The 49,085-nt window shown below is 72.8% G+C and carries 40 protein-coding genes and 1 pseudogene (1 of these 41 cut by a window edge); 20 read left to right on the top strand and 21 right to left on the bottom strand.

Annotated elements, in window-relative coordinates; all coding sequences use genetic code 11:
- Positions 1-257: 257 nt before the first annotated feature.
- Both AMK11_RS27165 and AMK11_RS27160 read right to left on the bottom strand, forming a co-directional pair.
- Positions 258-938, bottom strand: a complete 681-nt coding sequence (locus AMK11_RS27165; RefSeq protein ID WP_073730685.1) for a 4'-phosphopantetheinyl transferase family protein — start codon at positions 936-938, stop codon at positions 258-260.
- Positions 935-1,804, bottom strand: coding sequence for a metallophosphoesterase family protein (locus tag AMK11_RS27160; protein ID WP_073730684.1), 870 nt, complete (start codon positions 1,802-1,804; stop codon positions 935-937). The genes AMK11_RS27165 and AMK11_RS27160 overlap by 4 nt, the downstream gene beginning before the upstream one ends.
- 281 nt (positions 1,805-2,085) lie before the next feature.
- On the opposite strand from AMK11_RS27160, the gene AMK11_RS27155 reads away from it, so the two are divergent.
- Complete coding sequence (locus AMK11_RS27155) at positions 2,086-3,243, top strand: ATP-grasp domain-containing protein (protein ID WP_073730683.1); 1,158 nt, start codon at positions 2,086-2,088, stop codon at positions 3,241-3,243.
- 430 nt (positions 3,244-3,673) lie between these two features.
- Here the strand turns inward: AMK11_RS27155 and AMK11_RS27150 are convergent, their stop codons facing one another.
- Positions 3,674-5,011: a 6-phospho-beta-glucosidase gene (locus tag AMK11_RS27150; protein ID WP_073730682.1), complete on the bottom strand. Its 1,338-nt coding sequence runs from the start codon at positions 5,009-5,011 to the stop codon at positions 3,674-3,676.
- 157 nt (positions 5,012-5,168) lie between these two features.
- Between AMK11_RS27150 and AMK11_RS27145 the strand changes: the two genes are divergently transcribed.
- The 4 genes from AMK11_RS27145 (at position 5,169) to AMK11_RS27130 (ending at position 10,341) form a co-directional block, all read left to right on the top strand.
- Positions 5,169-6,038: an IclR family transcriptional regulator gene (locus AMK11_RS27145; RefSeq protein ID WP_079187718.1), complete on the top strand. Its 870-nt coding sequence runs from the start codon at positions 5,169-5,171 to the stop codon at positions 6,036-6,038.
- A 148-nt stretch (positions 6,039-6,186) separates the two neighbouring features.
- Positions 6,187-7,407 (top strand): sensor histidine kinase, encoded by a 1,221-nt coding sequence (locus AMK11_RS27140; RefSeq protein WP_073730681.1) that lies wholly within the window; start codon positions 6,187-6,189, stop codon positions 7,405-7,407.
- Complete coding sequence (locus AMK11_RS27135; RefSeq protein WP_073730680.1) at positions 7,404-8,072, top strand: response regulator; 669 nt, start codon at positions 7,404-7,406, stop codon at positions 8,070-8,072. Before AMK11_RS27140 ends, AMK11_RS27135 begins: the two co-directional genes overlap by 4 nt.
- Before the next feature lie 163 nt (positions 8,073-8,235).
- The gene (locus AMK11_RS27130) at positions 8,236-10,341 is read left to right on the top strand and encodes an MMPL family transporter (RefSeq protein WP_073730679.1); all 2,106 of its coding nucleotides are present in this window, start codon (positions 8,236-8,238) and stop codon (positions 10,339-10,341) included.
- A gap of 70 nt (positions 10,342-10,411) precedes the next feature.
- On the opposite strand, the gene AMK11_RS27125 is transcribed toward AMK11_RS27130, so the two are convergent.
- Positions 10,412-11,329 (bottom strand): helix-turn-helix transcriptional regulator, encoded by a 918-nt coding sequence (locus tag AMK11_RS27125; protein WP_073730678.1) that lies wholly within the window; start codon positions 11,327-11,329, stop codon positions 10,412-10,414.
- A 157-nt stretch (positions 11,330-11,486) separates the two neighbouring features.
- Here AMK11_RS27125 and tkt point away from each other — a divergent pair, with 157 nt between their 5' ends.
- The 7 genes from tkt to AMK11_RS27090 all read left to right on the top strand — a co-directional run bounded on the left by tkt (position 11,487) and on the right by AMK11_RS27090 (position 21,535).
- Entirely contained in the window at positions 11,487-13,571 is a 2,085-nt protein-coding gene (gene tkt / locus AMK11_RS27120; RefSeq protein WP_073730677.1) for a transketolase, read from the top strand.
- A 37-nt stretch (positions 13,572-13,608) separates the two neighbouring features.
- Positions 13,609-14,754 carry a transaldolase gene (gene tal, locus AMK11_RS27115; RefSeq protein ID WP_073730676.1) on the top strand — a complete coding sequence of 382 codons (1,146 nt, stop codon included), beginning with the start codon at positions 13,609-13,611 and terminating at the stop codon, positions 14,752-14,754.
- On the top strand, positions 14,751-16,529 hold the full coding sequence (zwf, locus tag AMK11_RS27110; protein WP_073730675.1) for a glucose-6-phosphate dehydrogenase: 1,779 nt from the start codon (positions 14,751-14,753) through the stop codon (positions 16,527-16,529). Before tal ends, zwf begins: the two co-directional genes overlap by 4 nt.
- The gene (gene opcA, locus AMK11_RS27105) at positions 16,526-17,461 is read left to right on the top strand and encodes a glucose-6-phosphate dehydrogenase assembly protein OpcA (protein ID WP_073730674.1); all 936 of its coding nucleotides are present in this window, start codon (positions 16,526-16,528) and stop codon (positions 17,459-17,461) included. Before zwf ends, opcA begins: the two co-directional genes overlap by 4 nt.
- A complete protein-coding gene (pgi, locus tag AMK11_RS27100; protein ID WP_073730673.1) occupies positions 17,454-19,112 on the top strand; it encodes a glucose-6-phosphate isomerase in 1,659 nt (552 codons plus the stop codon). Before opcA ends, pgi begins: the two co-directional genes overlap by 8 nt.
- 1 nt (position 19,113) lies before the next feature.
- Complete coding sequence (gnd, locus tag AMK11_RS27095; protein WP_073730672.1) at positions 19,114-19,995, top strand: phosphogluconate dehydrogenase (NAD(+)-dependent, decarboxylating); 882 nt, start codon at positions 19,114-19,116, stop codon at positions 19,993-19,995.
- Positions 19,996-20,074: 79 nt separating this feature from the next.
- Positions 20,075-21,535, top strand: a complete 1,461-nt coding sequence (locus tag AMK11_RS27090) for a membrane-associated oxidoreductase (RefSeq protein WP_073730671.1) — start codon at positions 20,075-20,077, stop codon at positions 21,533-21,535.
- On the opposite strand, the gene AMK11_RS27085 is transcribed toward AMK11_RS27090, so the two are convergent.
- Both AMK11_RS27085 and AMK11_RS27080 read right to left on the bottom strand, forming a co-directional pair.
- A complete protein-coding gene (locus AMK11_RS27085) occupies positions 21,522-23,318 on the bottom strand; it encodes a bifunctional sugar phosphate isomerase/epimerase/4-hydroxyphenylpyruvate dioxygenase family protein (protein ID WP_073730670.1) in 1,797 nt (598 codons plus the stop codon). The two genes, AMK11_RS27090 and AMK11_RS27085, sit on opposite strands and share 14 nt — an antisense overlap.
- Positions 23,319-23,332: 14 nt before the next feature.
- The gene (locus AMK11_RS27080) at positions 23,333-24,211 is read right to left on the bottom strand and encodes a shikimate dehydrogenase (RefSeq protein ID WP_073730669.1); all 879 of its coding nucleotides are present in this window, start codon (positions 24,209-24,211) and stop codon (positions 23,333-23,335) included.
- Positions 24,212-24,396: 185 nt separating this feature from the next.
- Between AMK11_RS27080 and AMK11_RS27075 the strand changes: the two genes are divergently transcribed.
- A complete protein-coding gene (locus tag AMK11_RS27075) occupies positions 24,397-25,062 on the top strand; it encodes a TetR/AcrR family transcriptional regulator (protein ID WP_073730668.1) in 666 nt (221 codons plus the stop codon).
- Positions 25,063-25,224: 162 nt separating this feature from the next.
- Positions 25,225-26,583, top strand: a complete 1,359-nt coding sequence (locus AMK11_RS27070) for an MFS transporter (protein WP_073730667.1) — start codon at positions 25,225-25,227, stop codon at positions 26,581-26,583.
- A 46-nt stretch (positions 26,584-26,629) separates the two neighbouring features.
- On the opposite strand, the gene AMK11_RS27065 is transcribed toward AMK11_RS27070, so the two are convergent.
- A complete protein-coding gene (locus AMK11_RS27065; protein ID WP_073730666.1) occupies positions 26,630-27,223 on the bottom strand; it encodes a TetR/AcrR family transcriptional regulator in 594 nt (197 codons plus the stop codon).
- Positions 27,224-27,380: 157 nt separating this feature from the next.
- On the opposite strand from AMK11_RS27065, the gene AMK11_RS27060 reads away from it, so the two are divergent.
- Positions 27,381-28,265 (top strand): NAD(P)-dependent oxidoreductase, encoded by an 885-nt coding sequence (locus AMK11_RS27060; RefSeq protein WP_073730665.1) that lies wholly within the window; start codon positions 27,381-27,383, stop codon positions 28,263-28,265.
- Between the two features lie 65 nt (positions 28,266-28,330).
- Positions 28,331-29,563 (top strand): serine hydrolase domain-containing protein, encoded by a 1,233-nt coding sequence (locus tag AMK11_RS27055; RefSeq protein ID WP_073730718.1) that lies wholly within the window; start codon positions 28,331-28,333, stop codon positions 29,561-29,563.
- A gap of 13 nt (positions 29,564-29,576) precedes the next feature.
- On the opposite strand, the gene ribA is transcribed toward AMK11_RS27055, so the two are convergent.
- Entirely contained in the window at positions 29,577-30,239 is a 663-nt protein-coding gene (ribA, locus tag AMK11_RS27050; RefSeq protein ID WP_073730717.1) for a GTP cyclohydrolase II, read from the bottom strand.
- Positions 30,240-30,312: 73 nt separating this feature from the next.
- On the opposite strand from ribA, the pseudogene AMK11_RS27045 reads away from it, so the two are divergent.
- A pseudogene (locus tag AMK11_RS27045) lies at positions 30,313-31,035 on the top strand (creatininase family protein); the annotation flags it as partial.
- Here the strand turns inward: AMK11_RS27045 and AMK11_RS39265 are convergent.
- The 5 genes from AMK11_RS39265 to AMK11_RS37855 form a co-directional block, all read right to left on the bottom strand.
- Positions 30,921-32,126 (bottom strand): lysylphosphatidylglycerol synthase transmembrane domain-containing protein, encoded by a 1,206-nt coding sequence (locus tag AMK11_RS39265; protein WP_073730663.1) that lies wholly within the window; start codon positions 32,124-32,126, stop codon positions 30,921-30,923. The pseudogene AMK11_RS27045 and the gene AMK11_RS39265 overlap by 115 nt on opposite strands.
- Positions 32,099-33,091, bottom strand: coding sequence for a class I SAM-dependent methyltransferase (locus AMK11_RS38040; RefSeq protein ID WP_241847095.1), 993 nt, complete (start codon positions 33,089-33,091; stop codon positions 32,099-32,101). Before AMK11_RS38040 ends, AMK11_RS39265 begins: the two co-directional genes overlap by 28 nt.
- A 350-nt stretch (positions 33,092-33,441) precedes the next feature.
- Entirely contained in the window at positions 33,442-34,647 is a 1,206-nt protein-coding gene (locus AMK11_RS27030; protein WP_073730716.1) for a glycosyltransferase family 4 protein, read from the bottom strand.
- Between the two features lie 5 nt (positions 34,648-34,652).
- The gene (locus tag AMK11_RS27025) at positions 34,653-35,051 is read right to left on the bottom strand and encodes a 6-pyruvoyl trahydropterin synthase family protein (protein WP_073730661.1); all 399 of its coding nucleotides are present in this window, start codon (positions 35,049-35,051) and stop codon (positions 34,653-34,655) included.
- A 144-nt stretch (positions 35,052-35,195) separates the two neighbouring features.
- Positions 35,196-36,182 carry a zinc-dependent alcohol dehydrogenase gene (locus AMK11_RS37855; protein WP_073730660.1) on the bottom strand — a complete coding sequence of 329 codons (987 nt, stop codon included), beginning with the start codon at positions 36,180-36,182 and terminating at the stop codon, positions 35,196-35,198.
- Between the two features lie 107 nt (positions 36,183-36,289).
- Between AMK11_RS37855 and AMK11_RS27015 the strand changes: the two genes are divergently transcribed.
- Positions 36,290-37,072: a CDP-alcohol phosphatidyltransferase family protein gene (locus AMK11_RS27015; RefSeq protein WP_073730659.1), complete on the top strand. Its 783-nt coding sequence runs from the start codon at positions 36,290-36,292 to the stop codon at positions 37,070-37,072.
- A 66-nt stretch (positions 37,073-37,138) separates the two neighbouring features.
- The gene (locus AMK11_RS27010; protein WP_073730658.1) at positions 37,139-37,675 is read left to right on the top strand and encodes a hypothetical protein; all 537 of its coding nucleotides are present in this window, start codon (positions 37,139-37,141) and stop codon (positions 37,673-37,675) included.
- 24 nt (positions 37,676-37,699) lie between these two features.
- Here AMK11_RS27010 and AMK11_RS27005 read toward each other — a convergent pair whose 3' ends face one another.
- The 5 genes from AMK11_RS27005 to AMK11_RS38035 form a co-directional block, all read right to left on the bottom strand.
- Positions 37,700-38,962, bottom strand: a complete 1,263-nt coding sequence (locus AMK11_RS27005) for an MDR family MFS transporter (protein WP_073730657.1) — start codon at positions 38,960-38,962, stop codon at positions 37,700-37,702.
- On the bottom strand, positions 38,959-40,773 hold the full coding sequence (locus AMK11_RS27000) for an ABC transporter permease subunit (RefSeq protein WP_073730656.1): 1,815 nt from the start codon (positions 40,771-40,773) through the stop codon (positions 38,959-38,961). Before AMK11_RS27000 ends, AMK11_RS27005 begins: the two co-directional genes overlap by 4 nt.
- Positions 40,774-40,776: 3 nt before the next feature.
- Positions 40,777-42,279 carry an ABC transporter substrate-binding protein gene (locus tag AMK11_RS26995; protein WP_073730655.1) on the bottom strand — a complete coding sequence of 501 codons (1,503 nt, stop codon included), beginning with the start codon at positions 42,277-42,279 and terminating at the stop codon, positions 40,777-40,779.
- Positions 42,280-42,409: 130 nt separating this feature from the next.
- Positions 42,410-42,883 (bottom strand): GNAT family N-acetyltransferase, encoded by a 474-nt coding sequence (locus AMK11_RS26990; protein ID WP_079187731.1) that lies wholly within the window; start codon positions 42,881-42,883, stop codon positions 42,410-42,412.
- 199 nt (positions 42,884-43,082) lie between these two features.
- Complete coding sequence (locus tag AMK11_RS38035) at positions 43,083-43,223, bottom strand: hypothetical protein (RefSeq protein ID WP_158071001.1); 141 nt, start codon at positions 43,221-43,223, stop codon at positions 43,083-43,085.
- Positions 43,224-43,913: 690 nt separating this feature from the next.
- Between AMK11_RS38035 and AMK11_RS38780 the strand changes: the two genes are divergently transcribed.
- The gene (locus tag AMK11_RS38780; RefSeq protein ID WP_079187715.1) at positions 43,914-44,042 is read left to right on the top strand and encodes a DUF6408 family protein; all 129 of its coding nucleotides are present in this window, start codon (positions 43,914-43,916) and stop codon (positions 44,040-44,042) included.
- A gap of 55 nt (positions 44,043-44,097) precedes the next feature.
- Here the strand turns inward: AMK11_RS38780 and AMK11_RS26975 are convergent, their stop codons facing one another.
- From AMK11_RS26975 to AMK11_RS26965, 3 genes are all read right to left on the bottom strand, one after another.
- Positions 44,098-46,209: a DUF2075 domain-containing protein gene (locus AMK11_RS26975; RefSeq protein WP_073730715.1), complete on the bottom strand. Its 2,112-nt coding sequence runs from the start codon at positions 46,207-46,209 to the stop codon at positions 44,098-44,100.
- Entirely contained in the window at positions 46,163-48,208 is a 2,046-nt protein-coding gene (locus AMK11_RS26970; protein ID WP_241847092.1) for a DUF2075 domain-containing protein, read from the bottom strand. The genes AMK11_RS26975 and AMK11_RS26970 overlap by 47 nt, the downstream gene beginning before the upstream one ends.
- A gap of 406 nt (positions 48,209-48,614) precedes the next feature.
- Positions 48,615-49,085 carry the 3' portion of an alpha/beta hydrolase gene (locus AMK11_RS26965; RefSeq protein ID WP_073730652.1) on the bottom strand. The gene runs 555 nt beyond the window's last position, so only the last 471 of its 1,026 coding nucleotides appear in the window; the start codon falls outside the window, past its right edge; the stop codon is at positions 48,615-48,617.

Genomic DNA, 49,085 nt, shown 5'->3' with positions numbered 1-49,085 from the left:
CAACCTGTCCGGTCAACACAGCTAGGGCCTGTCCGGCGGATCAGGTCGCAGGACAGCGACGGCGCCTGATCAGTGCCGGTGAGCGGGGGCGATGGTGGCCCCTCCCGCGCGAGCGAAGCCGAGCGGGCAGTGGGGTGAGGGCGTGCCAGGCCCCGCGTCTCGGCATGATCCGCCGGACAGGCCCTGGTGCCCGACGAGCTGACGGGCCGGACGCGGCGGGCGTCCTGACAGGCCGGTAGCGCCGGCGCCCTGACGGGTCAGGCGTGCGGGGCCGTGACGGCCGTGGCGACCAGGCCGTGCCGGGCCGTCCAGCGGCCGTCGAAACCGGACAGACGCCGGCCGCCCACGGTCGGTCCCGGCACCAGGAGCGAGGCGCGCAGGGTGCCGCGGCGCGGGTCCCCCGGGTCCACGGTGATCTCGATGTCGGCCTCGGTGAAGTCCAGCCACCGCCCGGTGAGGGGGAACCACGTCTTGTAGACGGACTCCTTGGCGCTGAACAGCAGCCGGTCCCAGTGGACACCGGGGTGCTCCCGGGCCAGTAGGCGCAGCCGCTCCGCCTCCGTGGGCAGGGACACGGCGGGCAGGACGCCGTCCGGGAGCGGGCCGTCGGGTTCGGCGTCGATGCCGAGGGAGGCGAGATCGGTGACCCGGACCAGTGCGGCGGCGCAGTAGCCGTCGCAGTGGGTCATGCTGCCGGTCAGGCCCTCGGGCCAGACGGGCGCCCCGCGCTCCCCGTTCAGCACGGGCTGCGCGGGCACGCCCAGCTTCGCCATGGCCCGGCGGGCGCAGGACCGCACCACGGTGAACTCCCGGCGGCGCTTGGCGACCGCCCGCGCCACGAGCGGCTCCTCCTCCGGGAAGAGGGGCAAGTGGCCCGCGTCGTCGTCGCCGTGGGCCTCGACGGTGACGACGGTGCCGGGCAGCAGTTCCTCGATCACCGGGCCGCCTCCTGCCGGGCCGGCGAGGGCAGGATGCGGCGAAGCTCGCCCGGCGGCCCACTCCGCTTGCGCCATTCACGGGGGTAACCCACCGACACCTCCTCGAAGCGGACCCCCTCGTGCCAGGTGGTCCGGGGGATGTGCAGATGACCGTAGACCATGGTGTCGACCCGGAACCTGCGGTGCCAGTCGGCGGTCAGCCGGGTGCCGCACCACATGGCGAACTCGGGATGCCACAGGACCTCGGTGGGGTGCCGGTCCAGCGGGTAGTGGTTGACGAGGACGGCCGGCAGGCCGGCGGGGAGCTCGGCGAGCCTGCGCTCGGTCTCGGCGACGCGGGCCCGGCACCAGGCGTCCCGGCTCGGGTAGGGGTCGGGGTGCAGCAGGAACTCGTCGGTGCACACGACGCCGGTGCCCTGGGCGTAGGCCAGTCCCTCGTCCTTGGTCGCGCACCCGGCGGGCAGGAACGAGTAGTCGTACAGCAGGAAGAGCGGCGCGACCACCGCCGGGCCGCCGGGCCCGTCCCACACGGGGTAGGGGTCCTCGGGCGTCGTCACGCCCAGCTCCCGGCACACCTCGACGAGGTGCGCGTAGCGGGCGGCGCCGCGCAGGGTGACGGGGTCCTCGGGGTGGGTCCACAGTTCGTGGTTGCCGGGGACCCACACGACCCGGCGGAAGCGTTCCGCGAGGGTGCCCAGTGCCCAGCGGATGTCGGACACGGTCTCCGCCACGTCGCCGGCCACCAGGAGCCAGTCGTCGTCGGAGCCGGGGCGCATCCCCTCCACGAGTGCGCGGTTCTCCGGATACCCGATGTGCAGGTCGCTGATGGCCCACATGCGCCCCGGGCCACCGGTCGCCGACGCCATATCCACCCCTTCCGGAAGCACGTTCGACGCCACGAGATCACATCCCGCCACCGGTCACAAGCGAATCCCGCCGGGTCCGGCCAGGGGCTTCCGGCCGCCGCGCCCGGGCGCTGTGGCGTCCGAGTGGCGCACTTTGCACTCGCAGGCGTGCGTACCCCTATGATCGCCCCAACACCACCGCCCCGATTCACCCTTCGCGCAGGGCGGCTCGGTGTCCCTCCAACCCCCTGGCCGGGCACGGCCCGCTCCGCCCTGCCCGCGAACCGTGAAAGGCGGCCTGCATGGTTTCTCCCGTACGCGTCTGGCTCAACCGCACGTACGCGGAGAACGTCTTCTTCATGGATCAGCTGCGACGAAATCCCGCCGACCGGGCCGTCGAGATCCACGCCACGCACGGCGACCCGGACTCCCCCGTGCTGGCCGCCGCCGACACCGCCGACCTGGAGCCGGAGGGCCTGTCCGCGGCGGGCTACGTCGAGTTCGCGCTGGACCAGTGCGCGCGGCGCGGCATCGACGTGTTCGTCCCCCGCCTGCACCAGACGGCGATCGTCGCCCACCGCGCGGAGTTCGAGGCGGCCGGCACGGCCCTGCTGGCGCCGCCGCCCGAGGCCGTGGCGGTCTTCCAGGACAAGGTGATCGCCTACGAGGCGGTCCGGGCGGTCGGTGTGCCGGTGCCGCCGTGGTGGCGGGTGCGCACGGCCGACGAGCTGGTGGCCGCCGTCGAGGAGTTGGAGGCGCACGGCCACCAGGCGTGCTTCAAGCCGGCGTCCGGCGCGGGCGGCGTGGGCTTCCGGACCGTCACCCGGGACCCCTTCTCCCTCACGCACCTGAACGGCTTTCCGAGCCCGTACGTCCCGTTGCCCCTGGTCGTCGAGGCGCTGCGGGCGGCCGAGGAACCGGTCGACTGGCTGGTGATGCCGCGGCTGGAGGAGCCGGAGGTGTCGGTGGACTGCCTCACCGGTCCCGACGACCGCGTGCGCATGGCCGTGGGCCGCACCAAGAACGGCCGCCGCCGCGGGTTCACTCTCCAGGAGCAGTGGCTGGCCCCGGCCCGGCGGATCGCCGAGACGTTCGGGCTGCACCACCTGTCCAACGTGCAGTTCCGCATGTACGGGGACCTGCCGGTGCTGATGGACGTCAACACCCGCCCGGCCGGGGGGCTGCACCAGCTGGCGCTGTGCGGGATCAACGCGCCGTGGGCGGCGGTCCGGCTGGCCCTCGGGGACGATCCGGGCGAGGTGGCACCGCCGTTCCTGGGCCAGGACTACTCGGTGGTGTCCGGGCCGCGTCCACTGCGCCCGGTCCCCGTGCCCCACCCGCGCACGGACCTCACCGCCGCCCCGGCCCCGGCGCCCGTGAACCGCCGGGCGCCCGGCGCGCCGCGCACCACCCCGGCCGGCGCCGCCGCCCCCGACCCGGCGGCGGGCGCCCCCGCGTAGGCGCTCCGCGCGGGGACGAGCGGCCTCCAGGGTCAGGCCCCCGGGTGACCGGTCCTCAAGCGCCGGGCGACTGCCCGCAACCCACAGATGACTCGCCATAGGCACCGAGTGACCCGGCCGCAAGCACCGGAGGCCTCGCCCGCGGGCACCGAGTGACCGGCCGGCAGATGCCGGGACCCCGCGCGCAGGGCCCGACCGCCCACCACGCCGCCTCCCGCAGCCGTACGCCATCACGACGTCCGGCACCGGTCGTCGCACCCCGGCCTCCGGGGCGGCACGGTGCACCACCTCCCTCCGCATCGACACGGAGGCGGGCGGTGGGGTTCCACGACGCCGCCGCACCGGCCCGCAGGGGGGCCTGCCCCCCGCCCCCGGCGGTCCCGCTCAGAGGCGGCTGTGAGGCCCGCCCGGAACCGGCGCACCGGGGCCCCTACCGCAGGTACGCCAGGCCCGGATGGACCGCTGTGTAGCCGTCGACGAGGCGGTGGGCGACGTTGACCGAGTCGACCAGGGGGTGCAGGGCGAAGGCGCGGACCGCCGACGCGCGGGAGCCCGAGTCGGCCGCCGCCAGGACTTCCCGTTCGACCGCCTTGACGGCGCAGACCAGGCCCGTGGCGTGACCCGGCAGCGGGTCCACGGCCACCGGGTGGGCGCCGTTCGCGTCGACCAGGCACGGGACCTCGATCACGGCGTCGGCGTCGAGGGCGGACAGCGTGCCGCGGTTGCGGACGTTGAGGATCAGGGTGGCGCGCTCGTCGCGGGCGACGGCCCGCATCAGCGCCAGCGCCACCTTCTCGTAGCCGCCGGACAGGTCGTCGGCCTCGCGCTCACCGGCGCCCGCCGTCTCCCGGTTCTCGGCCATGTAGGTGGCCTCGCGTTCGTGACGGGTGCGGTCCCAGGTGGCCAGCGCGGGGGCGTCCGCGTGGCGCATCCGCTCGTAGAAGCGTGCCTGCTGATCGCGGAGGAACGCGCCGCGGGTACGGTCGGCCTCCTGGTAGGCGCGGACGGTCTCGCGGTTGAAGTAGTAGTAGTGCAGGTACTCGTTGGGGACCGCGCCGAGCGAGCGCAGCCACCCGGGGCCGAAGAGCCGGCCCTCCTCGAAGGAGCCGAGCAGCGCGGGGTCGGCGAGCAGCCGCGGGAGTTCGTCCCGGCCGGCGACACGCAGGCCGCGGACCCAGCCGAGGTGGTTGAGGCCGACGTAGTCGATGAAGGCCCGGTCCGGGTCGGCTCCCAGCACGCGGGCGATACGGCGGCCGAGCCCGACCGGCGAGTCGCAGATGCCGATGACGCGGTCGCCGAGGTGCCGGGACATGGCCTCGGTGACCAGACCGGCCGGGTTGGTGAAGTTGATGACCCAGGCGTCCGGCGCCAGCCGGGCCACGCGGCGTGCGATGTCGACGGCGACCGGGACGGTCCGCAGGCCGTAGGCGATGCCGCCGGCGCCGACCGTCTCCTGCCCGAGGACGCCCTCGGCGAGCGCCACCCGCTCGTCGTCGGCCCGCCCTTCCAGGCCGCCGACGCGGATCGCGGAGAACACGAAGCCGGCGCCGCGCAGCGCCTCGTCCAGGTCGGTGGTGGCGGTGACGGCCGGCGCGTCCGGCACCCCCGCCGCCTGCTCGGCCAGCACCCGGGTCACCGCAGACAGCCGGTCCGCGTCGAGGTCGTGCAGGACGACGTCGGTCACCCGCCCCTCGGCGCGGTCCCCGAGCAGCGCCCCGTACACGAGCGGCACCCGGAATCCGCCGCCGCCCAGAATCGTCAGCCTCACGCCCGTACCCCTCCGTCGCCGGCCCAAGTGCGTCCGGCGCCGATCATGGCACGTCCGTCCCGGCTTCCGGCCGACCCCGGCCCCCCTGTGCGGGGCCCGGCGCGGACCGTACGCTCTGCCGGAACGCCGCCCCGCCCTTCCGGAGAGGTGCCCCGCCATGACCACCGTCCCCGAGTCCCGGCCGCTCCCCCACGCCCGGCACCGTGCGCGCGGGGGTGCCCCCACCGCGGCGGGCCGGCTGCTGTCCGTGCTCGCCGCGTTCGACCACGAGCATCCGGCGCTGTGCCTGACCGACATCGGCCACCGGGCCGGGCTGAGCCTGACCACCGCGCACCGGCTGGTGGGAGCGCTGACCGAGTGGGGCGCACTGGAGCGGGACGAGTCGGGCGTCTACCACGTGGGGCTGCGGCTCTGGGAGATCGCCGCGCTCGCCCCGCGCGGTCTCGCCCTGCGGCAGGTGGCGCTGCCGTATCTCGAGGACCTGTACGAGGCGACGCACGAGAACGTGCAGCTGGCGGTGCGGGACGGTGACGAGGTCGTCTACACCGAGTGGCTGGCGGCCCGTTCGTCGGTCGGCGTGCACATCCGCGTCGGCGCCCGCTGGCCGCTGCACGCCACGGGGGTCGGCCTCGCCCTGCTCGCGCATGCCGGGACCGAGTACCAGGAGGCGTACCTCGCGGGCCCGCTGGCCTCGTTCACCCCGTACACCCTCACCGATCCGGCCCGGCTGCGCCGGGTGCTGGCCGAGGTGCGGCGCACCGGCACCGCGGTGAGCGACCGGCAGATCACGGACGACGCCCTGTCGGTGGCCGCTCCGGTGCACGGCCCGGACGGCGCGGTGACCGCCGCCGTCTCGGTCGTCGTCCCGTACGCGGGCGCGCGGGTCCCGGCGCTGGTGCCCGCCGTGCGACTGGCCGGGCGGGGGATGTCACGGGCGCTGGGGTGGCGCCCGGCGGACGCGGGAGCGGCGGGTGCCCGGGGCCTGCCGTCCGGGCAGCCGGTCGGCGAGGACCGGCTGGCGGACTGACCGCTGCCCGGGTGGAACGACCGTACGACAGCCGCGCCGGATCGACCGCGTACCGGACGCCCTGGCACCGAATATCCCTCGCACCGGTGAGGACGCGCCCCCGGCGGCCTCCCGATACTGGGACGGCCTTTGCCCCGAGGAGCCGCCCATGCCTGCCCGGTCCCCGCTCGCCCGGTACCCGTTCACCGCGCTCGCCCCCGTCGTCGCCCGGCTGCGCACGACGCACCCGTACGCCGTCGACGCGGCCGTCGCCCTGCTGGTGCTGTTCGCCGTCTCCCTGCAGTGGCTGTTCCCGGACGAGGGGGACGACCCGCTCTCCTGGCAGGGCTGGCTGCTCGGGGCGGCCACCGCGCTGCCGTTGGTGTGGCGGCGCGCGGCGCCCTTCGCGACCGCCTGTGCCGTGTCGGTGGCCACCCCCGCGCAGGCGATGCACCACGCGCCGCCGCCCGACCTGATGTACGGCGGGTTCGTCGTCCTGTACACGCTGGCCGCCCTCGGCCGGCCCTGGCAGCGGCGGCTGATGCTGGCGGGCTGGCTCGTCGGGGTGGCCGTCACCATCCGGCACAACGAGGACGCCGAACCCTTCGAGTACGCCTTCCAGTTGCTCAGCATCGTGTGCGCGTACGCCCTCGGCGTGCTCGCCCGGACGCAGCGCGCCTACACGGCCGAACTGGAGGACCGGGCCCGGCGGCTGGAGCGCGAGCGGGCCGCCGACACCGCGCGGGCCACCGCGCAGGAACGCGCCCGGATCGCCCGCGACATGCACGACATCCTGGCGCACGCGGTGAGCCTGATGGTGGTGCAGGCCGAGGCGGGTCCGGTGGTGGTGCGCAGTGATCCCGCGCGGGCGGAGGCCGCGTTCGACGCGATCGCGGGCACGGGGCGGGACGCCATGTCCCAACTGCGGCGCATTCTCGGTGTGCTGAAGGAGGCGCAGCCGGGCACCGGGCCGCGGCTGCCGCAGCCGGGCGTGGACGGGCTCCGGGGCCTGGTCCGGCAGGTCGCCGAGTCGACCGGGCTGCGCGTGGAGCTGCGCGTGACGGGCGAGCCGCGGCCGCTGCCGCCGGACACCGGGGTCGCCGCCTACCGCATCACGCAGGAGGCACTCACCAACACGGTCAAACACGCGTACGCTTCCTCCGCGACGGTCGGACTCGACTGGGGGGATGAAGAGGTGACCCTGACGGTGACGGACGACGGGCGGGGGCCGTCCCCGGCGCCCGGGGGCGGCGGGCACGGGCTGATCGGCATCCGGGAGCGGGCCGCCGCCTGCGGGGGCGACGCCGTCACCGGCGGCGGACCGGACGGCGGCTTCCGCGTCGCCGTGCGTCTGCCGGTCGCGGCCGGACGGCGGGCGGCGCTCGGGTGAGCATCCGGGTGGTCGTCGCCGACGACCAGGAGCTGGTCCGCAGCGGGTTCAGCATGATCCTTCAGGCGCAGCCCGACATCGAGGTCGTCGCCGAGGCCGGGGACGGCGCCGAGGCGGTCGCCGCGGTCGAGGCGCGGGTGCCCGACGTACTGCTCCTGGACATCCGCATGCCGGTCATGGACGGCCTGGAGGCGGCCCGGCGGGTGTGCGCGCGGTCGGCCTGCAAGGTCGTCATGCTGACCACCTTCGACCTGGACGAGTACGTGTACGAGGCTTTGTACGCGGGTGCCAGCGGCTTCCTGCTCAAGGACGTGCGCCGGGACGACCTGGTGCACGCGGTGCGGGTGGTCGCGGCCGGCGACTCGCTGCTGGCGCCGGCGGTGACGCGCCGGCTGGTCGCGGACATCGTGCGCCGCCGGCGGGAGGAGGCCGTCCCCGACGTCACCCCGCGGCGTCTGGAGGCGCTGACCGCCCGCGAGGTGGAGACGCTGCGGCTGCTGGCGCGCGGGCTGTCCAACTCCGAGATCGCGACGACCCTGTTCGTGAGCGAGCACACCGTCAAGACCCATGTGAGCAACGTGCTGGGCAAGCTCGGTCTCAGGGACCGGGTGCAGGCGGTGATCTGCGCCTACGAGTCCGGCCTGGTGGCCCCGGGCTCCCCCTGACGGGTGAGGCGGGCGCCCGTCTCCCCCGCACGGGCGAGCCGAACAAACCGCTCTTCCCGGCGATCCGGCGGCACACCGCCCGGCACGAGTCTGTCAACGATGCCGAACGACGCGTCGAAGGTCGGACGCGTCCCGTGCCGTACGACCACCGCCGGGAGGAACCGTGCTGTCCACACTCGCCCGGGCGGCGACCCGCCGCCCGCTGACCGTGATGCTCCTGTGGGGCGTGTTCCTGCTGCTCGGCTTCGGCCTCGGCACGGGCGTCTTCGGGAAGCTCTCCGACGACGTGCCCGAAGTCCCCGGCACCGAGTCGGCGGTGGCCGCCGAGTACCTGGACGGCCTCGACCCGTCCGGCGCTTCGATCACCGCCGTCGTCGAGGCCGCCGCCGTCACCGGGCCCGAGGTGCGCGCCGAGGTGGGACGGGCCGTCGCCGACCTGCGGGAGCTCGCCGGCGTCGCCGCCGTGCCCGACCCGTACGCCACGCGCGGTCTGGTCGCCGAGGACGGGCGGGCGCTGCTCGTTCCCGTCGAGTTCGAGGGCGGTCTGGGGGACGGGGCCGAGGAGGACGCGGTGGCGGCGGCGGCCGGGCGGCTGCACGGCATCGACGCGTCCGCGGTCCACGTCAGCGGCGGGCCGCTGCTCGGCGAAGAGCTCGGGGAGCGCGCCCAGGAGGACGTGAAGAACGCCGAGTTGATCTCGCTGCCGGTCGTACTGGTGCTGCTGCTGGTCGTCTTCGGCGGGCTGCGCGCGGCCGGGCTGCCGCTGCTGGTCGCGGTGGCGGGCATCGCGGGCGCCTTTCTCGGCCTGTTCGCGTTCAGCCAGTTCACCGACATCTCCGTCTACGCGATCCAGGTCACGACGATGCTGGGGCTCGGCCTCGCCGTGGACTACGCCCTGCTGATGCTGGTCCGCTTCCGCGAGGAGCGCCGGGAGGTGGCGAACGTGGTGGAGGCCGTGCACCGCACGGTCGCGGCGGCCGGGCGGACCGTGCTGTTCTCCGGGCTGACGGTGGCGGTGAGCCTGGCCGGGCTGCTGGTCTTCCCGAGCACCTTCCTGCGCAGCATGGGTCTGGCGGTGGCCGCGGTGGTGGTCGTCGACATGCTCGCCGCGCTGACCCTGCTGCCCGCGCTGCTGGCCAGGTTCGGCGGGCGGATCGCCCCGGCGAAGGTGCGGCCGGAGGGCGAGGAGGGCCGGCTCTTCGCCCGCCTGGCCCGCTTCGCCGCCCGCCGGCGCGTGGCCGTCCTGGCGGTGGCGGTCCCGGTCCTGCTGGTACTGGCGCTGCCCGTCACGGGGATGCGCGTCAACATCGGCGACGCGCGGCAACTGCCCAGCAGCACCGAGGCCCGGCAGCTGTACGACGCCGTGGAGGCGCACTTCCCGCCGGGCACGGGGGTCTCACCGGTCACCGTGGTCCTGCGGCCCGGCACCGATGCCGCGACGGCCGACCGGATCGGCGCGCTCGCGCCGGGCACCGAGCGCCGTGAGCTGCCCGGTGGCACGACCGTGCTCGAACTGCGCCCGGCCGGCACGGTCGACGGAGCCGCGGCCACCGCACTGGTCGAGCGGGTACGTGACCTGCGCGGCGACGCGCCCGTGCAGGTCACCGGCACCGCGGCCCAGTTGGTCGACTTCCGGCAGATGCTGGCCGACCGGGCGCCCTGGGCCGCGCTGACCGTGCTGGCCGGGATCTTCGTGCTGCTGTTCGCGTTCACCGGGTCGGTGCTGCTGCCGCTGCGCACGATCGCGACCACGCTGCTCAGTCTCGCCGCCGCGCTCGGCGCCGTGGTGTGGGTCTTCCAGGACGGCCATCTGGCCGGGCTGATCGGTGCGGAGGGGCTGGGCGCGCTGAGTCTGACGGCACCGCCGCTGATCATCGCGATCGCGTTCGGACTCGCCATGGACTACGAGCTGTTCATCCTGGCCCGGATGCGGGAGGCCCGGGAGCACGGCGGCGACGACCGGGAGGCCGTGGTGACCGGGCTGCGCCGCTCCGGCCGGGTGGTGACCTGTGCGGCGCTGCTCCTGGCCGTGGTCTTCGGTGCCTTCATGACGGGCGGTTTCTCCCCCATCCTGCAGATCGGGCTCGGTCTCACCCTGGCGGTGCTGATCGACGCGACGGTCGTACGGATGCTGCTGGTCCCGGCGAGCATGGCGATGCTCGGGCGGCACGCCTGGTGGGCGCCGAAGCCGCTGCGCCGGGCGCACGAGAGGTTCGGGGTGCGCGAGGAGGCCGCCGCCCCGCGGACGCCGGAGCCGGCCCACCGCTGAGCAGCGACCGCCCCGCCCCGGAGGAACGTGGGCTCCGCGCGCGCGTGGAGCCCACGTTCCCCGCGCGCGGTCAGCGCAGCTCCGCCCGGAACGCCGCCGGCGTCTGGTCCGTGTGCTGCTGGAAGAACTTCGAGAAGTTCGCCGCGTCCGGGAAGCCGACCGCCGCGCCGACCCGGCCGATCGGCATGTCCGTGTGGGCGAGGAGCCGCTTGGCCTCCAGGACGACGCGTCTGTCGATGAATCCCTTGGGCGTCTGACCGGTGGCGGCGCGCACCGCGCGGACGAGGGTGCGCCGGGAGTAACCGAGCGCGTCCGCGTAGGCGCTGACGCTGTGGTTGGTGGCGAAGCCCCGCTCGACGGCGTCGCGGAAGAGGGTGAACGTCGTGTCCCCGGACGCCGACCCCGGGCTCGCCTCCCGCGCGGAGCTGGCCGCGAGGTGCGCGAGGCGCAGCAGGAACGCGGAGAGCGTGTGGCGCAGTACGGCGGTGTGCAGGCTCAGCGGCAGGGTGGTGGCGTCCTCGTACTCGCGACGGAGCTGGTCGAGGGAGGCGGTGAGCCCGGCGAGCCGGGCCTCGTCGGGGCGGAGCAGGGGCGGCAGGTCGTAGCGGTAGAGGCCGGTGGCCTCCACGGTGGCGCGGGGCAGGAAGCCCGGCTGCATGGTCAGCACCGTTCCGCGGTACTCGCTGTCCGGCGAGAAGCGGTGGACCTGTCCGGGCCGGATCCACAGCAGCTCGCCGGCCGTCGCCTCGTACTCGGCGAAGTCGATCATGTGACGGACCGGGCCGCCGGTGAAGAGCATGACGACGTGGAAGTCGATGCGGTGCACGCGGTGCAGCGGGGCGTGCGCGTGCCAGGTGCGGCCGGCGCCCATGGGGCCCACCTGCATGCCGACGCCGAGGAGGCTGAGATCGACCGGGAAGGGGAACGTTCTGATCCCGTCGCCGCTCTTCGGGCCATCGCCGCCGTCTTGTTGGTTTTCGTCCGCCATGTCCTTCTCGTGCCGTCCCGCCCGTGCGCCCGCGCGCCGGGGCGTGTCCCAGTTTCACCAAAGGCTGGCACACCACGACCTTCACTCTCAAAAGTCAGACTTTTAAGTTTGAACACGTCAGACCAGCTACCCAGCTCCGATCGAGGATTTCTTGAAGATGAGCACGCACACAGTGGACAGCGCGGACCGCTTCGAATGGACCGAACTCGACCGGCGTGCCGTCGACACCGCCCGCGTTCTGGCGGCCGACGCGGTGCAGAAGGTCGGCAACGGCCACCCCGGCACGGCGATGGCCCTTGCTCCGGCCGCGTACACGATCTTTCAGAAGGTGATGCGGCACGACCCGGCCGACCCGGAGTGGACCGGCCGTGACCGCTTCGTCCTCTCCCCCGGCCACACCTCGCTGACCCTCTACACCCAGCTCTACCTCGCCGGGTACGAGCTGGAGCTGGACGACCTGAAGGCCTTCCGCACGCACGGCTCGAAGACGCCCGGCCACCCCGAGTACGGGCACACGGCGGGCGTGGAGACGACGACCGGCCCGCTCGGCCAGGGCGTCGCCAACGCGGTCGGCATGGCGATGGCCGCGCGCTACGAGCGCGGCCTCTTCGACCCCGGCGCCCCGGCCGGCGAGTCCCCCTTCGACCACACCGTCTGGGCGATCGTCTCCGACGGCGACCTCCAGGAAGGCGTCTCCGCCGAGGCGTCGTCCCTCGCCGGACACCAGAGGCTCGGCAACCTCGTCTTCCTCTACGACGACAACCACATCTCCATCGAGGGCGACACCGCGACCGCGTTCTCCGAGGACGTGCTGAAGCGGTACGAGGCCTACGGCTGGCACGTGCAGCGTGTGGAGCCAGCCGAGAACGGCGACGTCGACGTGCACGCCCTGTACGCGGCCCTGACGGCGGCGAAGGCGGAGACCGGCCGCCCCTCCATCATCGCCATGCGCACGATCATCGCCTGGCCCGCCCCGAACGCCCGGAACACCGAGGCCTCCCACGGCTCCGCCCTCGGCGAGGACGAGGTCGCCGCCACCAAGCGCGTCCTCGGCCTCGACCCCGAGAAGTCCTTCGAGGTCGCCGACGACGTCCTCGCCCACACCCGCCGGGCCCTGGACCGGGGCGCGGAGGCGCACGCCGCCTGGGACAAGCGGATCGCCACGTGGCGGGGCGAGCGGCCCGAGCACGCGGCGCTGTTCGACCGCGTGGTCGCGGGCCGGCTCCCGGAGGGATGGGAGGACGCCCTGCCGGTGTTCGAGACCGGCAAGGCGGTCGCCACCCGCGCCGCCTCCGGCAAGATCCTCCAGGCGCTCGGCCCGGTACTGCCGGAGCTGTGGGGCGGCTCGGCCGACCTGGCCGGCTCGAACAACACGACGATCGACAAGACCTCCTCCTTCCTCCCCGAGGGCAACCCGCTGCCGGAGGCCGACCCGTACGGGCGCACCGTGCACTTCGGCATCCGCGAGTTCTCGATGGCCGCGGAGATGAACGGCATCGCCCTGCACGGCAACACCCGGATCTACGGCGGCACCTTCCTGGTGTTCTCCGACTACATGCGCAACGCCGTACGCATGTCGGCGCTGATGCAGCTCCCGGTGACGTACGTGTGGACGCACGACTCCGTCGGCCTGGGCGAGGACGGTCCGACCCACCAGCCGGTCGAGCACCTGGCCTCGCTGCGCGCCATCCCCGGCCTGAACGTGGTCCGCCCGGCCGACGCAAACGAGACCGCGATCGCCTGGGCGGAGATCCTCAAGCGGCACTCCACCCACCCGGCCCCGCACGGTCTGGCCCTCACCCGGCAGGGCGTGCCGACGTACGAGCCGAACCCGGACGCGGCGCGCGGCGGCTACGTCCTCGCCGAGGCCTCTACGGGCGGCCCGGAGGTGATCCTGATCGCCACCGGTTCCGAGGTCCAGCTCGCCGTGGCCGCGCGGGAGGCACTGGAGGCCGAGGGCACGCCCGCACGGGTGGTGTCGATGCCGTCCGTGGAGTGGTTCGAGGAGCAGACCCGCGAGTACCGGGAGAGCGTCCTGCCGCCGTCGGTGCGGGCCCGGGTGGCCGTGGAGGCCGGGACCGGCCTGACCTGGTACCGCTTCGTGGGCGACGCGGGCCGCATCGTCTCGCTGGAGCACTTCGGCGCCTCCGCCGACGCCAAGACCCTCTTCACCGAGTTCGGCTTCACCGCCGAGCACGTGGCCGCCGCCGCCAGGGAGTCCCTGGCCGCCGCACGCGGCTGAGCCGGACGCACGCAGTACGCACACGCAGAAAGAGAAGATGATCACTGTGACCGAAGCAACCGCGCCCGCAGGAGCACTGCGACGCCTGTCCGAGGCGGGCGTCTCCATCTGGCTGGACGACCTGTCGCGGCGGCGGATCGAGTCCGGCAACCTCGCCGAACTGATCGGGACGGAGCACGTCGTCGGCGTCACCACCAACCCGTCGATCTTCCAGGCCGCCATCGGCTCCGGCGAGGGGTACGAGGAGCAGCTCGCCGACCTGGCGACCCGGGGCGTCACCGTCGACGAGGCCGTCCGCATGATGACCACCGCCGACGTCCGCGCCGCCGCCGACGTGCTGCGCCCGGTGTACGAGGCGACCGGCGGCCGGGACGGACGGGTCTCCATCGAGGTCGACCCGCGCCTCGCCCACGACACCCGGGCCACGGTCGCCGAGGCGCGCCAGCTGGCCTGGCTGGTCGACCGCCCGAACGTGATGATCAAGATCCCGGCGACGAAGGCCGACCTCCCCGCGATCACCGAGGTCATCGGCGCCGGCATCAGCGTCAACGTCACGCTGATCTTCTCGCTGGAGCGCTACCGCGAGGTCATGGACGCCTACCTCGCCGGTCTGGAGAAGGCGCAGGCGGCCGGGCTGGACCTGGTCGGCATCCACTCCGTGGCCTCCTTCTTCGTCTCCCGCGTCGACAGCGAGATCGACAAGCGGCTGACGGTGCTGGGCACGGACGAGGCCCTGGCGCTGAAGGGGAAGGCGGCGCTGGCCAACGCGCGGCTGGCCTACGAGGCGTACGAGAACGTCTTCGCCGGTGACCGTTTCACCGCGCTGGCCGGGGCCCGCGCCAACGCCCAGCGTCCCCTGTGGGCGTCGACCGGGGTGAAGGACCCGGCATTCCGGGACACCCTGTACGTGGAGGAGCTGGTCGCCCCCGGCACCGTGAACACGATGCCGGAGGCCACCCTGCGCGCCGCCGCCGACCACGGCGACGTGCGGGGCGACACGGTCACCGGCGGTTACGCCCAGGCCCGGGCGGACCTCGCGGCCGTGGAGCGGCTCGGCATCTCGTACGACGAGGTGGTGGAGCAGCTGGAGCAGGAGGGCGTGGCCAAGTTCGAGGTGGCCTGGCAGGACCTGCTGGACGTCGTGACGAAGTCCCTCGACAGCAAGGGAGTTGACGGGGAATGAGCGAGGACCTTCCCGCCGAGACGGTCGGCGAGACCAAGGCGACGAAGGAGGCCAAGGAGGCCGGGACCGCCCGGGAGGCGGCGGGCCCGCTGCACGCCCAGGAGGCCGAGGAGTCCCGCGCGGCCGGGGAGCCGAAGGCGGCCAGGGCGCCCGGGGCCGGCCGGGGCCGGAAGAAGACCGGGGCCGCCGGTGCCGCGAAGGGCGCCAAGGCGGCGGAGGCGGACGAGAAGCCCGTCGAGCCGGTCGCGCCCCTCGACTGGAGCAACCCCCTGCGCGATCCCCAGGACCGCCGCCTCCCCCGGATCGCGGGCCCGTCCGGACTGGTCATCTTCGGCGTCACCGGCGACCTCTCCCGCCGCAAGCTGATGCCGGCCGTGTACGACCTGGCCAACCGCGGCCTGCTGCCGCCGGGCTTCTCCCTGGTCGGCTTCGCCCGCCGCGACTGGGAGAACCAGGACTTCGCTCAGGTCGTGCACGACGCGGTCAAGGAGCACGCGCGCACGCCGTTCCGCGAGGAGGTCTGGCAGCAGCTCGCCGAGGGCATGCGCTTCATCCCCGGCGACTTCGACGACGACGAGGCGTTCGAGCAGCTGCGCAAGGCCGTCGAGGAGCTGGACACCTCGCGCGGGACCAGCGGCAACTACGCCTTCTATCTGTCGGTGCCGCCGAAGTTCTTCCCGAAGGTCGTCCAGCAGCTCAAGAAGCACGGGCTGACCGACGCCCCGGACGGCTCCTGGCGCCGCGCGGTGATCGAGAAGCCGTTCGGGCACGACCTGGGCAGCGCCCGTGAGCTGAACGCGCTGGTGCACGAGGTGTTCGACCCGGAGCAGGTCTTCCGGATCGACCACTACCTGGGCAAGGAGACCGTCCAGAACATCCTGGCGCTGCGCTTCGCCAACCAGATGTACGAGCCGATCTGGAACCGGTCCTACGTGGACCACGTGCAGATCACCATGGCCGAGGACATCGGCATCGGCGGCCGGGCCGGCTACTACGACGGCATCGGCGCCGCCCGCGACGTCATCCAGAACCACCTCCTCCAGCTCCTCGCGCTCACCGCGATGGAGGAACCCGCCTCCTTCGACGCGCCGTCGCTGCTCACCGAGAAGCTGAAGGTGCTCAGGGCCGTGCGGCTGCCGGACGACCTCGGCGAGCACACCGTGCGCGGGCAGTACGAGGGCGGCTGGCAGGGCGGCGCGCAGGTGCCCGGCTACCTGGAGGAGGAGGGCATCGACCCGGCCTCCGCCACCGACACCTACGCGGCGATCAAGCTGGGCATCGACAACCGGCGCTGGGCGGGCGTCCCCTTCTACCTGCGGACCGGCAAGCGCCTCGGCCGCCGGGTGACGGAGATCGCGGTCGTCTTCCAGCGGGCCCCGCACTCCCCCTTCGACTCCACGGCGACGGAGGAGCTGGGCGAGAACGCGATCGTCATCCGCGTCCAGCCCGACGAGGGCATGACGGTCAGGTTCGGCTCGAAGGTACCGGGCACGTCGATGGAGATCCGGGACGTGTCCATGGACTTCGCGTACGGCGAGTCCTTCACGGAGTCCAGCCCGGAGGCGTACGAACGGCTGATCCTGGACGTCCTCCTGGGCGACGCGAACCTGTTCCCCCGTCACCAGGAAGTGGAAGAGTCCTGGCGGATCCTCGACCCGATCGAGGAGTACTGGGGCACGCACGGCAAGCCCGCGCAGTACGCCTCGGGCGGCTGGGGACCGCGGGAAGCCGACGAGATGCTCGCACGAGACGGACGGAGCTGGCGCAGGCCATGAGGATCGACCTGACCGACACCACGGCAAGCAAGATCAACAAGGCGCTGGTCCAGGGGCGCCGCGCCATCGGCACGCCGGCCGTGGGCATGGTGCTCACGCTGGTGATCGTCACGGACGAGGAGAACGCCTACGACTCGATCAAGGCGGCCGAGGAGGCCTCGCACGAGCATCCCTCGCGCACCCTGGTCGTGATCAAGCGGCACCCGCGCAACCTGCGCGACCGCACCCGCTCGCACCTCGACGCCGAGGTCCGGGTGGGCTCGGAGGCGGGCACCGGCGAGACGGTGGTGCTGCGGATGTACGGCGAGGTCTCCGAGCACGCCGACTCGGTCGTGCTGCCGCTGCTGCTGCCGGACGCCCCGGTCGTCGTGTGGTGGCCGGTGGACGCGCCCGACGACCCCGCGGGGGACCCGCTGGGCGCGCTGGCCAAGCGCCGCATCACCGACCTGTACGCGGTGGAGCGCCCGATGGAGACCCTGGAGCGCCGGGTCCGCACCTATGCTCCGGGCGACACCGACCTGGCCTGGACCCGGCTGACGCTGTGGCGTTCCATGCTGGCCGCCGCCCTGGACCAGGCCCGGGTGCCGGTGACCTCGGCGACCGTGGAGGCCGAGGCGGACAACCCGGCGGCCGAGCTGCTGGCCCGCTGGCTGGAAGCGCGGCTGCACGTCACGGTCGACCGTGTGATCACCGACGGCCCGGTCGTCACGGCCGTCCGTCTCGGGACCGCGAACGGGGAGATCGTCATCGACCGGCCCGAGGGGCCGATCGCCACGATGACCCTGCCCGACCAGCCTCCGCGCTCGCTCGCGCTGAAGGTCCGTTCGACCGCCGAACTCATCGCCGAGGAGCTGCGGCGCCTCGACGCGGACGATATGTACGCCATCGCCCTGCGCGGCGAGGCCGGCAAGGAGACGCCTGCCCATGTCTGACACCGACACTCCGAAGCTCGACCGGCGTCCCGAGTGGACCGCGCTGGCGGACCACCGCAAGGACGCGCTGCCGCGCCCGGACCTGCGCGAGCTGTTCGCCGACGACCCCGGGCGGGCCGAGCGGTACGTCGTGCGCGTCGGCGACCTGCGCATCGACTACTCCAAGAACCTGGTCACCGACGAGACGCTGGCCCTGCTGCGGGAACTGGCCGCCGCGACCGGCGTGTTCGAACTGCGCGACGCCATGTTCCGCGGCGAGCGGATCAACATCACCGAGGACCGGGCGGTCCTGCACACCGCGCTGCGCGCCCCGCGGGACGCGGTGATCGAGGTCGACGGTGAGAACGTCGTCCCCAAGGTGCACGCCGTCCTGGACAAGATGGCCGGCTTCGCCGACCGGGTCCGCTCCGGCGAGTGGACCGGCCACACCGGCAAGCGCATCAAGAACGTGGTCAACATCGGCATCGGCGGCTCCGACCTCGGTCCGGCGATGGCGTACGAGGCGCTGCGCGCGTTCACCGACCGCTCCCTCACCTTCCGGTTCGTGTCGAACGTGGACGGCGCCGACCTGCACGAGGCGGTGCGGGACCTGGACCCGGCCGAGACGCTGTTCATCGTGGCGTCCAAGACGTTCACGACGATCGAGACGATCACGAACGCGACCTCGGCCCGCTCCTGGCTGCTGGCCGGCCTCGGGGGCGAGGAGAAGGCGGTCGCCCAGCACTTCGTCGCCCTGTCGACGAACGCCGAGAAGGTCGCGGACTTCGGCATCGACACGGCCAACATGTTCGAGTTCTGGGACTGGGTCGGCGGCCGCTACTCGTACGACTCGGCGATCGGTCTCTCCCTGATGATCGCCATCGGCCCGGACCGCTTCCGGGAGATGCTCGACGGCTTCCGCATCGTCGACGAGCACTTCCAGAACGCCGAGGCCCCGGCCAACGCCCCGCTGATCCTGGGCCTGCTGGGCGTCTGGTACGGCAACTTGATGGGCGCCCAGTCGCACGCCGTGCTGCCGTACAGCCACTACCTGTCGAAGTTCACGGCCTACCTCCAGCAGCTGGACATGGAGTCCAACGGCAAGTCGGTCGACCGCGAGGGGCGGCCGGTTCAGTGGCAGACCGGGCCGGTGGTCTGGGGCACGCCGGGGACGAACGGGCAGCACGCCTACTACCAGCTGATCCACCAGGGCACCAAGCTGATCCCGGCCGACCTGATCGGCTTCGCCCGGCCCGTCGCCGAGCTGAGCGACGAGCTGAAGGCCCAGCACGACCTGCTGATGGCCAACCTGTTCGCCCAGGGGCAGGCGCTGGCCTTCGGCAAGACCTCCGACGAGGTCCGCGCGGAGGGTGTGCCCGAGGAGCAGGTGCCGCACCGCACCTTCCAGGGCAACCACCCGACCACCACCGTCCTGGCCACCGAGCTGACGCCCTCCGTCCTCGGCCAGCTGATCGCGCTGTACGAGCACAAGGTGTTCGTCCAGGGCGCCGTCTGGAACATCGACTCCTTCGACCAGTGGGGCGTCGAGCTCGGCAAGGTCCTCGCCAAGCGCGTCGAGCCCGCCCTGACCGAGGGCGCGGACGTGCCCGGCCTCGATCCGTCCACGGCCGCGCTGGTGGCCGCCTACCGTGAACTGAAGGAAGTGCACTGACATGCAGATCGGTCTTGTGGGTCTCGGCAAGATGGGCGGCAACATGCGCGAGCGCCTGCGCAACGCCGGCCACACGGTCGTCGGATACGACACCGACCCGGAGAAGGCCGACGTGGGCAGCCTCGTCGACCTCGTCGAGCAGCTGGAGCGGCCGCGCGCGGTCTGGGTGATGGTGCCGGCCGGCGCCGCCACCCAGGGCGTCATCGACCAGTTGGCGACCCTGCTGCGGCACGGCGACACCGTCATCGACGGCGGCAACTCCCGCTGGACGGACGACGAGAAGCACGCCGAGGAGCTGGCCAAGCACGGCATCAACTTCGTCGACGCCGGCGTCTCGGGCGGCGTGTGGGGCCTGAAGAACGGCTACGCGCTGATGGTCGGCGGCGAGAAGGAGACCGTCGACGACCTCAAGCCCATCTTCGACGCGCTCAAGCCCGAGGGCCCCTACGGCTACGTCCACGCGGGCAAGGTCGGCGCCGGGCACTTCTCCAAGATGGTCCACAACGGCATCGAGTACGCCATGATGCAGGCCTACGCCGAGGGCTGGGAACTGCTGGAGAAGGTCGACTCCGTGGACAACGTCCGCGAGGTCTTCCGGTCCTGGCAGGAGGGCACGGTCATCCGCTCCTGGCTCCTCGACCTGGCCGTCAACGCCCTCGACGAGGACCACCACCTGGACAACCTGCGCGGCTACGCGGAGGACTCGGGCGAGGGGCGCTGGACCGTCGAGGCGGCCATCGACAACGCGGTGCCGCTGCCCGCGATCACCGCCTCGCTGTTCGCGCGGTTCGCGTCCCGGCAGGACGACTCTCCGCAGATGAAGATGATCGCCGCGCTGCGCAACCAGTTCGGCGGCCACGCGGTGGAGGCGGCCAAGAAGTAGGCGTTCTCCGGGCGCCCACCGGGGCGGTCCGGAAAGCGCGTTGACGTGATCGGCCGGTTCGGGTCAGAGTCCATCCCTGATGGAGATCAACGACCTGACACCGGCCGAGACGCGCGTCTGGCGGGCGTTCGCCACGGGCGCCCTCGTGGACTTCCGCGCGGCCGACGACGAGGACCCCGCCGACGGCGGCACCTGGGGCGCCGGACGCACCGTCCGCGCCCACGTGCTGAGGGCGCTGCTCCTGGACGGTCCGCGTGCGGACGGCGAGGTGCCCGCGCTCAATCTGGCAGGAGTGCGCGTCACCGGCGCACTGGAACTCCAGTACGCGACGGTCGACCACCCGGTGCGGTTGCGCCACTGCCACTTCGAGGACGTGCCGCGCCTGTACGGAGCGCGGTTGCGCGAGGTGAACCTGAGCGAGTCCGTGCTGCCCGGGCTGATCTCGCACGCCGTCCGGGTGGAGGGCGTGCTGCGGCTGACCCGCGCCCGGTTCTCCGGGATGGTGAGGCTCGGGGGCGCGGAGGTCACCGGGAGCCTGTACCTGGAGAGCGCCCGGAACGACGCGCCGGACAGCGAGGGGCCGGTGCTCCAGCTCAACCAGGCGGTGCTCGGCGCCGACCTGTGGGCACCGGGCCTCGTGGCGCGCGGCGAGGTGCGGCTCGACGGCGCCCGGGTGGCCGGGACCGTCAATCTGACCGACGCGGTGCTCGACCGGCCGGGCGGCACCGCGCTGAAGGCGGAGACGCTGGCGGCCGAATCCGACGTGCTGATGCGGAACGCCGAGGTGCGGGGCCGGCTGGAGCTGCGCGGCGCGCGCATACCCGGCCGGCTGGACCTGTCGCACGCGCGCCTGGCCAACCCGGGCGGTACCGCGCTGCGGGCCAGCAGTTGCGTCATCGGTGAACTGTGGCTGCGGCAGGGTCCGGTGGTGGAGGGCGTCCTCAATCTGCGCCGCACCCAGGTGGACGTGCTGTTCCTGGAACCGGAGGTCGTGCCGGACTGGGTCCAGCTCAACGACCTCACGTACACGTCGCTCATCCCGCACGAGCCGGCCGAGCGGCGGCTGCCGATGCTGGAGAAGGGCGACAGTTATCTGCCCTTCATCTACGAGCAGTTGACCGCCTCCTACCGCAGGATCGGCGACGACGACGCGGCCCGCAGGGTCCAGCTCGCCAAGCAGCGGCGGCACCGGCGCACCCTGCCCTGGTACGGCCGGCTCTGGGGGCATCTCCAGGACGTCACGGTCGGGTACGGTTTCCGGCCGCTGCGCGCGGGCGGCTGGCTGCTGTCCCTGCTGGCCGTCGGATCGGTCGCGTACGCGCTGCACCACCCGCCGCCGCTCAAGCCCGCCGAGTCCCCCGACTTCGACCCGGTCTTCTACACCCTGGACCTGCTGCTGCCGGTCATCTCCTTCGGGCAGGAGAACGCCTTCGCCCCGCAGGGCGGCTATCAGACACTGTCCTACGTCCTGATCATCACGGGCTGGATCCTGGCCACGACGGTGATCGCGGGCCTGACCCGCACCGTCAGCCGCCAGTGAACCCGCGTACCGCGTGCTGCGCCGCCAGCCGGACCGGGGCGTTCGCCGCGCCGTAGCCCCGGTAGCCGCCGTCGCGCTGGACGAGTTCGAAGAAGACCCGGCCGACGGTGTGCGTGTAGCAGTGCCGGAAGGTGCCGTGCGCGTCGCGGTCGTAGAGGATGCCCAGCTCCCGGTACGTCTCCAGCTCCCCGTCGGCGAACTCGAAACGGGCGGCGAGGTCGTCGTAGTAGTTGGCGGGGATCGGCAGCGGGGTGCCTCCGGCCGCCCGGTAGCGGCGGGCGGCGGCGACCACGTCGTCGGTGGCCAGGGCGATGTGCTGGGCGTGCGCGGTGTCGTCCGTGGGTGCCGGACCGACGGTCAGGACGATGCGGACCGCGCCGTCGTCCGTGCTGACGGCGCGGCTGCGCAGCAGCCCGTAGGGGTCGGCGACGTCCACGCTCTCCTGCGGGCGCAGCCCGAGCACGGCGCGGTGGAAGAGCGCCGCCTCGTCGAACTGGTGCCAGGGCTGGGTGAGGGAGAGGTGGTCGACGCGCCGGGGTTCGCCGTCGTGGGAGAGGTGTGCGACGTCCTCGAAGTCGGCACGCCAGTCGGGCAGTCCGGGGCGTCCGGTCGCGCAGAAGAACAGCTCCGTGCCGTCGGGCGCGGCGACCGCCTCCAGGGCCGCGTCCCCGGGCGCGCGGCGGCGCGGCAGCACCGGGGCGAGCAGGGCCTCGGCGCGGCGGGCCGCGCCGGCGGGGTCGGGCGACTCCAGGCCGACGGCGGCCAGCCGGGTGCCGTCGCGGCGTTCGGCCGGGCCGGTGTTGACCAGGACGCGGGCGTCGCCGTGCTGCCACAGGTCGACGGGCTTGCCCCGGTGCCGTGCGGTCCGGGTGAAGCCCAGGGCGCCCAGTACGGCGGAGACCGGGGCGGCGTCGGGCGTGACCAGTTCGGCGAAGGCGATCCCGGTGGGCGGGGCGGGCGCGGGCGGGGCCGCGAGGCCGACGGTCTCCTGGAGGGTCAGCAGGGAGCGCCGGGCGTCCACGGCCGTCGGACCGGCCTCGGACTGCCGGAAGACGTCGTTGAAGACCTCCAGGGAGAGCGGGCCGTCGTACCCGGCGCGCAGCACGTGCCGCACCAGCCCGGCCACGTCGAAGCCGCCCTGGCCGGGGAAGCAGCGGTAGTGGCGGCTCCACTGGAGGACGTCCATGGCGAGCAGCGGCGCGTCGGCGAGCTGGAGGAAGAAGATCTTCTCGCCGGGGATGTCCTCGATGCCCTTGGGGTCGCTGCCCCGGGAGAGGATGTGGAAGCTGTCCAGGCAGGTACCGAGCGCGCGGTGCCCGGCGCTCTTCACCACCTGCCAGGCGTGGTCGTAGGTGCTGATGTGCCGGCCCCAGGCGAGCGCCTCGTAGGCGACGCGGATGCCGTGGTCCTCGGCCAGACCGGAGAGGCGGCTCAGCTGCTCGGCGGCGAGGGCGTCGTCGTCCAGGGCGTGCGGGGAGACGCTGGAGCAGACCAGGACGGTGTCCGCGCCGAGCCTGCCCATCAGCTCGAACTTGTGCCGGGCCCGGCGCAGGACGCGGGCGAACTCCTCCTCGGGCAGCGCCTCGATGTCCCGCATGGGCTGGTAGAGGTCGATCGAGAGGCCGAGGTCGGCGCAGCGGGCGCGGATCTCCTCGGGGGTCAGGGGGCTGGCCAGCAGGTCGTTCTCGAAGATCTCCACGCCGTCGAACCCGGCCCGGGAGGCGGCGGTCAGCTTCTCGGTGAGCGAGCCGCTGAGGGAGACGGTGGCGATGGACGTCCGCACGTCGGTACCTCTTCCTACTTCGGGGCGCCGACCACGCCGGCCAGGTCGGCGATGTCGGCGAGCATCCGCACCGCGTCGGGTTCCCGCCCGGTGAACAGGCGGAACGCGTCGGCCGCCTGGAAGACGGCCATGCCGCCCCCGTCGAGGGTGGCGCAGCCCAGCGCGCGGGCGGTGCGCAGCAGCTCGGTCTCCAGCGGGCGGTAGACGACCTCGGCGACCCACAGTCCGGGGTGGAGCAGCGCGGCGGGCAGGGGCAGGCCGGGGTGGGCGGCCATGCCGGTGGGGGTGGCGTGCACGATGCCGTCGGCGGTGGTCAGCAGCGCGGGCAGCCGGTCCGGGGTGGCGTGGGCGGCGCGTCCCTCGCCGAAGTGCCCCTCGAGCTGGGCGGCGAGGGCGGCGGCCCGGTCGGGCAGCGCGTCCACGACGGTGACCTGTCCGGCGCCCAGGGTGAGCGTGGCGTGGGCGACCGCCGCGCCCGCGCCGCCGGCACCGAGCTGCACGACCCGCTCCAGCGGCGCGTCGGGCAGGCCCCGGGCGAAGGACGCGGCGAAGCCGGTGACGTCGGTGTTGTGACCGGTCGCCCGGCCGGTGTCGTCGAAGACGACCGTGTTGACCGCGCCGAGCGCCTCGGCCGGCGGGGCGAGCGCGTCCAGGTGCTCGATGACGAGCTGCTTGCACGGGTGGGTGATGTTCAGCCCGTCGAAGTCGAGGTCCCGGGCCGCGCGCAGCAGGTCGCCCACCGCCTCGGGCGGCACCCCGAGGGTGTCGATGTCGATCAGCCGGTACAGGTAGCGCAGACCCTGCCGGCCGGCCTCGCGCTGGTGCAGTGCCGGGCTGAGCGACGGGCCGATGCCGGAGCCGATCAGCCCGACGAGATACGAGTCCTTGGCCACCGGGGACCTCCTGAGCGGCTCGGGTCCGTGCCCGAGCAACCAATGTACGAACCAGTACGTTAGTCATAGTCATAGCAGGAGGCCGGGGCGGAGGGGAAGGCCGGGGCTTCTACAATCACCGCACGCCCCTCGACCGCAGCCGCCTCCCCCGCCCGCAGTTCCGCCCCGGCCCCCGAAGGAACCCGATGACCAGCGTCGACGAACCGGCACGACCCGGCACGCGCACCCGCGACGCCGCCCGCACCCGGGCCGAGATCCTCGACGTGGCCACGCGGGAGTTCGCCCGGGCCGGCTACGACGGGGCCCGCGTCGACGAGATCGCCGCCCGCACCCGCACCACCAAGCGGATGATCTACTACTACTTCGGCGGCAAGGAGCAGCTGTTCACGGCCGTGCTGGAGCGGGCGTACGGCGTGATCCGGGAGGCCGAGCAGCAGCTCGACGTCGAGCACCTGGACCCGGTGGCGGCCATCCGGCGCCTGGCGGAGGTGACCTTCGACCACCACGAACGGCACCCGGACTTCATCCGCCTGGTCTCCATCGAGAACATCCACGACGCCGAGCACATCGCGTCCTCGGAGATGCTGGCGAGCATCGGCTCCCCGGCCCTCGACGTGATCCGCCGCATCCTGGAGGAAGGGCAGCACTCCGGCCTGTTCACGGCCGACGTGGACGCCGTCGACCTGCACGCGATGATCAGTTCCTTCTGCTTCTTCCGGGTCGCCAACCGGCACACCTTCGGCGCCCTGTTCGGCCGCGACCTCATCGCCCCGGACCAGCGCGAGCACTACCGCAGCATGCTCGGCGACATGGTGATCGCCTACCTGACGGCGGAGCGCGCGGCGGACTGAGCGTCCGGGCTCCGGGGCGGCGGGACCCCTTGACACGCGGGAGACGTGCGCGCAACATCCCTTCCCAACCGCGACTAACTACCCAGTGGGTTAATTAGCCGATCGGCACTTCTCCCCTCCGCTCACTCCGCCTACCGTGGAGTCCCCCGAAGGAGCAACGCCGTGTCCGTCCCCGCCCCCGCCTCCCAGGGCGCCGCCCCGCCCGGCCAGCCGAAGAAGGCGGCGACCGCCGCCTGGATCGGCAGCGCGCTCGAGTACTACGACTTCTTCATCTACGGCAGCGCCGCCGCCCTGATCTTCCCCGAGATCTTCTTCGACGAGTCCGACCCGGCCACCGCGACCCTGCTGTCGCTGGCCACGTTCGGTGTCGCGTACGCCGCCCGCCCGGTCGGCGCGTTCTTCCTCGGCCACATCGGCGACCGCATGGGCCGCAAGAAGATCATGGTGTTCACGCTGATCCTGATGGGCGTCTCGACGTTCCTCATCGGCTGTCTGCCCACGCGCGACCAGGTCGGCACGCTCGCCCCGGTCCTGCTGGTGCTGTGCCGGATCCTCCAGGGCATATCGGCGGCGGGCGAGCAGGCCAGCGCCAACTCGATGACGCTCGAACACGCGCCGCCCGGCAAACGCGGCTTCTTCACCAGCTTCACCCTCAGCGGCACCCAGGGCGGGCAACTGCTCGCCACCCTGGTCTTCCTCCCCGTCGCCGCCCTTCCCGAGGAGCACCTGCTGGCCTGGGGCTGGCGTGTGCCGTTCTGGCTGAGCGTCGTGGTCGCGGTCGTCGGCTACGTCATCCGCCGCAGGCTCGACGAGACGCCGGCCTTCACGCAGCAGACCGCCACGGAGGGCGTCGTGAAGATGCCGCTGGCCGTGCTGGCGCGCGACCACTGGGCGGACGTGCTGCGGGTGGTCGCGGGTGCGCTGATCGCCTCGGTCAGCACGATCTTCACGGTGTGGGCGCTGGCGTACGCCACCAGCGACTCGGTCGGCATGTCCCGTACCGCGATGCTGTGGGTGGGTGCCCTCGCCAACGTCGTCGCGCTCGCCGCCATCCCCCTGTGGGCGACGCTGTCCGACCGGATCGGCCGGCGCCCGGTGTACCTGATCGGCGCGGTGGGCAGCGCGGTGACGATGTTCCTGTACCTGTGGGCGATCTCGACCGGCTCGTACGCGCTCACCTTCCTCACCGGCATCATCGCCTTCGGCGTCGTCTACAGCGCCGCGAACGGCGTGTGGCCCGCCTTCTACGGCGAGATGTTCTCCACCCGGGTCCGGCTGTCCGGCGTGGCGATCGGCACGCAGATCGGCTTCGCGGTGGCCGGGTTCGCGGTGACGTTCGCGGCGCAGATCGCCGGTCCGGACGGCGACGACTGGTTCGCGGTGGCCCTGTTCACGGCGGCGCTGTGCGTCCCCCCGGTGATCGCCGCGCTGTCGGCCCGGGAGACCCACCGGGTGCCGACGGAGGAGCTGGGCGAGCGGGTCCCGGCTCGGAGCACGCGGCCGGAGACGGTGACGGCCTGAGGCGATGGCCGCCGGCCCGCCGCCCGTGACGCGGCCGCCGGCGGCTTCACGCGGGCATGACGGCGGCGTCCAGCAGCGGGCCGAGTTCGCGGGCGACGGTCGTCAGCGCCCGGACGTCCCGCTCGGCGCGGGCGATGACGACCGCGCCCTCCAGGGCGCTGATCATCAGCGTGGCGAGCGGCTCGGACCGGGCCGCGGGCACGCCCATGCCGGTCAGCGCGTCGGCGACGGGCCGGGTCCAGGTGGCGAAGGCGTCGGCGGCCGCCTCGCGGGTGGCGTCGCTGCTCCCGGCGCAGTCCACCGCCGCCGCCGCGACCGGGCACCCGGCGGCGAAGCCGGCGGTCTCGTACTCGTCGGTCCACTGGGCCACCATCGCCGCGAACAGCCCGCTCGGCGTCGGCCGCTCCATCGCCGCCAGGAAGCGGTAGACCCTCTTGGCCGCGTACCGTCCCGCCCATCGCAGGGCCTCGCCGACCAGTTGTTCCTTGCCGCCGGGGAAGTAGTGCTGGAGCGAACCCCGGGGCGCCCCGGCATGCGCGGCGACGTCGCGCATCCCGGTCGCCTGCACGCCGTCGCGGCGGATGAGCTGGGCGGCGCTGAAGACCATCCGCTCCCTCGGTCCCCGTTCGGGCTTCCCCATCGCCGGCCTCCCTGCACCGTCGCGCGCCGTCCACCGCGCCCGCGGCGGCGCGCGACCACTCTATGACGGCCGTCATGAACAGAGCTACTATGACGAGTGTCATAGCCCGAGGGCGCACCGAGCGGCGTGCCCGTGGCGGACGGACGGGTGGTGCGTCATGCGGGTCGGTTTCATCGGTCTCGGCGTCATGGGTCAGCCGATGGCGCTGCGCCTGGCGGACGCCGGGACACCGCTCGTGGTGTTCAACCGCACGGCGGCACGGGCCGAGCCCCTGCGCACGGCCGGCGCCGAGGTGGCGACCGGTCCCGCCGAGGTCTTCGAGCGGACCGGCACGGTGTTCCTCATGCTCGCCGACGAAGCGGCGACGGACGCGGTCCTGGTACGCGGAACGCCGGGGTTCGCGTCCCGCGTCACCGGGCGCACGGTCGTCCACATGGGCACCACGTCACCGCAGTACTCACGCCGCCTGGAGGCCGACGTCCGCGCGGCGGGCGGACGCTACGTCGAGGCGCCCGTCTCCGGCTCCCGCGTACCGGCGGAGAACGGCCGGCTGGTGGCGATGCTGGCCGGCGAGGAGAGCGCGGTGGCCGAGGTCGCGCCGCTCCTCGCTCCCCTGTGCCACGAGTCGTTCGTGTGCGGCCCGGTGCCGGACGCGCTGCTGACGAAACTGTCGGTGAACCTGTTCCTGATCACTCAGGTGACCGGCCTCGTCGAGGCCTTCCACTTCGCCGAACGCCAGGGTCTGGACCGCGGCCGCTTCCTCGACGTGCTCGAAGCCGGCCCCATGGCCAGCGCCGTCTCCCGCATGAAGGCGCCGAAGCTGCTGGCGGGCGACTTCAGTGTGCAGGCCGCGGCCCTGGACGTCCTGAAGAACAACCGGCTGATCGCCGAGGCCGCCCGCGGGGCGGGGCTCGCCTCCCCCCTCCTCGACGCCGCCCACGCCCTGTTCGAGGAGACGGTGGCCCTCGGACACGGCGGCGAGGACATGGTGGCGGTGCTGCGCGCGATCGAGGCGCGTACCGGCGCGCGCGGCGGGTCCTGAGGTCTGAAGGCGCCCCCGCGGGGTATGCCGGACGCACCTCGGTGAACGACAGGGAGGCGATGGGCATGGCACCGCTGCGGCAGGAGACCGACGCGGACGCGGCAGGACTGGACGCGAAGGCGCTGGACCGGCTCGACCGGCACTTCGCCGGGCAGGTCGACGAGGGGCGGCTGCCCGGGTTCCTGGTGGCCGTCGCCCGCGGCGGGCGCGTCGCCCACCTGACCGTGCACGGCCTGCGGGACGTCGCGGCCGGGCTGCCCGTGACGGCCGGCACGCTGTGGCGGATCTACTCCATGACCAAGCCGGTCACGGCGGTGGCCGTGCTGATGCTGGTGGAGGAGGGACGGCTGTCGCTCGACGACCCGGTGGACCGGTACCTCCCGGCGTTCGCCGAGCCCCGCGTGTACGTGGAGGGGCCCGCGGACGACGCGGTCACCCGGCCGGCCGCCGGGCCGGTCCTCGTCCGGCATCTGATGACCCACACCGCCGGGCTGACCTTCGGCTTCTACCACGCCCACCCGGTCGACGCGCTGTACCGGGCGGCCGGCCTGGAGTCGTCGGTGCGGCCGGGCGCCGGCCTGGCCGAGACCGTCGACCTGTACGCCGGGCTGCCGCTCCAGTTCGAGCCGGGCACGCAGTGGAACTACTCGGTGGCCAGCAATGTGCTCGGGCGGCTCGTGGAGGTGGTGTCCGGGCAGCCCCTCGACGCGTTCTGCGCCGAACGGATCTTCGGCCCGCTCGGCATGACGGACACCGGGTTCCACGTGAGCGACGAGCAGGCGGACCGGCTGGCCGAGCTGTATGGCGAGACGGACGACGGCGGCATCGAGCCGGTCCCCGGACTGCCGCTGCGGGGCGGCCGGCCGCGGTTCCTGTCGGGCAGCGGCGGCCTGGTCTCGTCGGCGTACGACGTGCACCGCTTCGCGGAACTCCTGCGGCGCCGGGGCGAACTCGACGGTGCCCGCCTGCTCGCCCCCGCGACGGTGGACCTGATGACCCGCAACCACCTGCCCGGCGACGCCGACCTGCGCGCCTTCGGCAGCCGCCCGGCGCACGACCGGCCCGGCAACGACGGTGTCGGCTTCGGCCTCGGGGTCTCCGTGGTGATCGACCCGGGCCGCACCCAGGCGCCGTCCGGGCTCGGCACGTACGGCTGGAGCGGGGTGGCGACGACCACCTTCTGGGTCGACCCGGAGCACGACCTGACGGTGCAGTTCATGACGCAGGTGCGGCCGAAGTCCTCGCACTCGGTCTACCCGGACCTCAAGCGTCTGGTGGCGGCCGCCGTGGTGGACTGACCCTCTTTTCGGCTCAGGACGACAGGTGTGCCACCGCGTCGAGGTGGGGCAGGTGGTGGTCGAGCCGTTCCCGCTTGGTGCGCAGGTAGGTGATGTTGCTCTCGCACGGCGGTATCAGCAGCGGCACCTGCTCGGTGACCTCGATGCCGTGCCGCACCAACGCCTCCCGCTTGCGCGGGTTGTTGGACATCAGACGCACCGAACGCACCCCCAGGTCGGCCAGGATGCGGGCGGCCACGCCGTAGTCGCGGGCGTCCACCGGCAGGCCGAGGGCGAGGTTCGCCTCCACGGTGTCCAGGCCCTCGGCCTGCAACGCCATCGCACGCAGCTTCGCGAGCAGCCCGATGCCGCGCCCCTCGTGCCCGCGCAGATAGACGACGACACCGCTTCCGGCGGCGGCCACCTCCCGCAGCGCCGAGGCGAGTTGGGCGCCGCACTCGCAGTGCCGGGAGCCGAAGGCGTCGCCCGTCAGGCACTCGGAGTGCAGCCGGGTGAGCACACCGTCGGTGCCCGGATCGCCGTGGACGAGGGCGACTTGCTCGTCACCGCGCTCGTGGTCGACATAGCCGTACACCCGGAATTTGCCGTACACGGTGGGCAACGGTGTCACCACGACGCGCTCCACGTCCGTGCGCTGCGCCGCCTTTTTGCCGAGTACACCAATTTTTTCGGTCATCATTCTCGCGTTCCTCAACAGATGCTCTAATGGCTCAACAGTTTTTTCGACCGAGACGAAAGGCCGTGCGGAAATGGATGTCTCACTGGTGCCGGCGGACACGACCGAGGACGTGCGCGGGCGGGGCGCCGGAGCGCCGCGCCAGGTCGCGGTGCTGCCGGTGGGCAGTTACGAGCAGCACGGGCCGTATCTGCCGCTGGCGACCGACACGCTCGTCGCCTGCGCCATCACCCGCCGCATCGCCGCCGCCTACCCGGTGCACCCGCTGCCGCCGGTGACGATCGGCTGCTCGCACGAGCACGCGGACTGGCCGGGGACCGTCAGCGTCTCCGCGGTGACCCTGCACGCGGTGGTGCGGGACATAGCGGAGTCCCTGCGGCGCTCGGGTGTCGACGCCCTGGTCGTGGTGAACGGCCACGGCGGCAACTACGTCCTGGGCAACGTCGTCCAGGAGGCCTCCGCGCGCGGCGAGCGGATGGCGCTGTTCCCGGCCGCGGAGGACTGGGAGACGGCCCGGGAGCGGGCGGGGGTGGCGACCTCGCTGCTCACCGACATGCACGCGGGGGAAATAGAGACCTCCGTTCTTCTGCACACGCATCCCGAATTGGTCCGGCCCGGTTACGAGGCGGCCGATTTCGTCGCGGACGACCGGCGTCATCTGCTCTCCCTCGGTATGTCCGCCTATACGGATTCCGGTGTCATCGGGCGCCCGTCACTCGCTTCGGCGGAAAAGGGGAAGGAACTGCTGGCGAGCCTCGCGGATTCCTTCGGGGCGTATTTCTCGGTCCTGACGGCGGCGGACGTGCCCCGGCAGGGGGGCGAACGCGGGTAGTGCCCGCCGGGGCCGCCCTCGGCCGCCGCCGGCACCGCGCGTGTCCCCCCGTACCGGCGTGCGACGAGGAGGACGGCGCCGGGCAGGCTCGCCACGAGGCTGAGCACCCCGTACACCGCCGCCACGCCCAGTCCGGTGCCGGCACCGAGCCCGGCCGCGCCGAACGCCCAGGCGGTGACGCCCTCCCGGGGGCCCCAGCCGCCGACGTTCAGCGGCAGCGTCATGGCGAGCAGCGCGAGCACGGCCAGCGGTGTCAGTACGGCGACGGGGGCGCCGCTGCCGGCCACGCGGGCGGCGAGGACGAACATCGCGAGGTACCCGGCCAGGACGACGGCCGACGACACCGCGACCCACGGCAGGTTGCGCCGGGACAGCAGCGCTTCGCGCGCCTCGGCGAGCATCGCCCGCCGCCTCCCGTGGGAGGGCGCACGACGCACACGCAGGGCGAGGACGACGGCGAGCGCCCCGGCCAGCGCCAACCCCGCGAGCGGCGCGATCTGCCGGGCCCCGGCCAGCACCGGGGACGGCATGGTGAGCAGCACGACGACCGCGACGAGCATCAACGCCACCTGCCCGGCGGCGCGTTCGAGGACGACGGACCGCACTCCGCGCCCCAGGTCTCCGGCGATACGCCCGTACCGCACCGCGCGGTGCACGTCGCCCAGGACACCGCCGGGGAGGGCGGCGTTGAGGAACAGTGCTCGGTAGTAGTCGGCGACGGCCGGTCCGAGCGGCAGCCGGATGCGCAGCCCCCGGGCCACCAGGGCCCAGCGCCAGGCGCTGAACACGGTGGTGACGAGCCCGATGCCGAGCGCCGCCAGCAGCGTGGGCCCGTCGATCCCGCGCAGCCCGCTCAGGAGGGGACCGGTCCCCGTCCGCCACAGGAGCACGCCGAGGATGATGAGGCCGGCGAGAGTTCCCAGGCGGGTGCGCAGGGCGGCCCGGCGGCGGGGCGGGGCGCCGTCGCCGCCGGTGGTGACGGTGGTGGTGGTCGAGGGGTGCCGGCGCGTCGCCACCGCCGGCGCGCTCACGGCGTACCGCCCGTGGGCCGGCACAGCGCCAGCAGGTCGGTGTGGTGCACGACGACGCCCAACTCCCCCGCGGCACAGGCGGCGAGACGCTCCTCCAGGTACCGGCGGGCCGGCTCGCCCAACTCCGGCCGCTGCTCCACGGCCGCGCCGACCCAGCCGCGCAGCCACTGCTCGGCGAGCGCTGCCTCGTCCGGGCCCAGCCTCCATTCACTGGGGTGCTCCCGTACGGTGGCACCGTGCGCGGCGAATGCCTCCGCGGCGCAGGTCACCGCGTCCGGACCGAGCATGCCGGCGCGCCGTTGATGCTCGTTGAACGCCTCGACGATCTCGGCGTCCAGGGGGTGGGCGGGGGTGAGTTCGACCCGCCCGGCGACGGAGAGCGTCAGCAGAGCCGGGCAGCCCACCGCGGCGCAGGCGGCGGCGAGGGCGCCCACCTCCTCCGCGGTGAGCACGTCCAGCAGCGCGGACGCCGTCACCAGCCCGGCGCCGGCCAGCGCGTCCGGTGTGAGCCGGGCGAGGTCGCCGCGCCGGGTCTCGACGGTGACGCGGCTTCCGTCCGCCGCCGAACGTGGTGCGCCGACGGCGGCGAAGTGCAGGAGGTAGGGGTCGCGGTCGTGCAGCACCCAGTGCTGGGCGCCGTCGAGAAGCGGGGCGAGCCAGCGTCCCATCGAGCCGGTGCCGCAGCCCACGTCGTGCACGACCAGCCCGTCCGCCCGGCTCGGCAGGTTGGCGAGGCGGATGCGGAGCGGGTCGAGCAGATCGTGCGCCCGAGCGGCGCCGTCGGCGGGCTCACGGAGCCGCAGCCACTCGGGCGCGAAGCGCGGCGGGGCGTCGGGGTGTTCGGGGGTGCCGGGGGCGGCGGGGGCGCGGAGGCGGAGGGTGGCTCGCTCGGCGGCGGGCGGGGCGGGGCCGTCGGTGAGCTGCCGTCCCGTGACCGGCGGGGCGGCGGGTGCGGTGGGATTGTGGGCGAGTGCTCCGGCCCGGTCGATGCCACTGCCGTCCGCGAGCCCCTCATCCTGCCGTTCCTCGCATCGGCCGGGACCGTCCTCGCTCCGCGTGCCCCCCGGGTCCGCACGCTCGCTCGGCCGTCCGACGGCCCAGGCGGCGGGCCAGCCGGCGGACACGGCGGGCGAGGCCGGCTCGTCGGCCACGGCGGGCAGGTCCGCGCTCCGCGCCCCCTGTCGTCCCCCGGCGGACACCCCCCACGGCTCCGCCGGTCGTCGCGTCGGCCGGCCGCCGGCCGGTCCGGCGCCGGGGAGCACACCGTTCGTGGACTCGGCGGCGTCCTGCGGGCCGGGCTGGGCCGGAATGGCTCCCGCGGCCGGTGCCGTCGTCTTCCTCATGCCGCCCTCCGGGGTCCGTCCGTCAGCCGGTGCAGTACCGCGGCCAGGTTCCGGGCCGTGACCGCCCAGCCGTTCAGGGCCGCGCGGCGCCCTCGTGCCGCGGCCTTGAGCCGGCGCCGTACGTCCGCCTCGCCGAACCAGCCCCGCAGTTCGGCGGCGAGCGCGGCGGGCTCCTCCGGCGGGACGAGGATGCCGGGCACCCCGCCGTCGGGGGCGCGCCCCACCGCCTCCGGCAGGCCGCCGACGTCGGTGGCCAGCACGGGAATGCCGCGCGCGAGGGCCTCCGTCACGGCCATGCCGTACGTCTCGGCGTAGGAGGTGAGGACCAGGAGGTCGGCGGTGGCGTAGGTGGCGTCCAGTTCCGCGCCGGAGCGCGGTCCGGCGAGCACCAGCCGTTCCGCCAGGCCGTGCCCCGCGATCCGCTCCCGCAGCCGGCCGACGTACTCGGGGTCGTGCCCGAGCCCGCCGACGCACACGCAGCTCCACGGCAGGTCGGCGACGGTCGCCAGCGCCTCCACCAGCCGGTGCTGGCCCTTGCGCGGGGTGACGGCGGCGACGCACACCAGCCGGGAGACGCCGTCGGTGCCGGGCGCGAGGGGCGCGATGTCGGCGCCGGGCGCGGCGACGTGGACGCGGGCCGGGTCGAGCCCGTGGTGGGAGACGAGCCGGCGCACCGCCCAGTCGCTGGTGGCGACGACCGCGGGGACGGCCCGCAGCACCGCGCGCTCGCGGGCGTCCAGCCCGGCGGCGACGGCGGTATCGAGGCCGGTCTCGTCGCCGAGCGGGAGGTGGACGAGGACGGCCATGCGCAGCCGCTCCGCCTCCGGGACGACGATCTCCGGTACGCCGCAGGCGACCAGCCCGTCGAGCAGTACGACGGCTCCGTCCGGCAACCGCCGCAGGGCACGGGCGAGTCCGGCGCGTGCGGAGTCGTCCGGCCGTGGCCAGGCCCCGCCGACGGGCAGCCCGCGCACCCGCCAGCCGAAGCCGGGCAGGTCCAGCCGCACGCGCCGGTCGTAGGCGTTGCCGCCGCTGGGCGCGGCCGGGTCGTCGACCCCGCCGGGCATGACGAAGTGCACGGAGCGCAGGGACATGGGGACGATTCCACCGTTCCTCGGGGCGGCCGTCGTCTGTGCGGGCACGTAGGCGAGACGAGCGCGTCCCGGAGTCGGCGTCGGGGGAACCGCCGGTTCGGTCGACATGTCCGTCACAGCGTACGCTCGTAACTCGCCCAGGCGACGTGCGACTCGTGCAGGGTCACGGTGAGGCCGGCCAGGCCCCTGGCCCCCTCGCCGAGCGCGCCCTTGCGCACGCGCTCGGCGAGCCGGTCGGCGACGACCTTCGCCAGGAACTCGGTCGAGGTGTTGACGCCGGCGAAGTCCGGTTCGTTGTCGAGGTTGCGGTAGTTCAGCTCGCTGACGACGGCGGCCAGTTCCCGGGTGGCCAGTCCGATGTCGACGACGATGTTGTCGTCGTCCAGCTGCTCGCGCCGGAAGGTGGCGTCCACCAGGAACGTCGCTCCGTGCAGGCGCTGCGCCGGCCCGAAGACCTCGCCGCGGAAGCTGTGGGCGATCATGATGTGATCGCGGACGGTGATGCTGAACAACGGACGACCCTCCAGGTGTGGCACGTCTGGTCTGGTCCCCCGCCTGTCGCTGCGCGGGGTACCGTCCTTTACGGCCGGGTGCCTGCCCGTGTTCAGCGGCCGCGGCTCTTTCTCAAGGTCAGGCGCCGATGACTCGGTGCGGCCTCAGTCGTCGTCCCCGGCATACCTGATCCGATGGCACAGGGCGGGGACCTCACCGGAGGCCAACCCCGGCATGACGTCGGGCAGTTCGGCGAACGCGGACTCGCCGGTGACGAGCGCGTCCAGCGCCGGGTCGGCGAGCAGGTCGAGGGCGAGGGCGAGCCGGTCGGCGTAGGTACGGGTGGCCGCGCGCACCGGGGAGACGGTGCCGACCTGGCTGCCGCGCAGGGTCAGGCGCCGGGAGTGGAAGGCCTCGCCGAGCGGGAGGGCGACGCTCCGGTCGCCGTACCAGCTGAGTTCGAGGACGGTCCCCTCGGGCCGCAGCAGCTCCAGCGACCGGGCGAGTCCCGCCTCGGTCGCGCTGGCGTGCACGACGAGATCGAGGCCGCCGAGGGCGTCGCCGGGGGACGCGAAGCCGACACCGAGCGCGTCGGCGGCCTTGGCACGTTCCGGGTCGGTGTCGACCAACTGGACGCGGACGCCCGGGAAGCGGGCCAGCAGCGCGGCCACCGAGCAGCCGACCATGCCGCCGCCGACTACGGCGATCCGGTCCCCGACCAGGGGCGCCGCGTCCCACAGCGCGTTGACGGCGGTCTCGACGGTGCCGGCGAGCACGGCCCGCCCGGCGGGCACGGCCGGGGGCACCGGGGTGACGGCGGCGGCCGGGACGACGTACCGCGTCTGGTGCGGGTACAGGCAGAAGACGGTCCGGCCGACGAGGTCCCCCGGCCCCGCCTCCACCACCCCCACGTTGAGGTAGCCGTACTTCACCGGCCCCGGGAAGTCGCCCTCCTGGAACGGCGCGCGCATGGCGGCGTACTGGCTCTCGGGCACCCGGCCGCCGAAGACGAGCGTCTCCGTGCCCCGGCTGACCCCGCTGAAGAGCGTACGCACCAGCACCTCGTCCGCCCCCGGCTCGGGCAGCCGCACCTCGCGGATCACGCCCCGGCCGGGCGAGTCGAGCCAGAACGCACGTGCGGTGCCTGTCATCGGATGTCCTCCTGAACGATCGCGAAGCCGCCCACGTACCGAGGGATGCACGAGCCGCGCACAGTAGCGGCGTCGATCGACTCTGTCACTCGGCCGGAGGGTGTTCGGTGGCCCTGAACAACACGTACGACGCTTACGGAACCTACGACGCGAGGCCCGTTCAGCAGGAGACCGCGGTGGGGGCGGCCGCGCAGATACTCCTGCTCGCGCTGCTCGGTACCGCGATCGGCATGGGCACCGCGGGCTGGCTGACCGGCCTGGCCTTCGCGCTGGCGTCCTGGGCGGTGCTCTCCAGGGCCCTGCACCGCTCCCGGCTGCCGTCGTTCGGCCCGGCCAACCGGGTCACCCTCGGCCGGGCCACCCTGGTCGGCGGGGTGACGGCACTGGTCGCGGACTCCTTCAGCGGCGCACCGCCCGTCTCCCTCCTCGTCGGCCTGACGGCCGTGGCCCTGCTCCTGGACGGCGTGGACGGCAAGGTCGCCCGCCGCACCGGCACCTGCTCCCCGCTGGGCGCCCGCTTCGACATGGAGGTCGACGCGTTCCTGATCCTGGTGCTCAGTGTGTACGTCGCGGCGGACCAGGGCCCGTGGGTACTGCTGATCGGCGGCATGCGTTACGTCTTCGTCGCCGCGGCCCGCGTGTGGCCGTGGCTGACCGCCCCGCTGCCGCCGAGCACGGCCCGCAAGACGGTGGCCGCGCTGCAGGGCGTGCTGCTGCTGGTGGCGGGCGCGGACCTGCTCCCGCGACCGGTCAACGCGGGTGTGGTGACGCTGGCGTTGGGGCTGCTGGTGTGGTCCTTCGGCCGGGACGTGCTGTGGCTGTGGCGGACGTCGCGGATGCCGCGGACGACACTGGCGCGGGCGGCGGTGCGGGAGCCCGTCGCCCGGTGAGCCGGGTCGCGGAGCCTTCCCCTCGTTCGCCATCGGCAGCTTGCTGTTCCGCCTAGGGTGTCGATCGTGTTCAAGTCAGGGGTGGGATTCCTCGCGTTGTTCGGGCTGGGCTGGTGGCTGCTGGCCTCGAGTGCGTTCGACGGCTCGGTGCGGCCGGCCGGGGTCGTGGCCGGTTGTGCCGTCGCGGTGGGGCTGATGCTCGCCGCGCGCCGCGCTCTTCCCGCGTCGGCGGGCGGCCCGTTCCCCGCCGACCGGCGCCGGCGATTCCTCCAGATCAACGTTGTCCAGTGGCTGTTGATCCTGATCACCGCCCAGGTGTGCGCTCGCGCCGGGGACCCCGTACTCATTCCCCCGCTGATCGCGATCGTCGTAGGGCTGCACTTCCTCCCGCTCGCGGCGGTGTTCGAACAGCCTCGGCTGCGCGTACCGGCGGCCCTGCTGAGCGCGGCCGGAGCGGCGGGCGTGGCCGTGTGGCTCGTGGACGGACCGGACCGGACCGTCCGCCTCGTGGTGGGCCTCGTCTCCGCGCTCTCCCTGTGGGGCATGGCGATCTGGACGGTAACGGGCGCGGCATCCGCCCCCGGCCGTGGCGTGAGGGAGTGAGGGTGCCGGCGGCACCGGAGGAACTCAGTGCCGCCGGGGCAGCAGCCCCGCCGCCACCAGCGGTACGACGGCCAGGACCAGCCACGGCACGGCGCTCGGCAGCCCACCGTCCAGCAGCAGCCCGGTCGCGGAACTGCCGACGAGCACGATGAGCCCGGAGACCGAGGACAGTGCCCCCGTGTACAGCCCGAGCCGTCCGTCCTCGGCCAGGTCCGGCACCCAGGCCCGGGCGACGGGCGCGACCAGCATCTGCCCGAGAGTGAGCAGGACGACGAACCCGGCGGCGGGCACCAGCCCACCCGTTCCCGTCCACCCGGCGGGCCGGGCGACCGCCACGACACCGAACCCGGCCGCGACCAGCACCAGCCCCGCCACCATCGACCGGCGCGGCGCCAGCCGCTCCCCCGCCCACCGCGTCACCGGCAACTGCGCCGTGACCACCAGCAGCGAGGACAGCGCGAACAGCCAGGCCAGCGGTGCCTGCGAACCGGCGGCCCGCTCGACCTCGGCGGGCAGGGCGAGGTAGAGCTGGTTGTAGGCGAGCAGATAGGCGCCGTACGCGCAGCACAGCGCGAGGAAGCGCCGGTTGCGCAGCAGCAGCCGCGCCCCGCCCTTGACCCGTACCTGGGTCCGCCCGGGTATGCGCTGCGGCAGCAGCCACGCGTGCCCGGCGAGGACCAGCACGAAGACACCGGCCCCCGCGAGGCAGGCGGTACGGAAGTCGACGGCCAGCAGCAGCGCGCCGAGCAACGGCCCGACGAAGGCCCCCGCCTGCCCGGCGACGGTGAACAGCGCGAGCACCCGGGTCCGGTCCCCGCCTCCCGCCTCCTCCCACACCACCGCCTGCCGGGCCACCTCGGACTCGACGGCCGGGGAGAAGAGCGCGGCGGCGAACCCGATGAGCAGCACGGCCGCCACTACGGCCCAGGTCCGCTCGGCGAATCCGAGCCAGACGAACCCGGCGATCCGCAGCACGCACCCGGCGAGCACGACGGGCCGGATGCCGTACCGGTCGGCGAGCGCTCCGCCCACCACGAACAGCCCCTGCTGGCTGAAGGTCCGCAGCCCGAGCACGAACCCGACCAGCCACCCCGCCATGCCGATGCCCTGCCCCAGATGCTCGGAGAGGAAGGGCAGCACGGCGAAGAAGCCGATGTTGAAGGCGAGCTGGGTGAGGACGAGGAGGCGCAGCAGCGGCGAGAGCGGCGCGGCCGCAGGGCCGGCGGCGGTGCCTTCCTTCCGTCCGGCCTTCCGTCCGGCCTTCCGTCCGGTGAACAGCGAGATCATCGCGCTCCGGCCATTTCCCTGTCCGCGTCCTTGTCCGCGTCCTTGTCCGTGGCCGGCTGTCCGGCGACGACCGGGCCGGCGCCTCCGCGTCGCCACCGGGGCCGGCGCAGTCCGCCCGCCGCGGTGACGGCGAGGGCGCCGAGCAGGGCGAGTACGGCGGCGGGTGCGAGGACGGCCCAGGGGGCGCGTTCGGCGTAGGGCTGGTTCTCGGCGAGGAGCAGTCCCCACTCGGGCGACGGCGGCTGGGCGCCCAGCCCCAGGAACCCGAGCGAGGCGAGGGAGAGGGCGACGGCGGGCAACCGCAGCAGCGCGTGCCGCAGGACGGGCGGCAGCACGGCCGGCAGCAGTTCGCGCCGCAGCAGATACCATCGTCCCGCCCCCAGCCCCCGGGTGGCGGTGATGTGCAGGGTGGCGCGTTCCTGGCGCAGCAGCGCGGCGGTGTGCGCGGCGAGCGGCGCCCAGGCGACGGCACCCACGGCGAGGGCGGGCGTGGCCGCTCCACTGCCCGCGACGGCGGTGACGAGGAGGGCGACGAGTACGGGCGGCACGGCGTTGACGGTGTCGACGAGCGGCCCGGACACGCGGGGCACGAGCCCGAGGAGTACGCCCGCGAGCAGCGCGGCGGCGCTGATGCCGGAGGCGAGCAGCAGGGTGTCGAGCGCGCCGTGCCCGACGCGGGCGAGCAGGTCGCGCCCGAGGGAGTCGGTGCCGAAGGGATGGTCGAGGGAGGGCGCCAGCAGCCGCTCCCCCGTGTCGAGGGCGAGCGGGTCACGCGTCAGCCCCACACCCACGACGGCGAGCAGGACGGCACCGTAGACGAGGGGGAGCACGCCGCCGGCGGGCGGGGTGGGCCGGTGCAGGGAGGACAGGGCGCCGTCGCGCAGGGCGGGCCCGGTGAGCAGGCGGGCGGCGAGGCGGGTGGCGCCGGTGGCGAGCGCGGCGAGGATGACGAGGGCGAGGGTGCCGGCCTGGAGGACGGGCAGGTCCTGGGCGAGGGCGGCCTGGAGGGTGGTGCGCCCGAGGCCGGGAATGTCGAAGACCTGCTCGACGGCGACGGCACCGCCGGTGAGTCCGACGACGAACAGCCCGAGGTTGGGCAGCAGCGCGGGCACGCACCGCCGCAGCGCCTGCCGTGCGATGCGCCGGCCCGTCAGCCCGCGGGCGGCGGCGGCCAGCGCCCACGGCTCACCGAAGGCACCCGGCAGCAGATCATCCAGCAGCCGCCCGATCACGGCCCCGGCGGGCAGCCCTAGCGCGAGCGCGGGCAGCACGGTCCACTGGGGCCCGTACCACCCCAGCGCGGGCAGCCACCCCAACTGCACCCCGACGACGGTGGCGAGCACGGAGGCGACGAGGAACTCGGGCAGCGAGGCGATCACGGCGGACCCGCTCCCCCCGCGCCGCCGCCCACCGAGCCGCCGCCGGGCGCCCAGCCGCAGTGTGCGGGCGCAGATCAGCCCGGCGGTGAGAGCGGCGACGACGAGCGCGACGGACATGAGCAGCAGCGAGGCCCCGAGCGCTCGCAAGACGTCGGGCAGGACGTCGCTCCCGGAGATCCACGACTGCCCGGCGTCCCCGCGCACCAGCCCGCCGAGCCACCGCCCGAGCACGTGCAGCGGCCCGCCGTCGAGGCCGAGCTGTGCGCGTATGCCGGCGAGTACCTCGGGCGTGGGCTCACGCTCGGCGGACCGCGCCTTGAGCACGGTGTGGGCGGGATCGGTCTGCGTCAGCCACGGCAGCAACCCGACCCCGCACACCAGTCCCGCCGCCAGCACGACCCGCCACACCACGGTGGCCACCCGCTGCCGCACGGCTCAGCGCCGGGTGCCGGTGCCGACGAGGGTGCGCTCGTACGGGTCGAGGATCACGCCCTGTACGGAGTCGGCGACGCCGGTGATGATCCGCTGGTGCACGAGCGGCACGACGGCGTCGCTGCCGAGGATGCGGGCCTCGGCGGCCATGGCGCCGTCCTGCCGCTTCGCCGTGTCGGCGATCTTCTCGGCGTCGGCGACGGCGCCGTCGACGTCCTTGTCGCACAGCTGGGCGATGTTGAACCCGCCGTCGCAGGTGTAGTCGCTGGCGAGGACGGCGACGGGGTCACCGGTGTCGAGGAGGGTGTTGCGGGCGAGCACGAAGGCGTCGAACTTGCCGTCGAGTGCGTCCTGCTCCAGCCGCGAGTACTCCCGCACGGTGAGCTTCACCTTGAAACCGGCCTTCTCCAACTGCTGCTTCACCACCTGGGCGACCTCGGGCAGCTCGGGCCGGTTGTCGTAGGTGGCGAGGTGGATGGTGCCCCCGCCGGGCTCGGCCGCCTCCGCCCGCCCGACGGGCGCGGTCCGCTTCCCCTCGGCCCAGGTCACGGCGGGCCCGTAGATCCCGGCACCGGGGTCGGCGTACCCCTCGTACACGTCCTTGGCGAACACGGAGGTGTCGATGGCGGCACGCGCGGCGGCCCGCTGACCGGCGTCCTTGAAGGACCCGGAGGAGGCGTTGAGGAGCAGGCTGGTGGTCCGGGTGGTAGCGGTGTCGCGCCGCGTCTTCTCGTCGAGGGTCGCCGCCTGAGCCACCGGAACGGCCTCGGCGATGTCGAGCTCCCCGGTGCGCAGGGCGTTGGCGCGCGCGGTGCCGTCGGCGATGAAACGGGCTTCGATGCCGGAGGCCTGGGCGCGCCCGCCCCAGTAGTCGTCGAACCGGTCGAGGGAGGCGGAGGTGGCCCCGTTCACCTCGGTCAGCTCGAAGGGACCGGTGGCGTGCCCGACGGGGTCCACACGTCCGCCCTTCTCATAGGCCTTAGCGGAGAGGATGGCGAGGCTGGGGCTGGACAGCCGCAGCGGCAGCACGGGGTCGGGCTCGGCGGTGGTGATCCGGACCACCCGCTCCCCCTGCGCCTTGGCACTGAGGGTGACCCCGGCGAGGGCGGCGGGCGCGGGCTCGGCGTCGGTGGCGTGAGTGAGGGAGTCGGCGACTGCGGCGGGGGTGACGTCGCCGCCGTCCTGGAAGGTGGCGTCGCGGAGGGTGAACTCCCAGGTCTTCTCCCCGTCCCTGCGCCAGGACTCGGCGAGTGCGGGGGCGGCGGAGCCGTTGGCGTCGAGGGCGGTGAGGCCTTCGGTGACACCGAGACGGCTGAGGAGGGTGGCGTCGGCGCCGTACGGGGAGAGGTTCTCGGCGGGCGGGAAGGCGAGGGCGACGTGGAGACGGGCCCCCTCCCCGCCACCACCGTCTCCGGAGCCGTCACCACCTCCGGAGGCGAAGCAGCCTGCTATCAGCGGGGCGAGCATGAGGGGGGCGAGCAGCCGGGAGCGGCGGTGGGAGCGCATGGTCCTCGGATCGGTCGGGGGGCGTGGGGCGGGGAGGCCGGGCAGGAGGCAGGAGGCAGCGAACGGGAGATTACATGAGAACGATTTTCACAACGAGCTCGGCCCACGGAAATTCGGAAAGCTCAGAGACTCAGCCCATGGGAACGTCGAAGTGCACGATGCCCTGCCCGCCTCCCGCGTCCTCCCTCTCGTCGTGCACGACCTTGGCGAGCGAACGCCAGAACGGCTCGGCGCCGGTGACGGCGGGGTCGGTGTGCAGATACACGGCCCGGTACCCGCCATCGGCGGCGGCGAAGGCGAGCAGCTCGTCCACAAGCCGCCGCGCGAGCCCGCGCCGACGGTGCTCGGGCCGGACGTACACGCGGCGCAGCTGCGCGGTGACGCCGGAGGGGTAGCGCTCGGCGACGTGCACGGGGTTCGGGGGGTGCGCGGGGCCGCGACTGTCGAGCGCCCCGGTGGCGACGACCTCGCCGTCCCTCTCGTCCACGGCGACGAGGAGGGTGTGCCTGGCCGGCTTCAGGTAGGAGCCAGCCAGGTCGATGATGTCCCGGTGCCAGCGGGGCACGTATCCGGTCCCGAAGTCCCGGTAGACGATGTCGAGCATCACGGCCCGGGCGGCGTCCAAATTGTCGGGGGTGGCGGGGCGGACACAGTAGTCGTCATTAGCGAGCACTTGCACATGGTACGCAATAAGGAGAAGGTGCTGTTCAGGGGCTTCGGTGCGGGACGCGTCCGCGCGTCGGCCCTGACGACGCGGCGCGTCCCGGCCCGTCCATCGGAGCGCCGGGCAGGGAAGCGGATGATCAGCGGTGCCGCCAGAGTCGGTAGAGCTGGAAGACCTCCATCCGCCGGTGCATCTCGAGGGACTTCTCCGGTACAAGCTCCCGGCCGAGGCCGGTCTCGTGGCTGCCGCGGTATGCGAGTTCGAGCGCTGCCGTGACCACTCGGTCGCGGCGCGCGCCACCGCGCAGGAGTATGCCGGTCAGGGCTGGGCAGACCTGCCGCCGCACCTGCCCCGGCGGCCAGAGGCCGCGGAGTAGGCGCTCGGTACTCTCGCCCCCCCGGCGCCGATTTCACCGTTCATGGAAGTCTCGGCCATGCCCGGCAATGGCGTGCGAGCGGGTGGGGCGGATGATCGAGCGCGCCCGCAAGGAAAGGGCGGCGTGGAACCCGAGAACGACAGGGACAGGTAAGGGAAAACCCGGCGCGGGGATGGCACCGCTGAAGGACGCCTGCATCTCGATGTCCCCTGCGCGGACAAGAGGCCAAGAAGCAGCTCGGCGCGCGATGGGGTCCCGCCCGCCACAAGTGGTAGGTGGATGCCGCCAAGGTCAGTCGGAAGCAGGCCGCGCGCTGACTGCCATCGTCGTGATCCTTGCCAGGCGGTGAGCGACGATTGGCACGGGGCCGCACGGCCAAGGGCTCCTCTCCTTCCACGGCCGCACAACCAGTTGTGCAGTAGAGTGACTTGTGCTGTGCACCTTCCCCGAGGGGTACGCGTGCAGAGTTCATGCGCCAATCAATGGCATGTGAGCATCATGGTGTATCGCCGTACGTGTTCGTGCGGTGTGTGAGCGGATGCCCGGTGGGCTGTCCCCCCACCATTCCTGCTCATCGCCAAGGAGTGGTCACGTATGGACCCTGTCGAGTACCAGCCTGCGCGTTACGCCCGGATCCGCAAGGTCCTGACGGACGTCGCCATCAGTGTGGTCGCCAACCTTTTGGTGGCGGCCATGATGTCGGCAGCGCACCTGCTCTTCTGAAGCAGGCGAGTGGCGGGCGCTCGGGGGCCCGCCACTCCACCTTGTAGCAGAACGCTTAGAACAGCATCATCTCGTTCTTCAGTTTCGCCTTGTTCCGTGCACGTCGGGCCCTGCGCCCCCGCGACCCACCAACATGACGGAGAGTCCTCAGCTCGGGCGGGATGGACTTCTGAGTGGGCCTGAGTCCGTGGACGTCGGTCTCACCAACCAGCTTCTTGAGGTACTTCCTGGTCTCCTCGTCCGTGGAGTAGACCACGGTTGCTCTGCTCGCCCTGGTCAACAGGACGTGGTATGCATGCCGAACACAGCGCTCGAAGTCGTCGTTGTCGAGTGTGCTCACACGCACCTTCGGATCGACCGATCCCCGTTTCGCCACTCGCTGCACCCCGGTTTCCCGGTCCTTTCGCAGCTTCCCCCTCTGGAAGACCCAGCGGTCACTGCGCCAGACCATGTCGTCGCCCATGATGACGCCGCACCAGTCCCACTCGAGCCCTTGCGCCGTGTAGACGCAGCCGATCTGCCCGATTCCCGCGTCGTGCACGGACCAGATCTTCGACGGTGGCTCGCCGTTGGCGCAGAAGGACGCGCTGTCTGCATTCCACGGACGGTGCCACCCCTCGATACGTACGTCGTTCTCGAGGTTCTTCTCCTTGTCCGGCTTGCTCCAGGGCCAGCAGAAGCCGGCCACCATCCGAGCAGTCGCTCCGGCTTCGAACTCGGTACGGACGATGTGCTCCATCTCGTCGGGCGTATCAACGACCTCGACGTGCATGAGCCCGTCCGGGACCCAATCGTGTGCCTTCTGCGGCGAAACACCGAGCAACGCCCGGACCCAGCGGAGGTAGGCGTCGCTGCCTCCGCACCGGTACTGCTCCACCAGATGGTATTGACGCAAGACGGCATCATGGCGTTGTGCTGCATCTTTGATGAGCTCCGCTGTTCCCACGTCATGCGGGCGCACCGTCTGTGCTCCGTCGAGAAAGAACACGGTCAAGCGGGATGCCTTGAGGAGTTCGTCCACCTGTGGTTCCGTGCCCTGCTTCTCGGCAGGAAGGCGCCAGTTCTTCGACATGTCCCGCAGCCGGTGTGCCTCGTCGCAGATGAGCACGTCCAACGGCGGCTTCGGCGTCTCGACGAAAGCGCCGAAGTGCGTGAAGCGCTTGCGGAACTCTGCGTCGGTGAATCCGACGTTCTCCTTGATGGCGGCGTTGAAGGCTCGCGATCCGCTCGCGTATTTCACCGTTCGCCCGGCGCCTTCGAGGTCGGCTCGCAGCTGAAGCCCGATCGCGCTCTTCCCAGTACCGGCTCCCCCGGTGATCAGGAAGACGGCGCGCTGTGGTCGGGGGACGAGTGCCTCACGGTCCGGGCTGTCCAGAATCAGCTCCGACGCCTCGAGCACGTCGTCGGCCACGTCCTTCTGCCTGTCCCTCAGGGTGAAGACGGTGTCCTCCCCGTTCGATCTGACCATGGCGTCGAGGAGCGGGGTGTTCCGGAGGTTCATCCGGTGCAGGATGTATTCGGCGGAGGAGTAGTCGTCGCTGGCGGCGAAGTGAGCTTGCAAATCCTTGAGGAGTCTGCCCCGGGTGTCCTTGGTGTACGTACGGGCGTACGGTCCCGTAGGGGCATCGACCCCGAGCAGTGGCCGGACCGAGTCGTCCGTGGCGTTGTGGAGATACGCGAAGCCACCGCATTCGAACTGAAGCCCGTTGAGCGGTCCGGTGGGACCGGTGAACAGTGCGTGGTATTCACCGAGCTGAAGAGCAGGGTGTGCAACGGGATCTTCGATCCCCGGCACGTACACGAGGTCAGCTGTCGCGGACTCCACCCTCGTCACCGACGACCATTGCTTCAGCTCGACAAGTTGTACGGAAAGGTTCCCTTTCACGGGATGTCGGCCCACGAGGACCACATCAATCTGGCCCAGCCCGTTCGCCCCTTCGGACGCGTCCACCGTCGGAGAACACTCAACGATCATCTCGACGTTGCCGCGCTCGGCGGCAACCAGGTCATGGGTGAGCGAGACGAGACTTTCAGCCCATGCTGAGCGCTCGCCGTCAGACGATTCACCCCGTTGGAAGTGCACCCAACGGGCAGCCAGGTGGGGCACCAGGCGACGCCGTTCATTCAGGGCAAGCAAGTCCTGTGCTGCCAATCGCAGCAGGAGCATGGACACGAGGACGATCCCCCAGAGCACGAGTGACTCGTGCGGGTGGGGGCGTGTCCATGCAGGAAGCCCGTCGGGCCGCAACCGGTATCGGGGATCTTAGCGGGCGGAAACGGTCAGACGGAGACGGTGACCGAGTCGAACCTCCCGCCAGCTGACGCAGCTTCTCCCTGGTCTCGGGGTCCGTCGAGAAGACGACCGTGCCGACCATCCCCCGCGTCAGGAGCACCTTGTAGGTGTTGCGGATCAGGCGGTCGACGTCGTCGTCGGTAGTCGACTTCTTGAAGACCGGGTCCTTCGACGCCGTACGGTCAGTGATCCAGCGGTCGCCTCGCCACAGCAGGTCGGGGCCGATGATGACGCCGGACCAGTCGTACTCGAAGCCCTGGGCGGTGTAGACACAGCCGACCTGGCCGAACCCTGCCGGGTCGGTGGCCCACAGGGCTGCCGGTGGGGCACCAGAGACGGAGCGGTCACCGCGCAGGTTCCAGGGGCGGGCCCAGTCGCCGATGACGACGTCGGGCGGGAGAGGACTTCCGGGCTTGGGTTCCGGCGACCAGCGCCAGCAGTAGCCAGCGGACATACGGGCGCCGTAGCCCTGGGCGCGGCGCGCCTCGAGGAACGTCTCCATCTGCTGCGGACTGTCGGCGACCAGCAACTGCATACGGTCGTCGGGTTCCCAGACGACGGGCTCACCGGGTTCGAGGCCGAGCAGTCGGACTACCCAGCGCAGGTAGGCGTCGCTGCCGCCGCAGCGAAACTGGCTGTCCAGAGGGACTACGTGGCAAGGGATGTCCCGCCTTGCCGCAGCCCTTTTGATGTCCGCCACGGTGCCCATCTCACCAGGACGCACAACCTGATGCTCGTCCAGGAAGAAGACGGGAACATAGGCGACATCGATGAGTTCGTCGATCTGTGCCCTGCCGGTACGGAGCGCGGCTCGGGTGTATCGGTTGGCCGAAGTCTCCCGGATACGGTGGGCCTCGTCGCAGATCAAAGCACCCAGACTGTTCTTCTCTGCCGTCATGAAGCTGTTGAAGTACTTGAAGAGGTCCTGGACCTCTCGTTTGCGGGCACCGGCAATCTTCCTCATCGTCTTGGTGAAGGATTGGGAGCCGGTGGCGTGCAGTGCGGGTACACCGCGGCGGTACAACTCGCCGAGCAACTGGAGCGCGATGACACTCTTGCCCGTTCCCGGCCCCCCCGTGACGACGACGACTTCCTTGCGGTCGGCGTTCTTTGCCTTCTGCACAGCATTGAGCACCATGCGGTACGCGACCTGCTGCTCGTCGAGGAGTACGAACTGCGTGCGCTCTCGCACCTCTTCGGCAGCCACCGTCATCAGCTGCTTCGAGGGCACCGCGACGCCGTCGCACAGTTCGTCCGCTGCGCGAGCGCCCGAGTGCCTGTCGCTGAGTTTCGTGCGGAGATGGTCGAGGAAGGCACCTCGGCGTTCCCCGGTGAAGAGCAGACCGTGGCCGTCGCGCTCGATCTCCCGCAGGCCAGTCACCCCGAACTCGGTGGCGTTGTGCAGGAACGCTACCCCGCTGACCCTGTGGCCGTGCTCCGCAACGGCTCCGTTGAAGTTCACCAGGTACTCGCAGTACCGGCGTACTTGCTCAATGGGGTTGAGGACGGGGTGGGAATAGGCATCCACTCGGCACAGGGTGGGGTCGTCCTCGTCGGGGAGTGCCTGACTCCACTGCTTCAGTTCCACCACCACGTACGACGGTTCGCCCGTGTCGGGGTGCACGCCCGCGAGCACGGCATCGGCCCGCTTGCTGTTCAGCGGGAGCGCGTATTCGATCAACACCTCGACATCGCCGAGACCCGCGTCGATCAGGGCCGCCGTCAGCGCGGGGATGCTCCGTTCCCAGGATCGCGCCTCTGCGGCTCCGGGTCGATATCCATGCATGTGGACGAACTGCTCGGTGAGGTGGAGATACAGCGAACTGTCGAGCGTCCTCGCGGCGATCGACTTGGCGGACTCGCGGAACAGCAAGAACTTCCCCCAGGCAGCACGAAATGACTCGTGCGGGTGGGGGCATGTCCTTCGAGACTCCACCGGGGCGGAGCGGAAGCCCGTCGGGCCGCTTTGACGATGTGTGTGACATTACCTGGTGCCACTGACAGAGGTCGCTGGTGGCCGCCTGGGCGGCGGGGAAGCCAGCCCGGCTCGGGTTCGCCCCGGCCGCCGAACGGACCGCGCCCGTCGGCGGTGTGACGGCGCGCGGCGACGCCGCCCGCCATGTCGGCGCCTACGGCTCCCCCTGGAACGGCTACGCGTCCAGCACACTAAGGGTTGCAATGGCCGACGCAGCCCTGACGGACGCAGCCGTCTCTCCGTCAGACCACCCGGACACGACAGCCACACGGCACCTACTGACCTACCTCCTGACGGGGCCCCGTCATCCGCCGTCTCCCAACGCCCCCAGCAGCATCGGCAACGAAGCATGCAGCTCCCGCTCCCAATACGCCCACCCATGAGTCCCCGGCCCGTAGAAGTTGGTCGTCAGGTGCCGCGCCCCCACGCGGCGCAGTTCCGCGGCCAGCGCATGATTCTGCCGATTGAAGTCGGCCTCAAGGGCACTGGTGGCACCCGGCGCGTCCAGCGGCCCCGTCGTCCCGTCTCCGCAGGAGAGGTACACCGGGATGTGGCGGAGCCGCTTCGCGAGGTGGAAGGGGTCGTGGGACTCCCAGATCCGGCGTTGGTCGACCGGGTGTCCCCAGACCCTCAACGGGTCGTTGCCCTGGCCGGCGAAGAAGCCCAGGAGGCGGTTGACCGACTCGTCGTTGAGGAGGGGGTGGGCCGAGCCGGAGTAGGAGGCCGTCGCCTTGAACATGCCCGGGTGGCGGGCGGCGTACAGGAGGGCGCCCTG

This window comes from Streptomyces sp. CB02414 (assembly GCF_001905385.1).
Lineage (GTDB): Bacteria > Actinomycetota > Actinomycetes > Streptomycetales > Streptomycetaceae > Streptomyces.
The sequence above is the reverse complement of the archived record's forward strand: the minus strand, read 5'-3'. Positions and strand labels throughout refer to the sequence as shown.

Bases quoted from the DNA above. Each gene is read 5' to 3' on its own strand.
- AMK11_RS27160 (WP_073730684.1), bottom strand. From the start codon at position 1,804: ATGGCGTCGGCGACCGGTGGCCCGGGGCGCATGTGGGCCATCAGCGAC.
- AMK11_RS27155 (WP_073730683.1), top strand. From the start codon at position 2,086: ATGGTTTCTCCCGTACGCGTCTGGCTCAACCGCACGTACGCGGAGAAC.
- AMK11_RS27145 (WP_079187718.1), top strand. From the start codon at position 5,169: ATGACCACCGTCCCCGAGTCCCGGCCGCTCCCCCACGCCCGGCACCGT.
- AMK11_RS27140 (WP_073730681.1), top strand. From the start codon at position 6,187: ATGCCTGCCCGGTCCCCGCTCGCCCGGTACCCGTTCACCGCGCTCGCC.
- AMK11_RS27125 (WP_073730678.1), bottom strand. From the start codon at position 11,329: ATGGCGGACGAAAACCAACAAGACGGCGGCGATGGCCCGAAGAGCGGC.
- tkt (WP_073730677.1), top strand. From the start codon at position 11,487: ATGAGCACGCACACAGTGGACAGCGCGGACCGCTTCGAATGGACCGAA.
- tal (WP_073730676.1), top strand. From the start codon at position 13,609: ATGATCACTGTGACCGAAGCAACCGCGCCCGCAGGAGCACTGCGACGC.
- zwf (WP_073730675.1), top strand. From the start codon at position 14,751: ATGAGCGAGGACCTTCCCGCCGAGACGGTCGGCGAGACCAAGGCGACG.
- opcA (WP_073730674.1), top strand. From the start codon at position 16,526: ATGAGGATCGACCTGACCGACACCACGGCAAGCAAGATCAACAAGGCG.
- pgi (WP_073730673.1), top strand. From the start codon at position 17,454: ATGTCTGACACCGACACTCCGAAGCTCGACCGGCGTCCCGAGTGGACC.
- gnd (WP_073730672.1), top strand. From the start codon at position 19,114: ATGCAGATCGGTCTTGTGGGTCTCGGCAAGATGGGCGGCAACATGCGC.
- AMK11_RS27090 (WP_073730671.1), top strand. From the start codon at position 20,075: ATGGAGATCAACGACCTGACACCGGCCGAGACGCGCGTCTGGCGGGCG.
- AMK11_RS27075 (WP_073730668.1), top strand. From the start codon at position 24,397: ATGACCAGCGTCGACGAACCGGCACGACCCGGCACGCGCACCCGCGAC.
- AMK11_RS27065 (WP_073730666.1), bottom strand. From the start codon at position 27,223: ATGGGGAAGCCCGAACGGGGACCGAGGGAGCGGATGGTCTTCAGCGCC.
- AMK11_RS27060 (WP_073730665.1), top strand. From the start codon at position 27,381: ATGCGGGTCGGTTTCATCGGTCTCGGCGTCATGGGTCAGCCGATGGCG.
- AMK11_RS27055 (WP_073730718.1), top strand. From the start codon at position 28,331: ATGGCACCGCTGCGGCAGGAGACCGACGCGGACGCGGCAGGACTGGAC.
- ribA (WP_073730717.1), bottom strand. From the start codon at position 30,239: ATGACCGAAAAAATTGGTGTACTCGGCAAAAAGGCGGCGCAGCGCACG.
- AMK11_RS27030 (WP_073730716.1), bottom strand. From the start codon at position 34,647: ATGTCGACCGAACCGGCGGTTCCCCCGACGCCGACTCCGGGACGCGCT.
- AMK11_RS37855 (WP_073730660.1), bottom strand. From the start codon at position 36,182: ATGACAGGCACCGCACGTGCGTTCTGGCTCGACTCGCCCGGCCGGGGC.
- AMK11_RS27005 (WP_073730657.1), bottom strand. From the start codon at position 38,962: ATGATCTCGCTGTTCACCGGACGGAAGGCCGGACGGAAGGCCGGACGG.
- AMK11_RS26995 (WP_073730655.1), bottom strand. From the start codon at position 42,279: ATGCGCTCCCACCGCCGCTCCCGGCTGCTCGCCCCCCTCATGCTCGCC.
- AMK11_RS26990 (WP_079187731.1), bottom strand. From the start codon at position 42,883: ATGCTCGACATCGTCTACCGGGACTTCGGGACCGGATACGTGCCCCGC.
- AMK11_RS38780 (WP_079187715.1), top strand. From the start codon at position 43,914: ATGGACCCTGTCGAGTACCAGCCTGCGCGTTACGCCCGGATCCGCAAG.
- AMK11_RS26975 (WP_073730715.1), bottom strand. From the start codon at position 46,209: ATGCTCCTGCTGCGATTGGCAGCACAGGACTTGCTTGCCCTGAATGAA.